The following is a 57671-nucleotide window of genomic DNA, read 5'->3' on the forward strand; positions in this document are numbered from 1 at the left end:
ATAGACGAAATCAACGCCGCCGGCGGCATTGATGGCCGGCCGGTGCAATGGGTGTTCTACGACGCCGAGAGCCAGACCAATAAGGCGCTGACCGCCACCCGCCGCCTGCTGTCCCAGGACAAGGTGGACATCATCGTGGGCGGCGGCAATATGAGCGGTATCGCCCAGGCCATGGTGCCCCTGAGCGCCCAGGCCAAGACCCCCTTCATTTCCACCGAAGGCGCGGTATCCATCGTGGATCCGGCGGCGCAACGTCCCTGGGCCTTCAAGAGCACGGTGGATGACCGCCAGGTCTTCGAGCGCCTGAAGGATTACTTCGACAAAAAGGGGATTACCCGCGTTGCCCTGTTGCATGACACCAGCGGTTTTGGCCAGGCGGCCGCCGAAGAGCTGAAAAAACTGGCGCCAGAACTGGGCCTGGATGTCAGCTTTGAAGCCTTTTCCCCCAGCGACACCGACCTGACGCCGCAGCTCACGCGCATCAAGAACAGCGATGCCCAGGCCGTGCTGTGCTGGACCGTGACGCCCGCCGGCGTGATCTTCAACAAACAGGCCACGCAACTGGGTCTGACCGACCGCGAACTGATCCATAGCTATGGTTTCGTGTCGCAGAAGTACATGGAACTGGCAGGCGATAGCGCGGGCAATGTGCTGCTGGTATCGGTGAAGTTTCCGGTCGGCGCCGACCTGCCGGACGGCGACAGCCAGAAGGCCGTCATCGAAGACCTGACGCACAAGTTTGAAGCCAAATATGGCCGCAAGCCCAATCAGTATGTCGCGCAGACCTATGACGCCATCCAGCTGGCGCGCCAGGCGCTGGCAAGCAGCCAGGGTGACAAGGACAAAACCCGCCAGGCGCTGGAACAGGTACAGGATTTCCACGGCGTGGGCGGCACCTTCAACCTCTCATCCGCACGCCATTCAGGGCTGTCCAAAAGCGACATCGTCCTGATCAAGTGGGAAGACGGCGCCTTCCGCCTGCACGACTATCAGTAACCCGGCCGGGCCAGGCACCCGCCGGCCCGACCGCCACGGCACTGCCGGCAGCCCGCTGCCGGCAGTGCCGCGATCTATCTGCCAGGATTGCCACCGTGGACAGTTCCACTCTGCAAATCATTCTCTCCGGTCTCGGCACGGGCAGTATCTATGCCTTGATTGCCGTCGGTTTCAACATCATTTTCAAAAGCACGGGCGCGCTGAATTTCGCGCAAGGCGAATGGGTGATGATGGGCGGCCTGCTGGCGGCCTTCTGCTTCAATGACGCCCAGCTGCCCGTCTGGCAGGCCTGCCTGCTGGCGGGCCTGGCAGTCGCCGTCATCGGCGGCCTGACCGAACGGCTACTGATCCGCCCGCTGCTGAACCAGACACCTTTCGCCATTACGCTGGTCACCGTCGGTATTGCCCTGCTCTCCAAAAGCCTGGTGATGCTGAGCCTGGGCAAGAATCCGGTCGGCTATCCCGGCCTTTCGGACACACCCTTCGTACCGCTGTGGGGCGCCAGCGTCGCCACGCAAACGCTGTGGATACTGGGCATCACCCTGGTGTTCATGATCCTGGCGCAGCTGTTCTTCAACCATACGCGCTGGGGCTGCGCCATGCGGGCCGCCGCAGCCAACCCGTCAGCCGCGGCGCTGGTCGGCATCCGCCATCATCGCGTCGTGCTGGGCTCCTTCGTCATTGCCGCAGCGGTCGGCGGGCTGGCCGGCACCATCATCACACCGCTGACGCTGATGTCTTATGACAGCGGCGCCATGCTGGGTTTCAAAGGCTTCAGCGCTGCCATGCTGGGCGGCCTGGGCAGCCTGTTCGGCGCCACCCTGGGGGGCTTGCTGCTGGGCTTGCTAGAAGCACTGGTCAGCGGCTTTGTCACTTCGCAATTCAAGGATGCCGCCGCCTTCCTGGTCCTGCTGCTGGTGCTGATGCTGCGCCCGCAAGGCCTGCTGGGCAAAGCGGAGGTCACCAAACTATGAACACCACGCCTGTCCTGCCACGCGACCGCTCCCCCGTGCTGCTGCCCGGTCTGTGGGTGCTGCTACTCGCCTGGCCCTGGCTTGCGCCCAATGATTATCTGGTCAGCCTGGGTGGCACTTTTTTCATCAATCTGCTGCTGATCGCCAGCCTGAACCTGCTGGTGGGCTACACCGGCCTGACGTCGATGGCGCACGCCGCCTTCTGGGGCATAGGCGCCTATGCCAGCGGCATGTTGGCCGTGCATCTGGATACCTCGCCCTGGCTGGGCACGCTGGCCGCCATGCTGGCCTGCGGGCTGTTTTCCGTGCTGATCGGCTGGCCCACGCTGCGCCTGTCCGGCCATTATCTGGCCATGGCCACGCTGGGCTTCAATGCCATTATTTCCGTGCTGCTGGTCGGTCTGGTGGCCTGGACTGGCGGCCCCAACGGCCTAATCGGCATTCCCCCCTATACCCTGGCAGGCTGGGATCTTTCCTTGCCGGAAAATTTTTATCTGCTGTGCTGGCTGCTGACCGGGCTGGTCATGCTGAGCCTGTCGTTCCTGCAAAGCTCGCGCACTGGCCGCGCTTTGCGCGCCATCCGCTCCAGCGATATTGCCGCAGCCTGCATGGGCATTCCGGTGCTGCGGCAGAAGCTGACGATTTTCGTCCTGGCCAATATGCTGGCCGGGCTGGCAGGCGCGCTCTACGCCCATCAAAACCTGTTCATTTCACCCGATTCATTTTCCTTCTCGACTTCCATCCTGCTGCTGGTCATGGTGGCAGTCGGCGGCTTCGGCCAGTATTGGGGCGCGTTTTTCGGCGCGCTGATTTTCACTGCCCTGCCCGAGCTGGTCCGCAGCTTCCATGACACCGAATTACTGATTCTGGGCGCCGCCATGATTCTGGTCGTCGGCTTCATGCCCGGCGGCATCGCAGGCGGGTTGGCCAGCTGGCGGGCACGGCGCCAGGCTGGCCGGAAAGGAGCCACACTATGAACCCGGCCCAGACGGACGCGCCCATTCTCGAACTGCAACAGGTCAGCAAGCATTTTGGCGGCCTGGCCGCGGTCGATGACGTCACGCTGCAGGTGCGGCCCGGCGACATCCATGCCTTGATCGGCCCCAACGGCGCGGGCAAATCCACCCTGTTCAACCTGATTACCGGCGTCAACCCTGTCACTGGCGGCAGCGTCCGATTCCAGGGCCAGGCCATCGAACACCTGCCGCCCCATGCGCGTACCGGGCTGGGCATGGCCCGCACTTTCCAGAACCTGCAGATCTTTCCCGACATGACGGTATTGGAAAACGTGATGGTAGGCCGCCACATCCGCACCCGCAGCACCTTGTTCGATGCGCTGTTCCATTCGCGCCGCCAGCGCCAGGAAAACGCCGCAGGCCAGGCGCTGGCCATGGCGCTGCTGGATCAGCTCGGCCTGGCCAGCAAAGCCGCACAGCCCGCGCGCGCGCTCAGCTATGGCGAAGGCAAGCTGATGGAAATCGCCCGCGCCATGGCATCGGAACCGGTGCTGGTTCTGCTTGACGAGCCCCTGGCAGGCCTGCCAGCCGACGCCATCGAACACGCGGAAAAAGCCATTCTCGCCCTGAACCGCCAAGGTGTCACCATTGTCTTGGTGGAACACAATGTCCGGGTGGTCATGCGTTTGTCAGATCATATTTCCGTCCTCAATAACGGCAAGCTCATCAGCGAAGGTTCACCGGAACACGTCCGGCACGACCCCGCCGTGCTTGACGCCTATCTGGGAGAAGGCAGCCATGCTTGATGTCCACGGACTTTCCACCTGGATAGGCGCCGCGCAGATCCTGCACGGCATAGACCTGCATTTGCAGCCGGGCGAAATCGCCTGCCTGCTGGGCGCCAACGGCGCCGGCAAATCCACCATCATGAATACGCTGGCCGGCCTGCGCCAGCATCGTCAGGGCAATATCAAGTTCGACGGACAGCCGCTAGATGGCCTGGATGCCGCCAGCCGCGTGCAGCGCGGCCTGGCGCTGTCGCCGGAAGGCCGGCAGGTGTTCGCGCCGCTCAGCGTCAAGGAAAACCTGCTGATGGGCGCCTACCACCGTCACGGCACCCGGCAAATCAAGACGGATTTCGCACAGGTGCTGGAACGCTTTCCCAAGCTCGCCCAACGGCTCACGCAACAAGCCGGCACGCTGTCGGGCGGCGAGCAGCAGATGCTGGCCATCGGCCGGGCATTGATGAGCCGCCCGCGCCTGTTGCTGCTCGATGAGCCATCACTGGGCCTGGCGCCGAAGATCGTCGCGGAAATTTTCGACGCCATCGCCCAATTGCGCGACCAGGGCGTGTCCGTGCTGCTGGCCGAACAAAACGCCTATATGGCCCTGCGCATTTCCCGCCGCGCCTATGTGCTGAGCGAAGGCCGCATCGTCAGGCATGGCCAGAGTGACGAACTGGCGCAAGACCCGGCGATACAACAGGCCTATCTTGGCGTATGAGCCTAGGCGGGGCGGCACGCTGCCCCGCCTAGCGCCAACGCCATCTCCTAGGCGCACCGGCGCCAGCCAGCGCAATGGCCAGGAACCGCCACAGCGCTGCCGCTCACACGCCCAGATACGTTTTCCAGAGACTGCGGTCGGCATCCAGCTCCGCCGAACTTCCCTGCCAGGCCACGCGGCCACGTTCCAGGATGATGTGACGGTCAGCCAGGCTCAACAGGCGCTGCACATATTTATCCACGACCAGGATGGTTTGCCCGGCGGCGCGCAGCGTTGCCAGGCAGCGCCAGATGTCCTCGCGAATCACCGGCGCCAGGCCTTCGGTGGCTTCATCCAGAATCAGCAAGCGCGGGTTCGTGGACAAGGCCCGGCCGATGGCCAGCATCTGCTGCTCGCCGCCCGACAATTGCCAGCCCAGGTTGCGCGACCGTTCCTTGAGCCGGGGGAATACGTCATAAATACGCTCCAGCGTCCAGCCATCGGGCTGGCCGCTGCGGTTATCCGCAAACGCCAGCAAATGCTCTTCCACCGTCAGGTTGGGAAAACACATGCGGCCCTCAGGCACCACCGCCACGCCCAGCCGGGCGATGGCGTCCGGGCGCATGCGGCCAATAGGCTTGCCGCCGAAACTCATTTCACCCTGGCGCGCCTTGAGCGCCCCGATAATGGTTTTAATCGTCGTGCTCTTGCCCATGCCGTTGCGGCCCAGCAAGGTGACGACTTCCTTTTCGTGGATATCCAGACCGACATCGAACAGCACCTGGCTGGCGCCATAACCGGCATGGATCCCCCGGCAGGACAACAAGGGTTCACGGCTCATGGCGCTACCTCCGGCGTGGCATTATTGGCGGTTTCTGTTTCTGCTGCGGTTTTGGCGTCTGTGTTGGCTGCGATGTTTGCTTCTGCGGCTGCGGTTTCTTCATCCCCCAGATAGACTTCCTGCACCCGCGCGTCGGCGCGGATCTGCTCAGCATTGCCCGAGGTCAGCACCTTGCCATAGACCAGCACGGTGATCCGGTCGGCCAGCTTGAAGACAGCATCCATATCATGCTCAATCAACAGGATGGCGGCTTCTTTGCGCAGCGCCAGAATCATGTCCACCATCTGCATGGAATCCTCGGCGCCCATACCTGCCATCGGCTCATCGAGCAGCAGCAGTTTGGGGCGCGAAGCCAGCGCCAGCGCGACATCCAGGCGCCGCTGCGCGCCATGCGACAAGGTTCCGGCTACCCGGTCCAGCTCATGCCCCAGGCCGACCTGGCGGGCCAGTTCCTCCGCCCGCGCCAACAGCGTTTCCTCATGCTGGCGCAGCGACAGAAAGCGGAAACTGCTGCCATCGTGCGCCTGCGCCGCCAGCATCAGGTTGTCGCGCACCGTATCGTTGCGGAAGATGTTGGTGATCTGGAAACAGCGCGACAAACCGGCGCGCACCCGCTGATACGGTTTCATCGCTGTCAGATCCACATCTTCCAGCACAATACGGCCTTCATCGGCGCTCAGCAGGCCGGAAATCAGGTTCACCAGCGTGGACTTGCCCGCGCCATTCGGCCCGATCAGGGCATGAATCTGGCCGCGTTCGATTTCCAGCGAAACATGGTCTGTCGCCAGCAGGCCGCCAAAACGCTTGACCAGACCTTCCGTATGAAAAAGGCTCATGCCGCGCTCCTTTTGCGGCGCAACCGGGCAGCGATGCCATCCGGCGCGTAGAACACGATGATCAGCAGCAGCACGCCCAGCGGCCAGTGCCAGTATTCGGTGAACATGCGCAAGCCTTCCTGCAGCGATAGCCACAGCCCGGCGCCGATCACGCCCCCCCAGCGGTTGCCGACCCCGCCAATCACCACCATGACGATCAGAATGGCGGATTGCGTCCAGTCCATCAGCGAAGGGCTGACAAAGCCGTCGTGAGTCGCCAGCATGGCGCCCGCCAGGCCGGCGACGGCTCCGGCGCCCACAAATGCCGCCAGGCGAATGAAAAACACCGGGTAGCCCATGGCAGCCATGCGCACTTCGTTATCGCGCGCGCCCTTGAGCGCGTGGCCGAAACGCGAACCGGCAACCCGGCTCATCAGCATGAACAACAGCGCCGCACAGGCCAGCACAACCCAGTACAGGCCATATTCCATACTGTCGAACACCCCGCCCAGGCTGAGCGGCGAATAGATGCTGTAGCCATCGTCTCCGCCATAGGTGCGCACCGAGACGGCGACGTAATGCAGCATCTCCGCGAACGCCAGGGTAATCATGATGAAATAGACCCCGCGCGTGCGCAGCGCGACCAGGCCAATCAGCGCGGAAAACACTGCGGCCGCGGCAATGGCCATCAGCCAGATCAGCCAGGCGGAATCGTGGCCGGCCTCGACCATGACAGCGACCGCATAGGCGCCCACGCCGATGAAACCCGCATGGCCCAGGGCCACCATACCGCCATAACCCAGGATGAAATTCAGGCTGGAGGCGGCGATCATCATGATGAGCAGCCGCTCGACAAAGCCCACGTAGTACTCCAGCTGCAGCAAGGGCGCCACCCAGGGAAAGATGGCCAGCGCCAACAAGAGCAGCCAGGGCGTCCATTGCCGTGCTGGCGGCCTGGACGGCGCCTGAACGGTTGCCGTCGTGCCAGTGAAAGCAGAAGTTGTCATATCGCCCTCACGCGCGTGCAGAAAAAAGACCGGCGGGCTTGATGGCAAGCACAACCGCCATAAAGACATACACCGCAACGCCGGCCAGCGCCGCTCCCAGATCCGCCGCCACCGCTGGCGGCATGATCAGTTTGAAGGCCGGCGCCAGAAAGGCCCGCCCTGCGGTGTCGATGAAACCCACGATCAAGGCGGCAATGAATGCGCCGCGTATCGAGCCGATACCGCCAATGACCACCACGACCAGCGACGGGATCAGAATGCTTTCCCCCATGCCGATCTGCACCGCGCTGATCGGGCCCATCAGCGCGCCTGCCAGGGCCGCCAGCGCCGCCCCCAGGGCAAAGACGAACGAAAACACATGGCTGACCCGCACACCCATGAATTCCGCCATGATGCGGTTGGAAGCCCCGGCCCGTACCAGCATGCCCATGCGGGTACGGTTCACCAGCAAATACAGGCCGAGCGCCACGAGCACGCCCGCTGCCAGCAGCATCAGCCGGTAGGCCGGATACGGCAGGCCTGGCATGAGCGTGACCGGTCCGGCCAGCGAGGCCGGCATGGCCGCCATGATGGGGGCCGCCCCCCAGATTGCCTTAACCGCGTCATCGGCGATCAGAATGATGCCGAAGGTGGCGATCACCTGCGCCAGGTGATCGCGCCGGTACAGGCGCCGGATGATGGCCAGCTCCAGCACGGCAGCCAGCACCACCGTCACCGCGACGCCCACCAGCACGCCGGTCAGGAAAGACCCGCTGGCAGCATGGACGCGCGCTGCGACATAAGCCCCCACCATGAACATGGAGCCATGCGCCAGGTTCATGGTGTCCATGATGCCGAAGATCAGCGTCAGGCCTGCCGCAATCAGAAAGAGCATGAGCCCGTAGCCCAGGCCGTTGAGCAATTGCTCGAAAATGAAGATGCCGTCCATGTGCCGCTCCCCGCCTGCTTACAGCTTGCACTCGGAAACGTAGGTGTCCTGATGGTTTTCCAGCACGGTTTCAACCAGACGGTTCACGTACTTGCCATCAGCATCCTTATCCACCACGCGCAGATAGAAGTTCTGCACAGGGAAATGGTTGGCGCCATAGCTGAAGGGGCCCTTGATCGAATCGAAGGAAGCCTTTTCCAGTGCCTTGACGAGCGCTTCGCGGTCATCCACCTTGCCGCCAGCTTCGCGCACGGCAGCGTCCATGGCCAGAATGGAGTCATAGGCCATCGCGGCATAGGCAGACGGATAACGGCCGTCGTACTTCTGGCGGAACGCCTGCACGAACGCCTGGTTGGCTGGCACCGGCAGGTCATGCACCCACTGAGAGGTGTTCAGGATGCCCAGCGCATCGTCACCCACGGCAGGGATGATGTCCAGGTCCACCGTGTTGGGCGCCACCAGCGGCACTTCCTTCAACCCTCCGGCAACATACTGCTTGATGAAGTTGATGCCCATGCTGCCCGGCAGGAAGAAATACACCGCATCCGGTTTGGCGCTGCGAATTTGCGCGATTTCCGCCGAGTAATCGAGCTGGCCGACCTTGGTATAGATTTCGTCCAGGACTTCGCCGCTGTAGGTCCGCTTGAAGCCTGCCATGTGGTCCTTGCCAGCCGGGTAGTTCGGCGCCAGGATCACCACTTTCTTGAATTGCTTGGCATCGGCCAGGCTACCGGCCGCCTCATCGAAATTGTCATTCTGGTACTGGGCGAAGAAATAGGGGCTGCACTGCTTGCCCGCCAGCTGGCTGGGGCCGGGGTTGCTGGAAATGAATGGCACCTTGTCCTTGGCCAGCAGCGGCATGACGGCCAGCGCCGAGTTGGACGCAATCGGGCCGGTGAAGAAGTCGATCTTGTCTCGCTGCAAGTAGCGCCGCACCAATTGCGTCGCCTGTTCCGGGCTGCCGGCGAAATCAGTCTTGATGAATTCGGCAGGCTGCCCGCCCAATTTTCCATCCAATTGTTCGATGGCCAGATCAAAGCCGTCACGCGCTTCCGCGCCCAGCGCGGCAAATGGCCCAGAGATATCAAGTGCAATCCCGACCTTGACCGGATCCGCTGCATTGGCAATAACACAGCTGCCTGCCATGACACCCGCTGCCAGCGCGCGGCCCAAGGAAATACTGGAAAAGACATTCCGCTTCATGATTGCTCCCCGGTTCACATCATTTGATTAGAAAAGACCGTGTCGCCAACTGATGGCCATATTTCATTCAGGAATCCTTCGCGACTGCCTGAAAACCTAGCGTGTTCCTGAAAAAACACAGGTCTGCCAGCTGAATGTAGCCAACCGCGCAAGCCCTGGATAATCATTTTTTGACCGTCAGCTATAAAGATGTGGAATACCCTTTGCCTGAATGCCCCAATTTGATGCAACGCAATAATCCCCTTGTATTGGCACGGTGCATTTCATTTCTTTGCGCATTGCAATTCCGCTATTTCAGCGCCGTATGCCCGGTTATGGCGCATTTATGCTGCACTGCAAAATACAATAATTCCAGGCCTAGCATTTACCCTTAGATTCATTGCCGGAGACTAATTAAAAAATCCCTAGCAATTGCTGCTGCAGCAATTGCTAGGGATTATCTGAAAAGAAATAGGGGTTTGCTATGAGTCCGCGAAGAATCAGAGACTGAAAAATTCAATCGCGTTTTTCTCAAGAATGCGGGCGCGCCCCTCTGCCGACAGGAATCCCGCACTGCGGACCAAAGCGCCGACCTCCTGCTCACCCAGCGGGAAAGGCTGATCCGACCCCAGCATGACATGGTCCACACCCATCACGTCCACCAGCAGATTGAGTGCGCCTTCATCGAAGACAGCGCTGTCCACATACAGGCGCCGGGCATATTCGGAAGGCGGGCGCGGGCAATCCTGGCGCACGATATCGCGATGGCGCCAGGCATTGTCCACACGGCCCAGCGTGTAAGCGAAGCTGCCCCCGCCATGCGCGAAGCAAATTTTCAGTGATTCGGGAATCCGCTCCAGCGCGCCAGACAGGATCAGGGACAACATGCCCAGCTGCGTTTCCGCTGGCATGGCCACCAGCCAGGGCAGCATCCACTGGCGCATGCGCTCCTTGCCGCCCATCATGTCCCAGGGGTGCACAAACACCGGAATCCCTTCATTGGCGCAGTGAATGAGGAAATCGACCATTTCAGGATGATCCAGGTCGCGGTCCCCGGCGTGGTTACCGATCTGCACCCCGATACAGCCCGCCTTTTGCGCCCGTGATGCCTCCGCGCAAGCCAGCTTCAGGTCCTGCAATGGCACTTGCGACAGCACTTTCAGGCGGCGCGGGTCCGCCGCGGCAAAGGCCAGCGCTTCCTCATTCATCCGGGCCGCCCAATCCGCCGCCACCTGGGCGTCCCAGGCATAGCCGAACATGATGGGCGTGGCGCAATTCACCTGAATGTCGATGCCGTGCTGATCCATTTCCTGCAAGCGGAACTGCGGATCCCACAACGATTGATAGACCGGCCTGAAGGGCTTGTCGCCCACCATGATCTGGCCATTCCGGCCATCGTCATCTATCCGCAGCCAGGGCGCGCGCCCCGGATTGGCCGCCGCCGCAGTCGCTGCGCTGATAGGAGGGAAAAAGTGCGAGTGGATGTCAATCATGGCGGCTCACTGCTCAGGAAAGTATTGGTTCAGAGTACGGTGCCAGGATTGGAAATCCCGCCCCGGGTGCACCTCGCCGCAGGACTGGCAAGTGCGCTCCGCATCGGTCGTGGCATAGAACTGCTCATAGACCGGCGGCAAGTCGGCCACGATGCTTTCCAGCTGCATCTCGTAGCGCCGCACAAGATTGCCGCAGCGCGCGCAGCACCACTGCAAGGCATCCTTGCTGCCCAGCGGACGCTGGCGTTCTATCACCAGGCACAGGCTGCCGGCTTCAGGGCGCTGCGGCGAATGCTTGACGTGCGGCGCCTGCAGAAACATATCGCCTTCCTTCAGATGCACCCGCTCATACTGGCCACGGTCCCACACCAGCAAAAAGGCATTGCCCTTGAACTGATAGAAGAACTCTTCCACCGGGTCATCGTGAAAATCCGAACGCTGATTGGGGCCCCCCACCACCGTCACCATGAAATCCCCATCGGCCCAGATCTGCTGGTTGCCGACCGGCGGCTTGAGCAGGTGTTCGTTTTCGTTGAGCCACTTCTGGAAATTCAGCGGATAGCCGTACTTGAAATTCATCATGGTCCTACTCCTGGGAAGAGGCCTGCGGCTTGTAGGCCACGGCGCGGATCTCTATCAACAGATGGGGATGCGGCAGTTGGTGTACGGCGACCGTCGTGCGGGTCGGGCCGTTTTCATCAAAGAACTCGGCCCAGACTTCATTGAAGCCGCCGAAATCATTCATATTGACCAGAAACACCTGGGCTTCGACTGTGTCCTCAAGCCCGGCGCCGGCATGGGCCAGGATGTCGGCGATATTGCGGATCACCGCGCGCGCTTGCGCCCGGATATCCAGGTTGGTCACGCCCAGCGCATCGACTTGCACCCCTTCGAAGGTGTTATCGGGACGCCGCGAGCTGGTGCCCGAGACGAAGATAAAGTCACCGGCGCGCCGGTAATGCGGGAAACGGCCGCGCGGCACCGCCTTGCCCTGGATGACTCCTGCCTTGTGATCAGCCATGCTGCCCTCCCGTAAAGAATTCGACCCGGCCCAGGCCATTGATATCGCCCCGGATATGCTGCCCCGGCGCCAACGCCGCCGCTGCGGTTGCCGCGCCGGCCATAATCAGCGAACCGGCAGGCAGGCTCAGGCCCGCTGCCGCCACCAAACGCGCCGCCTGCACCACCGCGCGCAACGGATGGCCCAGAATGGCGGACGTGGAGCCTGCCAGCGTCACGCGGCCGTCCTGTGCCACCAACACCCCGGCATTGTCCAGCGCATCGAAACGGCGCGACCAGCCGCCCACGACCACTCCTGCCGATGAGCAGTTATCCGCCACGACATCTTCCAGGCTGAACCGGAAATTCTCGTAGCGCGAATCTATGATTTCCAGCGCCGGGGCCACCGCTTCCAGATAATCCACGGCTTCCAGCGCATTGAGCGGGCGGTCGATCGCGCGGCGCGTGAGGAAGCAGACTTCAGGCTCCACCCGAGGATGGATGTATTTGCCCAGATCAACGGTTGACGCTTCCTCTTCGCGCATATGGCTGGTCAGCCAGCCCCAGATCAAATCATCAACGCCCATCTGCACCATCTTGGCGCGGCTGGTAAAGCCCAGTTTGATGCCGCAGACGGTATCGCCGCGCGACTCCCGGCAAGCCACCGAGGCCCGCTGAATGTCATAGGCCTGCGCCAAAGTGAAACTGCCGGGCGCGAACTGCCGCACGGCCTGGCGGTGCAACGCCGCGCCATCAAGCTGCCCGGCGATGGACTGGATATCCACACTCATGGTTGACTTCTCCCTGCCAGCGCCTACCTGCCCGGCCCGGCCTTATTGCATTCCTGGCGGGCGCCTATGCGCGCCGCCACTCATTCAGTTCGCGGAAAACGCCGCGGTCACACTGCCCAGGCCTTCAATCGACGCGCTGACGACATCCCCTGGCCGCACCGCCGCCATGGGGCCCAGCGCGCCCGTCAGGATGACATCGCCCGCGCGCAACGGCGCCCCCAGCCGGACCATCGTATCGGCCAGCCAGACTGCCGCATTCAAGGGGTTCCCCAGGCAAGCCACACCTGCGCCAACCGAGACTTGATCGCCACGGCATTCCATCACCATGCCGCAACGCACCAGATCCAGCGCGCTCAGGCGCACCGGGCGTGAACCCAGCACGAACAGGCCGGACGACGCGTTATCCGCCACGGTATCCACCAGACGGATGTCCCAATTGGCAATCCGGCTGCCCACTACCTCTATGGCTGGCAAGGCATAGGCCACAGCCGAAATCACGTCGGCGAAGGTATGGCGCTCATGCGCCAGGTCCCGTTCCAATACCAGCGCAATCTCCGCTTCGGCCTTGGGCTGCATGGTGCGCGACCAGGGAATCTCTTCGCCATCGCCAAAGGCCATATCGGCAAACAGCGCGCCAAAATCCGGCGCATCCACGCCCAGCTGCTGCTGCACCGCGCGTGAAGTCAGGCCGATTTTTCGCCCCACCAGCCGCGCGCCGCGCTGCTGGTGACGTTCGGTCAGCAAGGCCTGCACGGCATAAGCCAGGCTCAGCGCATCGCCGCCGTCACCCGCCAGGCGGGCGATTTCCTCACGTACCGGTGCCGCGGGCACACCGCTTTCCTGGGCTTGCCAAAGGCGTTCCGCCAAGGCCTGCAAAGCATCGTTCATGCCGTCCTCATTTCTGTTGATTGCCATGCGGCAGGCCGCTCAGACCTTGACGCAAATATTGGTCGTTTCCGAATAGAAATCGAGAGAAAAACGACCGCCCTCACGGCCGATGCCGGACAGCTTGCCGCCCCCGAAAGGCGTGCGCAGATCCCGCGAGAACCAAGTATTGACCCAGACAATCCCGACATGAATCTGCGGGCTGACACGGTGGGCGCGGGACAGATTGGTCGTCCAGATGCTGGCTGCCAGGCCATAGGCGCTGTCATTGACGCGGCGCAATACTTCTTCTTCGCTATCGAAGGGCGCGATATGGCAAACCGGGCCGAAGACTTCCTCGCGCATGCAGCGGGCATCGTCCGGCAGGCCGGTCCAGATCGTCGGCAGCACATAGGCGCCGTTATCACGCGCGTCGCCAAACACCGGCACCTTGCCGCCGGTCACGACCGTAGCGCCTTCCTGAACGGCCAGATCGAAATAGGACAACACTTTTTCACGGTGCTCGCGCGAGATCAGCGACCCCATGAACACGCCTTCATCATCGGGCCAGCTCACCTTCAAGGCCTCGGTCTTGGCCTTGAGGGCCGCCACAAAACGGTCAAAGATGGAGCGCTCGACATACACGCGCTCGGAACACAGGCAAACCTGGCCGGCATTGGTAAAGCTGGAGCGCACAATGCCGTCAACCGCCGCATCGAAATCCGCATCGGCGAACACCACGGCAGCATTCTTGCCGCCCAGTTCAAAAGACACTTCCTTGACGCCCTCGGCGGCCGCCTTCATGATCGCAGTCCCGGTGCGCGACTCGCCGGTAAAGGTAATGGCGTCGATGTCGGGATGCGTGCTCAGGAACTCGCCAGCAGAGCCCGGCCCGAAGCCATGAATGACATTGAAGACCCCCGGCGGCACGCCTGCCTCATCAAAGGCTTCGGCCACCAGAGTCGCTGTCGATGGCGTTTCCTCGGACGGCTTGCAAACCACGGCATTGCCGCAGATCAAGGCAGGCGCGGCCTTCCAGGTCAGCGACAGAATCGGCAGATTCCACGGCGAAATGCTCGCCACCACGCCCAGCGGCTTGCGCGTGACATAGTTGATCAGCTTGGTGCCGTCACCCAGCCGCGTTTCAAAGAAATCCGTGTTGGCCACCTTGGCCAGGTCGGCAAAGGTGCGGAAGTTGTGAATGCCGCGATAGATATCCAGCTGGCGCGCCTGGCTCAGCGGCCTGCCGGTATCGGCGACTTCCGCTGCCAGGAATTCTTCGAAGCGCCGCTCGATGATATCCGCCACACGATACAGATACTTGGCGCGCTCGGCCGCATCCGCCAGGCCCCACTCGCCTTCGACGGCGCGGCGGGCTGCCGCCACCGCGCGTTCCACCAGCGCCTTGTCGGCCTCATGGACATCGGCCAGGACGCTGCCATCTACCGGACAGACATTCTGGAAGGTCTTGGACGTGGCCACAAACTGGCCATCGACATAATTACGCGTCTGCCGCAGCGACGCCGGAAGCTGGAACCTGGACAAGTGAAACTCCTTGGAAAGCGCCCGGTAAACGGGACATGCCGTGGCAAACCCGGCCGTATTCCGACTGGGCGGAAACCAGGGCGGGAATGGCCTGAACCTGATGGCACTCTATCCAAGGGACTTCGACTTGAATAATGAATTTTTCGGCCCGCGCTATAAACATCAGGAATAGCTCGGCCTGCTGAGTCAGACGGTCACATCGTGCAGCATCATCAGCAAACGCTGCGTGGCAGGCGTCACGCTGCGGTCTTTCGCCAGGGTATAACCCACTTCGCCAAAAGGCATATCCACCCCGATGGGCAGGATGGTGATCAGGCCCAGGTTGACGAAGCGGCGCGCCACCTTGAATGGCATCAAGGCAACCATATCGGATTCCACCAGCAAACCCAGGTTGGTCATGATGGAAACCGACTCTACGATCTGCTTGGGCCTGGCCATGCCCAGCTTTTCAAAAAAAGCGTCGATGGAATGGAAGGCTTCCGAATCCGAAGTCGGCAAAATCCAGTCCAGCCCCTCCAGCTGCGCCGGTTTCACCCCGACGCTGGCCGCCAGCCAATGCTGCCGGCCCACGACGGCACAGAGTTTCTCGGTATAAAGCGGCACATGGCTGAACTCGCCGCCCCCTTCATGGGCGGGAATCAGCCCCACCACCACATCCAGCTCGCCGCGCAGCAATTCCGGGAACATCTTGTCATTGACCCCGACCTTGACCTGCACCACGACATTGGGCGCCACCTCACGCAAGCGCACGATGGCGGCCGGCAGCAACTGCGCCGAGGCCGCCAGCAGACAGCCCACCATCACCCTGCCCGACACGCCTTCATTCCAGGCATTGAGATCGTCCGCCAGCACCCGCAAGTCCGCCATCACGGACTGGACGTGGCTCTTGAGCATCAAACCGAAATTGGTGGGCGTCACGCCCCGGCTGGAGCGCACCAGCAAGGGCTGGCCGAAATGTTCTTCCAGTTCCTGGATGGCCTTGCTGATGGCGGGCTGCGTCATATGCAGCTCACGCGCCGCGGCCAGCAGCGAGCCGCAGGCGAGCACCTTCTCGAAAATGGCCAGCTGATTGAACTTGAGCCGGCGGGCCAACGTCAGTTTCGAGAATTTCATGGTGCGGTGCTCCTGTACGCCTGCATGCAGGCGTACACGATACTGCATCAGCCCCGTTGCCAGCCGGATGGCGCGGCTGTATTGGGGATCACCCCTAGGCGGGCGCGTCCCGCGCCGCTAGGCCTGGCCCGCCGCTGCCGCCTGGCGCGAACGGCCGCGCATGGCTTGCGCTGCCAGGCAGCACAGTATCGCCAAGGCGCCGCAAATAGCGATGGTGGCGGGCAAGGACAGCAAAGGCGTGCCCGCGAAACTGACCACATAGCCGACGACAGCAGACAACAGGTACTGCAGCATGCCCATCAATGCCGACGCCAGCCCTGCCTGCGGCCCGGATTGCGCCATGGTGAGCGCCGTCAGGTTGCCAAAGACCAGGCCCAGCGAACCTATCGCCAGCGCCAGCATGGCGGCATAAGCCCACAGCGGCAACGCCAGCACGCCCGCCGCCAGCCACAAGGCGGCCCCGGCCAGCGTATGCAGCGCCAGCCCGAGATACATGCCGCGCTGCTCCGTGGCCCCGCGCTTGAGCATGGCATTGGCTGCCGCGCCGAACAGCACCAGACACACGGCATTCGAGGCGAACAGATAGCTGAACTGCTGCGGATCCAGCGCGTAATGCTGCGTGAAGACAAAGGGCGCGCCGCTGATATAGGTAAACAATGCCCCCAGGACAAAACCGCCAGCCAGCACATAGGCCATGAACACCGGCGCTGCCAGTTGCCTGCCGTAGGCCGTGGCAATCGCCCGCGGCCGCAGTGGCGCGCGCGCCGTGACGGGCAGGCTTTCCGGCAGGCTGCGCCAGCCCCACAGCACCCCTATCATGCCCAGCGTGGCCAGGGCCCAGAAGATGTTGCGCCAGCTGCCATGCTGCAGCAGAAAGCCGCCCAGCACAGGCGCGAGAATCGGCGCCAGCATCATGACCTGCATCAGCACCGAGAAAATGCGCGCGGATTCATTGACGCTGCAACGGTCTGCCACAATGGCGCGCGGCGCCACCAGGCCCGCCGCCGCGCCCAGCGCCTGCAGGAAACGCGCGGCCATCAGCCATTCTATGGAAGGCGCCAAAGCCGCCACGATGGAGCCGAACACGAACAGCAGCACCCCTGCCAGCAAAGGCGCACGGCGCCCGAAACTATCGAGCAGCGGCCCGTACAGCCCCTGGCCGAATGCCAGGCCGATCAGGAAAATCGCCAGCGTCTGCTGCACTTCGCCATCGGAAATGCCCAGCTCGGCGCCAATGGCCGGCATCCCGGGCAAATACATGTCGATGGCCATGGCATCCAGGGCGGTCAACATGGCCAGCAGGACGACCAGCGCCATGCCAATGGTAGCGCCCGGTACGGGCGGTGAGGAACGTTGCATCATGGACTCCGACTACGCTTGCTCCGCCACGGCCTGCCGCAGCGTATGCTCGAAAATATGTTTCATGGCCTGCCAGCGGGCGGCGAACTTTTCACTGCCGGCATAGACCAGCCTGACATGCAGGCTATCGACAATCCCCAGGTAAGCCTGCCCGTAGAGCCTGACGCTGGCTGGCGCCAGCACCTGGCCTTCGGCCCAAGCCAGCAGCCGCTGTTTGAAACCTTCCAGCAACAGGCCCAGATAGCGCTCATAGCTGGCATCCATGCGCGCCTGCAGATGCCGGGGCGAAAGGTATGCCGCCTTCAGCAAAAAGCGCAGATGGGCAGACTGGCTGTAACGCCTGGCCATGCCGGCGCAATATCGCGCGCCAGGCAGCTCCTTGCCCCGCTCGGCGGCCAGGCAGCGCTGCGCATAATCACTTTCCAGCTGGATGGCATCATCAAAGATCGCCAGGTACAGCTCGTCCTTGCCGGAAAAGTGCGAATACAGCGACGCTTTGCGTATCGCCACTGCTTCGGCAATCTCATTGAGCGATGCAGCGTCATAGCCACGATCGGCAAAATGCTCGACAGCCGCCTGGCAGATCCGTTCTGCCGCGGGCGTCCGTTCAGGTATGGATTCAGGCATGCTTGCTCCCGTGCGCAGCGTTAGGCTGCGGCACGCATCCTACCTACCGATAGGTAGGCTGTCAATCCAAAAATGAAGCGGCAACAGCTGTGCCGCTGTCCGCTTGCCGCGCGGCGGGCCTGGTGTCAGGGCTTGTCGATCTCCACGGCTTCCGGGAAGTCCCGGCGGTACTGCGCCCACTCGTCTATGCTGCTGCCATCCGGGAAGTGACAGATTCCGACCTGCCCAGCCGGGGTCTCGGCAATGGAGACCGTTCCGCCTTTTTCCTCGCAATACTCGGATGCCGGATTGGGCAGGCTGGCGGCCTCATCCGCCTCCCCCTGAGACCCGCCAGACGCGCCGCAAGCGGCCAGCAACACGGCGCCCAGCGCCGCGAACGCCGCTGCGCACAAACCGGCACGCCGGCCGGCAAATGAAACTCCAGGCATGTTTCTCCCCAGGAAAACGCGACAGGCCAGCGCAACTGCCCCGGCACATGCGCATTATCGTAGAACTCACCCCGCCTTGCGCCACACCCGGCCCCGGCGCATGACCGCTGCATGAATTATTCGTGACACGCGCATGACAACACCGGGCCTGCCTGCGCCGCTCTCCCTTGCAGAGATTCCACAAAACCGTTTTATATCAAAAAGATAGCCTAATAACTCATGGCCGACGCGCATCCGCGGCTTATGTCTGATATCCGAAAAAACGATTTCCCTGGCTGCCGGGAATCTGATGAGATACGCGCCGTTATCCAATTCAGCATGGAACCGATATGGCCGCTTACCAAGCCCCCCGGAAAATTGAATGCGTGATTCTTGACTGGGCCGGCACGACTGTCGATTTCGGCTCGTTCGCGCCTACCCAGGTCTTCGTCGAAGCCTTTGCCGAATTCGGCGTCCCGCTCACACTGGCGCAAGCGCGCGGCCCCATGGGCCGGGGCAAATGGGACCACATCCGCGCCTTGTGCGACGACCCGGCCATTGCAGCGCGCTATGCCGAGCGCCATGGCCACGCGCCGGATGACAGCGACGTCACGCGCATCTATGAACGCTTCATGCCGCTGCAAATCGAAAAAATCGGCCAATACTCGGATCTCATTCCGGGCACGCTGCCCGTCATTGCCAGCCTGCGCGCGCAAGGCATTGCCATCGGGTCCTGCTCAGGCTATCCCGCTATCGTCATGGAGAAAGTCGCCGCCAACGCCCGGGCCAGCGGCTATCACGCCGACCATATCGTGGCGGCCGATGACGTCCCCCGCGGCCGGCCTTTCCCGTCCCAGGCTCTGGCAAATGCCATTGCGCTGGGCATCAGCGATGTTGCCGCCTGCGTCAAGGTGGACGATACCGCGCCTGGCATCGTCGAAGGCCGCGCCGCCGGCATGTGGAGCGTCGCGCTGCTGCTGTCCGGCAACGCGCTTGGCCTCACCCACGAACAATACCTGGCCCTGCCGGAAACCGAGCGCCAGGCCGCCCGCGCGCGCATCAGCGCCGAGCTGGCGCCAGCCGGGCCCCATTACATGATAGATACCATCGCCGAGCTGCCCGCCGTCATTACCGCTATCGAACAGCGTCTGGAGGCCGGTGACATGCCGCAATCCTGCGCCCCCCGCCCTCTGGGCGCCATGGGCTGAGCCCGGCAGGCAGACCCGCGCCGCCGCACTCAAGACACCGGCTGCGCCTGCCGCACTGCTGCCAGAAAGGCGCGGACAACGCTGCGCGGCTCATGTTCGCGCAGCGTCACCAGATATTCTGGCATCTGCCGCACGCCGTCACGGATCGCGATGGCGCGCAGCCGCGCATCCCCACCCAGCTCCGCCGCCGACACTATCCCTACGCCCACGCCAGCCGCCACCAGTTCACTGACCGCCTCTCGGCCTTCGACCTCGATGGCCTGTTCGATGCGCAGCCCGGCGCGCTGCATCTCTTCTTCCAGCACCTGGCGCGTCCGGGAACCCGGTTCGCGCAAAATCAGGGGCAAACCCGCCAGCTCCGCCAAGGTCAGTTGCCGGCGCTCGGCCCAAGGGTGCCCCGCGGCCGCAAAGGCCACCATCGGATGCTCGGCCAATTGCCAGCTCATCAGCCTGGCGTCATCGGGATGCCAGCCGACCACGGCCAGATCCGCCTGATAGTCAAACAGGCGCGCCAGCGACTGGCTCGAATTGCCTGTGGCCAGCCTGAGCCGGATACCCGGATGGGCCCGGGTAAAACATGCCAGCGCCGGCAGCAAATGCACGGCTGAATCCACACTCAGCGACAAACTGCCGCGCTGCAGGCCCCCATGGCTGCGCAACAGCTCATCGGCCTCAGCCTCGGCGGCAAACATGCGCTGTGTGATCGCCAGCAGTTCCTGCCCGGCTTCTGTCAGCCGCACCTGGCGGCGGTTGCGGTGGAACAAGGCCACTTCAAAATGCGCTTCCAGCTTGCGCACCTGATCCGAAATCGCTGGCTGGGACAGGCAGAGCTGTTCTGCGGCGCGGCTGAAGCCGCCGTGTACCGCCACGGCATGGAATGCTTTGAGCTGTGAGTAAGAGGCAGACATGAAAACCCTGCAAATGAAAAACCCGAGAAAAACCCAGGAAAAACCCGTGCACATCCTCAGGGCAAGAGCCATGACACGCACTCCGCCCGGATTCGGCCCTGCCCCCTGCCCCGCCCCTGATCCCGACCCCGGCCCGGCCCGCGCCAGGCCCAAGTCTGCCCCGTGCGCTGCGCGATTGTGCCTAGCATAGAGAAATGTCAATCTCTTACCCTGCCAAACAAGCCCGTGACAAGCGAACTGTAGTATAAATTTCAGGATAATCTGAATGCAGCCGCCATCCTGGCGCCGCACTCTGTATCGCAGCACGGCGGCACCGGCCGCGGGCACTGTTTTCCCCGTAACGAATCCGACCCCAGACGCAAGGCGCTCATGGCTGTTTCCTATTCCCGGCTGGCTGTCCTGGCTTGCCTCCTGCTGACTGGATGCGGCATACAGCAGGCCCCCTATATCGTCCTCTTTGAATCCTATTTCCCTTCCTGGATCGCGTGCGCCACGTTCGGCTGCATTACGGCTGTCATCTTGCGGTTCTTCCTGATCCGCATCGGCATCGACGAGCATCTGCCGTTACGCTTCCTGACCTATGTCGCCTTCGCGCTGGCCGTCATGTTTCTTTCTTCCCTGTTGATTTTCTCCCGCTGACATGCCGAACGCCAAACCTGCTCCCGCGACGCGGCGCTTGCCCGCGGTACTCGTCACCCTTGCTTTCCTGGTCCTGGCCGCCGTCACTGGCTGGGCCTACGTCAAGCGCCTGGCGGCCCAGCCCTTGTCCGAAGATGCGGTCATTACGGCGGAAATCGCCCGTATTGCGCCGTCCGTACCTGGCCGCGTGATCCAGCTCAACGTCAAGGAAAACGGCAAGGTGGAAAAGGGCGAACTGCTGTTCGCGCTGGACCCGGAAATCTACCGCCTGCAGGTCGAACAGGCGCGCGCCGCCCTTCAGGTTGCCGAGGCCGGCATGGATACGCGCAACCGCGCGACGTCTGCCGAAAAATCGAATGCCGTCATTGCCGCTGAACAAGTGCAGCGCGCCCGCATCAACCTGGCTCAGACCACGCAAACCCTCAAGCGCCTGCAATCGCTGCACCCGCAAGGCTATGTCACGACCCAGCAGGTCGAAGATGCCAGCACGCTCAAGCGCAATGCCGAAACCAGCCTGCGGGAAGCGCTGGCGCAGCAGTCCGCCGCTGATGTGCTGGTCGGCAACAACGATGCCGCCACGGCGCTGGTTGTGCAAAGCCGCGCCGCCCTGGCCATGGCCGAACGCCAGTTGCGCGACACCGAAGTCTATGCCCCCAATGACGGCTGGGTCGCCGGGCTGGGCATTGCCCATGGCGACTATCTGTTGCCGGCGCAGTCCGCGTTCTCGCTGATAGATTCGACGCACTGGTATGCATCGGCCACCTTTCTGGAAACCGAGCTGGATTCCATTCAACCCGGCGACTGCGCCACGGTCTATGTCGCCGCCGACCGCTCGCGCCCTTTGCGCGGCGTGGTGGAATCCATAGGCTGGGGCGTGATTTCCGACGACCTCATCAACCTGCCGCGCAACCTGCCTTATGTGCCCAAGGCGCTGAATTGGGTGCGCGTCGGCCAACGCTTCCCGGTACGCATCCTGCTGGATGCGCCGCCCGAAGACCTGATGCGCGTCGGCGCTTCCGCTTCCGTCATCGTCGATCATGGCAAACAGTGCTGAGATCGCCCGGCAGCGCTTCTGGCGGCAACTAAAGGAAGACCTGGCGCCGTTTCCCGGCCGCATGGCGCAAACCTGGCGCATGGCGCTGGTGTGCGCCCTGACCTGCATGATGTCCATGGTTTACGGTATTCCGGAAGCCGCCATCAGTTGCTATCTGGTGTTCTTCGTTATGAAGCCGGATGCGGCGGAGAGCCTGCTGCTGGCGCTATCCATGTGTTTCCTGACCGTGGGCGTCATCTTCCTGCTGTTCATGCTGACGCGCTGGACCATACAGGTGCCGCCGCTGCGCATCCTGGCCATTGCGCTGACGTCGCTGGTTTTCCTGTATCTGGCCTCGGCCAGCAAGCTCGGCGCGCTCGGCGGCATTATTGCGCTGATTCTCGCTTTCGGGCTGACGCTGCTCAGCGACGTGCCGTTCGCTGAACTGGCCACGCGCGGCATTCTGTTCGCCTGGCTCATGGGCGTCATGCCCATGCTGTGGATTGCTCTGGTGTCCTTCACCATTGGCCGCAAGCCCGTGCCGCTCCTGCGCCAGACCGCCGCCGAACGCCTGGAGATCATCGCCGACTGGCTGGAACAGGCCAACCCGGAAAACCGCGCCAGGCTGCGTGACCAGATCTGGGAAGGCCAGGAAGACCACATGAAGCGCTGGGGCATCACACGCCTGTTCGCCCTGGCCCGGCGCGATGAAGCCCGGCGTCTCGGCGTCGCCCTGCAAGACAGCTACCGCCTCGCCTTCCTGATGCTGGCGGCGGACCCGGATACGCACCCCCAGGCGCGCCAAGTTGTCGCCCAGCAAGCGCGGGCCGCGGCCCGCGCCCTGGCGGCAGGCCAGCCCGTTCCCGCCCCGGAAGCCGAACTGCCCGACGACGCCCCCGCGCCGCTGGCGCAAGGCTGGCAAGCCTTGCTGGCCATGGTTGGCACGCCCGACCATCCGCTCGCCACCGCCCCGGCGGAATCCTTTATGCGCGCAGATGCCCGCAGCAACCCGGAGCACCTGCGCTACGCCATCAAAACGACAGCAGCCGCCATTACTTGCTACTGCATCTATACCGCCCTGGACTGGCAAGGCATCCATACCGCAATGATTACCTGCTACGTCATTGCGCTGGGCTCCGTCGCGGAAACCACCCACAAGCTGATCCTGCGGATTACCGGCTGTCTGATTGGCGCCGCGCTGGGGGTCGCCTCCATCCTGTTCCTCATTCCGCACATGACGTCCATAGGCGCAGTCATGCTGCTGGTGTTTGCCGGCACTTTCATTGCCGCCTGGGTCGCCGTCGGCAGTGACCGGGTGTCTTATGCCGGCGTGCAGATCGCGCTGGCTTTTCTGCTGACCGTCTTGAGCGGCTACGGCCCCAGCACCGATATGAGCGCAGCGCTGGACCGTATCATCGGCGTCTTGCTCGGCAACTTCGTGGTGTATTTCATGTTCACCCAATTCTGGCCGGTCAGCGTCGCCCAGCGGGTCTGGGACAATACCAGCCGGGCGCTGGGCGGCCTGGCGCGCATGGCCTGCATGCCCCGCCCCGGCCAGCCTGTGGAACAAGAGCACAGCGCCCTGCTGGCCGAAGCCGCCAGCCTGGCCAGCAAAGTCGCCGATACGCGCTATTCGCTGGAACTGGCGGGCTATGAACCGAATTCACTGCGCCTGTCCAACACGGAAGTCCGCCGTCTCGCCAAAACCTCGCAAGCCATGCGCAATGCCTGCCTGGACATGCTGCTGCAACCCAGCGCCGACCCGGAACTGGGGCAGCGCCTGGAAGCCCTATCGCGACAGGCGGCCGTCATTGCCCTGCAACGGCCCGAATTACCGCTGCCTCCCCCTGGCACACCCGGCGAATCCCGCAGCCTGGACCGCAACGTGCAACGATTGGAGACCTTGATCAATGGCCGTTAATCACGCGCCCGCCTTCTGGCGCTGCCACTGGCGGCTGGCGCTGCTGGCCAGCAGCGCGCTGCTGGGCGCCTGCGCCAATACCACCGACCACGCGCCGCCCGACGCCGCGCAGATATGGCATATGCCCGCGCCCGACGCCTCATGGCGCGAACTGGCGATCCAGGGCCCAAGCGCCCAACAGCCAGCCGGCGGCAACGGCCAGGCCAGCCAGGCCAAAGAGACGCCGGACAACCCCTTGGCCAATCTGGTTGCGCCGGACCCGGCGCAAACCTATGACCTGCCGGACTTGATCGACCTGGCGCAGCGCAATAACCCGGCCACGCGGCTGGCATGGAACCAGGCCCGCCAGGCAGCCAACACAATAGGCATGGCCGATGCCACCTTCCTGCCCATGATTACCGCCTATGTCGTGGGCGGCTATCAATCGACGCGCCAGCGCCTGCCGGAAATTCTCAACCAGACCTACCACCTCGACACCAGCGTGCATGGTGTGGTCCCGCTGGTTGCGCTGGAATGGCTGCTGTTCGATTTCGGCGAGCGCGCCTCCGCGCGCGATGCGGCGCGCAATCTGGCAACGGGCAGCAACTTCCTGTTCAACAGCGTGCACCAGGCCGTCATCTTCGAAGTCATGACGGCTTACTACCAATACGGTACGGCACGCGAACGCCAGGCCATCGCCCAGCAGTCCCTGGAAAACAGCCTGGCCGTGGAACAAGCCGTCCAGGCCAAACGCAAAGCCGGGCTTGCCACCTCTGTCGAAGAAGCCCAGGCCCGCCAGCAGGTCGCGCAATCGCGCCTGTCGGTTGTCAGCACCGCTGGCGCCGTCCGCAACGCCAGGCAAGCCATGATGAGCGTTCTCAACCTGGAACCGGACACGCCGCTGCAAATCAGCAGCAGCGCCCGCCTGCCGCTGCCTGCGGCACAGGATTTGCCTGATGGCGCGGTCCTGCGCCGCGCGCTGGCCAACCGGCCGGACATCATGGCCAGTATCGCCTCGCTCAAGGCCGCCGAAAATGCGGTGGACGGCGCGCGCGCGGCCTTTCTGCCCAAAGTGTTCATGGCGGCCGCCTACGCCAACGGCAGCGGCGACCTGGATGTCGGCAAGCTGCCCTCGCTGAATCAGCAAGGCCCGACCCGGGGTATTCTGCTGGGCGTCTCCATCCCGCTGTATGACGGCGGCTTACGCAGCTCACGCCTGCGCCAGGCCGAAGATGGCGTGCAAGTCGCCCGGGCGGCGCTGGAGAAACTGCGCAATACCGCCATGCGCGAAATCGCGCTGGCAGCCACGGCGCTGGACACCGCCTTGCAGTCCCATGAAGCAGCAACTACCCTGGTGGAAACAGCGGGCGTGACCTACAACGCTACGCTGGAAGCCTATAAGTTCGGGCTGGGCACCGTCACCGCCGCCACGGAAGCCGCCAATGGCTTGCTCGTGGCGCGTAGCGCCCAAGCCGATGCCCAGGCGGCGGCGCAAATCGCCGCAGCCTCACTGGCCTTCGCGCTGGGGCAACTGAATAACGCGGAAATCCGGCTGACGCCGGCCCATTGAGGAACCTGCCACATGAGCGAAATTCGCGATTTTTTCCAATTGGTCAGTCTGGGCCTGGTGCTGCTGCTGCCAATCGCCAACCCGCTGACATCCATGTCGCTGCTGCTGGCGCTGGGTAAGCGCCTGTCCTACCAGGACCGCATGCGCGAAATCCGGCGCGCGACCATTTATGTCATCGCCATTCTCTGCGTCGCCTATTACGCCGGGTCATGGATCATGCATTCCTTCGGCATTTCCGTGCCGGGCATGCGCATCGCCGGCGGCCTCATCATTACCTTCCTGGGCTTCACCATGCTGTTCCCGTCCAGTTCGGTCACCGACATCCCGGAAGCGGACAAAACCCGCGAAGCCCAGCGCCAGACCACACAGCCCAGCATTGCCTTCGTGCCGCTGGCCATGCCCGGCACCGCCGGGCCGGGCGCCATCGCCGTCGTCATCAGCCTGGCGGCCCGCATCCATGGCAGCACCGATTACCCGGCCTGGGCAATTCATACTGCGCCAATCGCCGTGGCGGTCCTGATTGGCCTGTTGTTCTGGCTCTGCCTGCGTTTTTCCAGCAAGCTCTTCACCCTGATCGGCGGCAGTGGCGTCGATGCCATTTCCCGCATCATGGGCTTCCTGATGGTCTGCATGGGCGTGCAATTCGTCATCGACGGCGTGCTAGCCGTCATTGCTGAACAGACCGTGGCCTGAGCCGCCAGACGCCCCCGCCTGAAAAGGGGCCCGGCCAACCCAGGCCCGGGCCCCTGGCATTCAAATCCCGATCAGCAGCACGATCACCATGCCCCATAAGGTCAGCAAGGTATTGCTGACGGCATATGGCACGGTATAGCCCAGCATGGGCACATTGCTCTTGGCCACCTCTGCCACCATGGCAACCGACGCGGTACTGGTACGCGCCCCGCCGCAGCAGCCCAGATTGATGGCCGGATCAAAGCGGAAGATGTACTTGCCGATCAAGGGCGCCAGAATCATGGGCACGCCCGTGGCAAACAGCCCCCACAGGAACATTTCCACCCCTATCTGCTGCAGGCCGGCGATAAACGTGGGGCCGGCGGAAATGCCCACCACCGCGATGAACACATTCAGGCCCACCGAGTTCATGAACCAGACCGTCGCGCTGGGCACACTCCCCAGCTTGGGGGTGAAGCTGCGCAGCCAGCCGAAAATCAGGCCGGAAATCAAGGCGCCCCCTGAAGTTGATAAGGTGATGGGCACGCCACCGACTGGTATCACAATCGCGCCGATCAGGCCGCCCAACACAATACCGGAACCTAGCAGCACCATGTCCGTAACACTGGTGGGACGGTCGGCATAGCCTACCGCCACGGCCACCGTCTGCACATGCTTCTTGCCGCCGCTGATCGTCACGATATCGCCGCGCTGCAACTGGGTCTGCGCCTGCACGGGGATATCCACCCCCATGGAACCGCGGCGAATGCGGTGCACGAACACCCCCCGGGCAAAACGCTCCCGGGACAGCTCAATCAAGGTGCGGCCGTCCACGCTCTTTTGCGTCACGATGACATCGACCCGCTCCATGGGAATATTGAGCAAGTCCTTGTCCGCCACTTCTTCAGCCAGATTGGACCAGGCAATCAGCGCCTCGTGCGGCCCGGACACCACCAGCACATCCCCGACGGCCAGCAAGGTATCGTCATCAAACTCTATCGTTTTGCCGTCACGCTGCAGGCGTTCCAGCACCAGGCGCTCCGCCGAGCCGAACTCGCCCTGGGCCTCGCCCACCGTCCGGCCAGCGATGACGCCTGCCTGATGCAAGCGGAAGGCACGCATGGCGAACTGATGCCAGGCGGACTCTATCCCTTCCTCCGGCTCGCCTACGGACATTTCCTTTTCATAGCGCTGGCACTCCGCCGCAATATTGATGCCCAGCAGTTTGGGGCCCAGAAACGCGACAATCCAGCCAGTCCCCACCGTCCCGAACAGATAGGTCACGGCATAGGCGACGGGAATCTGGTCCAGCTCGGCCTGGATCACGGCGGCGGACTCGCCCATGCGATTCAAGGCGTCGGTCGCCAGCCCGATGGACGCGGAAATCGTCTGCGAACCTGCCAGCAGGCCGGTGGCCAGCCCTGGCCCATACCCCGCCAGCACCGAGGCCACATAGACCGACAGCAGGCACAGGCAGGAAATCACGACAGCAAAAATGGCTTGCGGCAAGCCGTCACTGGCCACGCCGCGCACGAATTGCGGCCCGACGCCAAAGCCGACCGCAAACAGAAACATGATGAAGAAGATGGATTTGATCTGGGGCGAGATATCTATGCCCAGTTGTCCGATCACGACACCGGCCAGCAAGGTGCCAGTCACCGCCCCCAGGCTGAAACCGCCCATTTTCCAGGAGCCTATCCAGAAGCCCAGGGCCAGCGCCAGAAAGATCGCCAGCTCGGGATAGGACCGTAAGGTCTCTGCAATCCATGTCCATACCATCATGTTCAAGCTTCCTTTTGCCATGCAGAAATGGAAAACCCTGGCCCACGGGAATGGGCCAGGGAATGCTCACAGATAAACGGACAACGGATTAGTGGTGGAAGCCGCCGGAATCGTCCTGTTCACCCGGCACCGACACCGGATGCGTGGCGAAGTAGTCCAGGCAGCGGCGGAAATCTTCCAGCAGCAGCGAGGCCAGGTCGCGGCTCACACCGTGACGTACCAGGATGCGCTGCACCACGAGGTCTTCACGGTTGGCAGGCATGGAATAAGCCGGCACCTGCCAGCCGCGCGAGCGCAGGCGATCCGCCAGATCGTAAAGGTTGTAGCCCAGGTTCTTCTGGCCTTCCTTCAGCTTCCAGCACAGCGCGGGAATCCCCTTCTTGGGATTGCCGTCGAAAATGATTTCGAACGGGCCCATCTTGCCGATTTCCGCAGCCAGGTACTGCGCCGTGTCGTAGCACGCGCTCTGCACCTTGGTATAACCTTCACGGCCCAGGCGCAGGAAGTTGTAGTACTGCGCCACGATCTGGCCGCCAGGGCGCGAGAAGTTCAACGCAAAGGTCGGCATGTTGCCGCCCAGGTAGTTCACGTTGAAGATCAGTTCCTCAGGCAGGTGCGCGGCATCGCGCCACACGACCCAGCCCACCCCCAGCGGCGCCAGGCCGAATTTGTGGCCGGACGTATTGATGGAGACCACGCGCGGCAGGCGGAAGTCCCATTCCAGGTCCGGCGCGCAGAACGGCGCCAGGAAGCCGCCGCTGGCGCCATCAACGTGAATGGGGATATCCAGCCCGGTATCCTTCTGCAGCTTGTCGAGCGCATCGTGCACGGCCTTGACCGGCTCGTAATCGCAAGTAAAGGTCACGCCCAGCGTGGGCACCACGCCGATGGTATTTTCATCGACACGCTTGAGCACTTCTTCCGGCGTCATGATGAGGCGGCCGTTTTCCATCGGGATCTCACGCAGCTCCACATCGAAATAGCGCGCGAATTTATGCCAGCAAATCTGCACCGGGCCGCAGATCAGGTTCGGTTTGTCAGCCGACTTACCAGCCGCCAGGCGCTTTTTGCGCCACGCCCATTTGAGCGCCAGGCCGCCCAGCATCGCGGCTTCGGACGAACCCGTCGTCGAGCAGCCCATGGTATTGGCCGCATCGGGGGAATGCCACAGATCGGCGATCATGTGCACGCAGCGCGCTTCGATCTCAGCCGTCTGCGGGTACTCATCCTTGTCGATCATGTTCTTGTCGATCGACTCATCCATCAGTTTATGGATTTCCTCATCGACCCAGGTCTGGCAAAACGTCGCCAGGTTCTGGCGCGAGTTGCCGTCCATCATCAACTCGTCATGCACGACCTGGTAAGCATGCCGGGGAGCGTGTTCCTTGGCGGGAAATTTGTACTTCGGCATGGAAACCGACAGGTCTGTGGCGGCATAAACGTCATCCAGCAGCGTTTCACGCACCGTATTTTTTTCATGCAAAGGCATAGCAACCTCTCAGCAAAATGGATTAAAGATACCTGCTGCCGAAAATCTCCCAACCCCTGAGGCCGGGTACAGCGACAACGGCCAGCGGACTACAGCAACCCAGGCGTCGCAGCAGGCGCGCAACGCGCCCCTCCGGCCCTGGATACAACAAGGGAACTACAGGGAACTCTTGTAAATCTTGCCATCCTTCATAATCAGCCGCAATGACTGCTCAGGCTGCGTCAGGAAATCCAGATTGGCAGCCGGATCCCCATCGACCACCAGCAGGTCGGCCATCGCGTCCTGCGCCAGCACACCGACCTGGCCGGGATAGCTGTTACGCGCGCCCGACATGCCCACCAGCTCGCCGTTCTGGCCGGTTGCGATGCGCAAGGCCTCCAGCGGCGCATAGAAACGCGTCATCTTGGCCAGCATGTGCCCGTGGCGGGGCAAAGTCTCAGGCGAAAAAAGGATATCCGTGCCCCAGGCCGTCTTCACTTTCAGGTGCTGGGCGAACTCATAGGCGCGCACAGTGCCTTGCGCCACCATCATCTGCTTGGCGTGGCTGCGCGGGTCTGCGTGCGGGTTGGCATCCTCATCCCCCAGGAAGGGCTGCAAACTCCACCAGACGCCGTTATCGGCCATCAGCTTGGCCGTTTTCTCGTCGGTCAGCTGGCCATGTTCAATGGAACGGACGCCTGCCTGTACCGCGCGCTCTATTCCGGCGGCGGTATAAACGTGCACCATGACGTAAGTGCCCCAATCCCGCGCTGCCGCCACCCCGGCGCGCAGTTCGGCATCGGTGAATTGCAGGCTCTCCAGCGGGTCGTAAACCGAGGTCACGCCACCGCCTGCCATCATCTTCAATTGCGACGCGCCCAGCATCAATTGTTCGCGCGCGCGGCGCAGCACGGCGTCCGCCCCGTCGGCCAGCACCGACATGCCGGCACGCTCGCCATGGCTGGGCAGGCCCGCGTTTTCCGTGACGTCATAGCGCATGCGGAAATCCCCATGGCCGGACGTCTGGGAAATCATGGCGCCCGACGGGAAAATGCGCGGCCCGAACACCACGCCCTCGTCAATGGCGCGCTTGAGCGCAAAACTGGGGCCGCCAGCATCCCGCACTGTCGTGAAACCGCGCATCAGCGTGTTCTGGGCCTCTCGGGCCGCCACCAGATGCAGGAAGGCCACATCGGCCGTCATCGCTTCGAGTTCCGACACGCCGCACAACGTCGAATGCCAGTGCGCGTCGATCAGGCCAGGCATGACCACCCGGCCCCCACAATCTATGACTTCGACATCGTCACCCAGCGCATCGCCGGCAGGAACGATAGCCTGGATGCGATCCCCGGCGATCCGGACATTCACCCCGTCACGCAGCGCCGCCGTGGTGCCATCGAATAAACGCAGGTTGGTCAGGACGACCGGGCGCTGGCTTTGGCGGGGCTGATCCGAAAAGGCGCTGTCCGCGCGGAACTTGAGAAAAGGCGTGGCAGCCGCCGCCTGGCCTTGCGCTGCCAGCCGGTACGTCAGATCCGCAGCCATGCGCCGGTACGCCCAACGCGCCACTGCCCCGACACAACCGCACCGGCAAGACCCGGGATGAGGCGCAAGGCCTGCCCGCTTGCTGAGTACGGAAGGCCTGTGCCCATTCACCGCATGCGACAAATACATCCGCCCTGCTCCTTATCTATTGCCGGCTCTGCCATGCAAACCTCAATGACTGTTAATTCAGGAGGCGCCAGACGCGTTACCATGCCTGCGCCACTGTCAAAATCGCTGCGCCGACGATGCGCCATCCGCTGTTTGAAACCCCTCATCTGCCGGCTTCACCGCGTAAAACCTGGCTCACAGCGTAAAACCTTCCGTCACCGCTTATTGCAAAATCTGACATCTTCTCCAGCTTATCCTTTATTACCTCGAAGTATCTTGACAGATTGTTTCAGCGCCCCAAAGACCACGCTTCATGACGCAGCCCCCCTGTTCCCGCCCCCTCTCCGCCCCCCAGGCCACGTCCCTGCTGCAGCACTATTCTCTGGAAATGACGGCCCGGGAAGCCCCTGCCCTGGCCGCCATACGCTCACTGGCCGTCCCGGGCACGCCGCTCAACATTACCTTTCTGCCTAACGAACAGGATCAGGCCCGTTTGCAGGCCGCAGTGCAGGCGCATGCGCAGGGCCTCTTGCCCGTGCCGCACCTCGCCGCCAGGCGCATTCCGTCCGAAACCAGCTTGCGCAGCTACCTGGCACAGCTGCGCGAACAGGCGGATATCCAGCGCGTCTTTGTGATTGCCGGTGATCCTCCCCGCCCCGCCGGCCCGTACCAGGACGCGCTGGCGCTGATACAAACCGGGCTGCTGGCCGAATACGGCATCCGCCATGTCAGCATCAGCGGCTACCCGGACGGCCATCCGCAAATCCCCGCCGCGCAGCTCTGGGCTGCCCTGCACGACAAGCATCGGGCATTAACGCGACAGGGCCATGACTATGAAATCATTACCCAGTTCGGTTTCGACGCCGCCCCTATCCTGGCCTGGCTGGAACGGCTGCGCGCGGAAAGCATTACGGCCCCGGTGCGTATCGGCGTCCCGGGGCCGGTCGGGGTGCACAAGCTGCTGCGTTACGCCGCCACCTGCGGTGTCGGCGCCTCTGCTGGTATTCTGCGTAAATATGGCGTTTCATTGAGCCGCCTGTTCGATACCGCAGGCCCGGGCCTGCTGCTGCAGGCGCTCTCCGACGGTCTGGAGCCAGCCCGCCACGGCATGGTGCGGCTGCACTTCTTCCCGTTTGGGGATATGGAAAGAACCTTGCGCTGGATTCTGGCGCAAACAGCCTGAGGCGGCTGCCTATGGCACTCGCGGCATCCGCCGCACCCGCAGCGCCCGCAGCCCTGCAACAGCCGCAGAAGACCAACAGCGCACCGCGCATATGCCCGCCAGCCGCCCCGTTCCACCACGAAGGAGACAACAACATGACACAAGCCCCCCTTTCCCCCCTGGATCAATTGCTGATCAAAACAGCCTGCCGCGAACTGGTGCTGCACACAGCCGCTCTGGCCGACCAAGGGGATTTCGCCGCCATGGCCGATCAGTTTTCTGCCGCCGCCATCCTGCAACGGCCAGGCGGCGAGCCCCTGCAAGGGCGCCAGGCCATTCTGGACTCTTATCTGAGCCGGCCAGCGGAACGCATCAGCATGCACCTGATTCTTGGCACCCGTTTCACCCAGGTCAGCGCCAGCCAGGCCCAGGCCATCACGCAGGTGCAACTCTGGAATGCGCTCTCCACCGACAGCCCCGGCCCGTTCGGACGCCCCGCGCGCGGGCGGGAACTGGTGGGTCATTTTCAGGACGAATTCCGTCTGGAAAACGGCACCTGGAAAATTCTGCGCCGGGCCGCGGGTTTCGACCTCTTCCTGGATATTCCCTGACCCACAGGCGGGCGCACACCGCGCCGCGACTGGCGCCCCATGCAACAAGCCCCTGATTCTGCTGACAGAATCAGGGGCTTGTTTGATTGCCGGCGGTTTCCGCAGTCGTTCAGGAAACCGCCATGCGCGCCGGCATCAGACGGCGGCGAGGGCTTGTTCGAGGTCGGCGAGCAGGTCGTCGATGTGTTCGATGCCGATGGACAGGCGCACGGTTTCTTCGCGCACCCCTGCCTTGGCCAGTTCCTCGGGGTTCAATTGGCGGTGCGTGGTGGACGCCGGGTGAGTGGCCAGCGACTTGGCATCACCGATATTGACCAGGCGCGTGAACAGCTTGAGCGCATCCTGGAAACGGGCGCCGCCATCCCGGCCGCCCTTGACGCCGAAGGTCATCAGGCCAGGCACGCGGCCCTTGAGGTATTTCTGCGCCAGAGCGTGATCCGGGTGATCTTCCAGGCCAGCGTAATTGACCCATTCCACCTTGGGGTGCTGCTTCAGGAAACGGGCAATGGCCAGCGCGTTATCCACGATGCGGTCCACACGCAGCGCAACGGTTTCGATGCCCTGCAGGATCAGGAAGGCATTGAAGGGCGAAATGGCAGCGCCGGTATTGCGCAGCGGCACAACGCGCGCGCGGCCGATATAGGCTGCCGCGCCCAAGGCTTCGGTATAGACCACGCCGTGATAGCTGACATCAGGCTCATTCAGGCGGCGGAAGCGTTCTTTGTGCTCGGCCCAGGGGAACTTGCCCGAGTCGATGATGGCGCCGCCCAGCGAGGTGCCATGGCCCCCCAGATACTTGGTCAGCGACTGCACCACGATATCCGCGCCGTGCTCGATGGGGCGCAGCAGATAGGGCGAAGGCACCGTATTATCAACGATCAGCGGCAGGCCATGGCGGTGCGCGACCTCGGCAATGGCGGCGATATCGGTAATGTTGCCTAGCGGATTGCCCACGGACTCCACGAAAATGGCCTTGGTGCGGTCGTCGATCAGGCCTGCGAAGGAATCGGGGTCGGCGCCATTGGCGAAGCGGGTCGTAATGCCCAGCTGCGGCAAGGTATGCGCGAACAGATTGTAGGTGCCGCCATACAGCGTGGAGGCCGAAATGATGTTGTCACCCGCTTCGGCGATGGTCTGGATGGCATAGGTCACAGCAGCCTGGCCCGAGGCCAGCGCCAGCGCGGCAATGCCGCCTTCCAGCGCGGCGACGCGCTGTTCCAGCACATCATTGGTGGGGTTCATGATGCGGGTGTAGATGTTGCCCTTGACCTTCAGGTCAAAGAGATCTGCCCCGTGCTGGGTGTCATCAAAAGAATAGGCAACCGTCTGGTAGATGGGCACGGCCACGGCATGCGTGGTCGGTTCCGGCGTATAGCCGGCATGGACGGCAATGGTTTCAAACTTCCAGTTTTCGGACTGCTGGCTCATGAAGGATAGTCTCCGGTCGATGCGAACACGGCTGCCATCCCCGCCTGACTCTGACAGGTTTTCAGGCGGCAGCGGCCGTACAACTTCGCATCTTGCTCAAAGCCGGGCCAGATGGCAACCGCAAAGTGCCATATATGTTCATAACCGATGGTGATTAAAGCCAGGCTATCCCAAAAGTTACGGGCATATCACCTGCTATCCCTGCCATGCGCGCGCCGTGTGGCAGCGCCTGCGTTCAGGGCGCTCAGGGCGCTCCGTCCGCGCCGCCGGCTGCCTGCGCGATGCGCTGCAGGCATTCCCTGGCATCACCATGGACGATCTGAATCCGGCAGGCCAGCATCAGATTCAGCGGCAAGCCGAAATCCTCGATCACAAACCCTTGCGCGTCCGTCTGCCGTCCGGCATCGTCGCGCTGCCCGGGAATCTGCGCCAGCAAAGGCTCGCGCTGGCTGGTATAGCCCCAGACCGGCTTGCCTTGCGCCACGGCGTAACCTGTCTCGAATACCGTGCCCGAATCCGGCTCATGGCCGCGGAACGGATTGAGATTGGCCATGACCATATCGGCCGAGTCGATCAAGGCCAGGTTGGCGGCGCAAATCCATTGCGCCAGCGCCAGACCTGATAAATCCTCGGGCGCCTGGTTATCGAGCGGGTACAGCCCCTCCAGGCCCAGGTCGGCACAGGCCGCCTTGAGGCTGGCGCCGTGAACCACGGCGTCGGAACGGAACACATCGAAACCTGCGAGATAGATTTTCATGCTGGCTGCCTGATACCGCCGGGCCGGACACGGCGTGCCCCGGCGTCATACGATCAACAGTCTGCGATCAACGATGATGGAAGTTGCCGGCGGGCCGGGGCGGCGCGCTGCGTTCATCCTTATGGCGGAAATTGATGCGGCCCTTGGTCAGGTCATACGGCGACATTTCCAGCGTGACGCGGTCACCGGCAAGAATACGGATACGGTGCTTGCGCATACGCCCGGAGGCATAGGCAGAAACCTCGACACCATTGTCCAGCGTGACGCGATAGCGGCTGTCCGGCAGAACTTCACCGACGACACCGTTCAATTCAATCAGCTCTTCCTTGGCCATGGCAGGACTCCTTCAGAAATAAAACGACTGCGACTGGCGCGCGGTCGGCGCAGCCTGTTCCAGGCATCAACGGCAAATACAGTGTCCGGCCAGTCGCAACAGGATGAAAGGCAACAACCCTACACCCGGCTCCAGGCCGTCACAGGCAGTAGAAAATGGAAACACGCCGACACCATAAGCTGGCGGACCGGCGCGGCTGGCAAACCCACGCGTGCGGCAACATACCGCTGTCTGGTCGTCGCGGCGGCGCAGTCGCAGGCAGCGCTGCCGGAACACTAGCCGAACGCATCGCAAGAAATACCCAGGGACTGCTCGCAGGCTGTATCCAATCCCCCTGGATGAGCCAGGGGATACAGGCGGCGCCCGGGCGAGCGATGCTCGATCAGACAAATAGAATGCTTTTCAGGGTAACACGGCCACGCGAAAAGAGCCAGACCTTGACCATCCAGGGCTGGCCCGGCCACGCGCCTGCGCGCGCGGCTCAGGCCAACACCATCAGGCCTGCGGATGACGCCGGCGCCATCCCAGCGCGGCCAGCAGAGGCAGCAGCCCCAGGGCCAGGGCGCCGCCGTTGCCGCCATCGGGCTCGGACACGGATGCGGCCACGACGACCCGTACGGAGGACAAGGCATTGCCGCCTTCACCCGTGCAGCGCAGCGTGTAGTTGTGCTCGCCTTCGGCGGGCTGGATCGACACCTCGCCCGCAACCGCCTGTTCGCCGCTCCACGCCCCGCTGGCCTGGCATTGGGAAGCATCGCGGACACGCCAGCGCAACACGGTAGCGGCACCCGGCTCCAGGCTGACCGCATCGGCCGCGAATTGTTCGATCACCGCAGGCAAGGTGATGCGGGCCTGCACGCTGGCATTGGCATCCGCCCCCACGCCCCGGCAATCCAGGCGGTAGGTGTATTCGCCGCCGGCAGACGGCGTCAGGGTTTCGCTGCCGCTGCCAGGCTTATCCCCGCTCCAGTCACCGGATGCCGAGCAGCCCAGGGTATCGGCAGTTTTCCAATCCAGGGTGATGCTGCTGCCCAGCGGCGCGACGACCGGCGTGGCAGTGAATGACTGGATCACGGCATCGGCAGGCGGCACGACTTCCACTGTGGCGCTTTCCTGCACGCTGCTGCCGTCATGCCCTTCGCAACTGAGCGTGAAGGTGTTGAATCCGGGCGTGACCGGCGTGATCACTTCCGTGCCGCTGCTGCCCCGCTCGCCCTGCCAGGCACCGCTCGCGGTGCAGGCCGCGATATTGCTGGCCGCCCAGGCCAGCGTGGTGTACTGGCCCAGGTCGATGCGGTCGGGCGCGGCGCGGAACAGTGTGATGACGGGAGGATCGGCGGGCGGCACATAGCCAGTGTCCACAGCATAAACGGTGCCCAGGTACTCCCCGCCCCACTGCCCGGCCGTATTGCCATACAACTTGCCATCGCGGCCCAGCGTCAGGTTAAAGGGCGTCTTGCCGTCCACATCCGCCTTGAAGGCATGCAGAGACTCAAAACCGCCGTTTGCCTCATCCATCCGGGTCGTGACGATACGGAATAGCGTCCCGTCGCCATGGGCGCCGCCCGCAACCGTCGTGCCATAGATATTGCCATCGGGCCCGGTCACCAGCCCGCCCGCTGCAATCTTGCCATCCTGGCTGGCCGCATCATCGAAGCCATGCAGGATCTGGAAACCGGTGCCGTCCTTGCGGATGCGGTACAGCGCGCCATTGTCATGCGGCCCCTGCATCGAGGTGCTGCCGATCAGCCAGGCGCCGCTTTCCGCCAGGCCTGCCGCGTTGCGTGGGCTGCCATAGTCAGGAATGGCAGACCGGTATTGGGCAGGCTGCCCCTGCTCGGCGGTGAAATGATGCAGCACCTGGAAATCCGCCCCATTGGGCCGCAGACGGAAAATCGTGCCCAGGTTGTTATCCCCGCCCTGGCCAGCCACGCCATAAAGCCAGCCATCCGAACCAACGATGACTACCGCCGCGTTGCTGCCGGTCGCCGGGTTCATCTGATGCACAACCGTGAAAGCCGATTGATCCGCCGACAGGCGTTTGATTGCGCCTTCGCGCAAACCGGTGCCGACGGAACTTCCGCGGTCCAGCACATACACGTTGCCGGCGGCATCCACCGCCATATTGCCTGTTGCCTGGCTGATTTTTGCGGGCCGGTCCGCCTGGGTCGGCGCCAGCACTTCCGAGGCCGTGCCGCCCTCACCGAAACGGAACATCAGCCCCATGCTGGCGCCGCCGCCGACATAAGTCGCGCCGTAAATATTGCCATTCTGATCCGCGACCGTGGAGGTCGCCATATTCGGCAAGCCATACTGATGCGTCATGATGCCGCTGGGCAGCGCGTATGTCTTGTAGCCGCTGCCATCAACGGCCATTTCCCAGACCAGCCCTTCGGCCAGGCCATGCAGTTTGCCGTCGCGGCCCAGATGCACGCTGCCGACCGTCTGCGGGGCGCTGCTGTCATGCTCGAAGGTGTGGAGCCGCGTGACGCTCACCTGCTGCGCCTGCGCCGCCCCGGCCAGCCATGCGCAGGCGGCAAGCGCGGCGCAGGCAATGCGTAATCTCGTCATATCAATTCCCTGTCTATATTTACTCGGACCTGCGGCCGCTACCGGCGTAGCTACCGGCGCGGCTACCGTCGCGGCTCTCGGCCAGCGGGCGGCGCTGGCCTGCCAGCCCCAGCAATGCCAGCAGCAGAACCGGCCAGGCCTGCGCGCCCCCGCCGCCATTGCCCGCTTCGACATGCTCACCAGTCGTGGGCACCACATTCAGATGCTGGGTCGCCGTGAAACGCTGCGCCGGTTCAGCGGTATTGCGGCAGGACACAACGTAGCGGTACTCCCCTGGCGTGGCAGGCGTCACTTCCAGCTCGCCGCTGGCCGGGATCGCGCCCGGCGCCGGCCAGTCGCCCCCGCCTTCGCAGTCATCCGCCTGGACCGTGGCCCAGCGGAATTTGGCCCATTGGCCCGCCACGATAGTGTGCGGCTCGGGGAAATTCACGACGGTGCTGCCCTGCTCTCCCGACGCCACCAGCGTGAAGGTCAGCATCGGCGCAATGGCGTCGCCAGGCGTCACAGCGAAGAGCGTTCCCTGGCCGAAATCGCCGCCAGCGTCGGTCACGCCATACAGGCGTCCGTCCGGCGCCAGCGTCAGGCCGCCTCCCGGCGCCTCCCCTTCCATCAGCTTGCCGTTGGACAGACCGGCCAGCATATGGATAACTTCGTAGGTGCCATCGCCCTTCAGGCGAAAGATGGAACCCGTCCTGCTGGTGGCGCTGGCCTGATTCGCCCCGCCGCTCGGAAACACGCCATAGAGATTGCCATCCGCGCCCGGCGTCAGCCCGATGGGCGAGCTGCCGCCGCCAGGATCATTGACCGGCAGGACATAGTCGGTCTGCACCATGCGCCGTTCCGCCGCGATATAGCGGTTGAATGTCGCGCCCGCCTCGTCCTTGCCGGCATGCAGCGCATTCAAATGAGTGAAAACGAGGTCATCACTGCCTGCCTGGCGGTACAGATTGGTGATGTAGTTGCGCCTGTCCGTGCGCGCCAGGCGGGTCAGCACGCCGGTATGGCGATCTACCGCATACAAGGTATCGCCAGCGTTCGCGACGGCATGGTTGCCGACCTCGTTGCTGAACGCCCCGAACAAGCGATTGCCATCTTCCGACAGCACCAGCGTGCCGCCCAGCCGGATAGCGCCGAGATCCAGGACGGGGTCACGTTCCAGCGTATGCAGCAGCCGCACACCTTGCTCTGGCGCAAACGCGAAAATAACGCCATTGCCAGCCGCCCCGCCGCGCGCCGTGGTGCCATAGAAATTGCCGTCCGGCGCAAGCGTCAGTACAGATTGCGGATAGCTGCCTACCGGGCTATCGGCGGCGGCAGAGAACGAAAATACAGTCTCTATGCCCTGGCCGGGCCGGTAGCGCAGCAGTTGGCCCGCCTGCTCCGCGCCACCAAAGAACGTGTTCCAGTACCAGTCGCCCCGGGCGTCTTCCACAGGCGCCGAACACACCGACCCGAAATCAGAGCTGCGGCTGACAGGCAAGCCGCCGCCATTGGCCTGGACACTGCCCAGTTCTTCATGAATGCCGCTGGCGGGATCGTGCCGATACAGGACGCAACTGGCGAGATAACGGGTGCCGCCATTCACGCTGCCGGAAAATTTGAGCTTCAGCCCGTAGAGTTTGCCGTCACGCCCCAGTGTGGGGGCCAACGAACCCGTCAGCGAACGGCTGGTGGACGTGCTGACGGCATCGAACTGATGGCGCACTTCGTAAACGGTAGGCGCCGCGCTGGCGGCGCCCATGCCGCCCAGCAACAGCGCCAGGCCCAGGCCAACAGCACGGCCGGGCCAACGGCAAAATGACAGCGTGTCATGCATGATGGGATTTCCTTGTTTGCGCATGCAATGCCGGATTCCGCCCTGCTGGCGGGCACCGGCACCCTGGCGCATGATCAAAAGTTATAGGTCAGTGAGCCCTTGATGCTGCGCCCAGGCGAAGGCAGACCATTGAAGTTCATGGCGCCGATGTAATACTTGTCAGCGATGTTCTCAACGCTGACGCCCAGGGTCAGATGCCGCGTGGCGTCATAGCTGCCAAACAGATCAACAATCTCGTAAGGTTTCCAGTACACGCCTTCGTTGTACTGGTTGGCATCGGTCATGCCGCGCCGCGTATCCGCGCGCAGACGCGCCCCCAGCACCAGCTTGCGTTCCAGCAAGCGAACCCCCAAGGTGGCGGCAATGCTGCGCTTGGGCGGAATGAAGGGCGTGGTGACATTGATATTGTCACGGCCCGGGTCACTGCTGCAGACCCCCGCGTCGCAGAACAGCATGCGGTCGAACTGATTGAAACTGAACTCGGCGAACAGATACCCCAGATCCAGCTGGGCCTGTAATTCAACGCCCCGCAACGTGGCCCGGTCGATATTGGCAAATTGGTACGAATAGGCGTAATCGGCGCGGTAGCGGAAAGCATTGCGCAGAATGTAATCGTCATAGCGCGAATCAAAACGCGCGACTTTCAGCCTCAGCTTGCCATCGCTGCGCAACCAGTCATCCAGAATCAGGTTCAGGCCAAACTCATGCGTGCGCGCCACTTCGGGCCGCAGATAGGGATTGGGCAGGTGATAAATGCCCCAGACCGCGCCGCCGCCCGCCGTTTCCGACAAGGTAGGCGCGCGCTGGCCTTCCGCATAGCGCGCGAAGAACTGCACGCCATCCACCGGGGTGATGCCCAGCGCGGCGCTGGGATTCACGCGCCCGCCGCTGCGGTTCAGCGACAGGGTGTTCACGCCCTGCCCCACATAACGCGAGGCATATGTGCCCTCGGAACGCAGGCCGAAATAGTCGGCGCGCAGACCGGCGTCGAGTTGCAGCCATTCGTGGTAGGCCAGGCTGGCCTGCGCAAACCAGCCGCCAATATTGCGCTTGCCGGTGGCCGTCAGGCCTTCACGCCCTATCCCGGTCCGCGGGTCGGTCGTCAAACCGCTGGAGTGCGTATCGGCCTTGTCCTGGTAGAACTCCCCGCCGACGTTCAGCGTCAGCAGATTGTCCTCACCCAGCGGCAGACGCGCCGTATTGCTGATTTCGGTGCCCACGGTATGCATGTCGTAATGCTCGCCGAACATCTCGTAGGACGTCCGGTTGGCCGCCCGCCAAACGTTGGCGCTGACATCCCACCAGGGGTTGTCCGCCGGGTTCCACTGATAGCGCAAGGACAAGGTATTGGCGCTGACATGCTGCTCGGGGAAACCCAGCTCTTCATCTGCCGCAGCGCCGCGCGCCCAGCTGACGAATTCATTGCGGTAATACGTCGCGCCGGCTTCCAGCTTGTGCGCCTCATTGAACCGGTATTGCGCCTTGAACAGGCCGGACACCATATCCTGGTGGGTCAGGGGCACCTCGCTGCTGCAATCGTCGATATCCTTGCCGCGCGAATTGCAATACGGATAGCCGCCCTCAGGCACGCTGCGCTTGCCGGTGTGATAGTTATCGCTCTTGCGGCGCGAAATGCCGCCGGTCAGTGCCAGGCCGCTCTCCAGACGGATGGCGCCCGCCGCCATGCCAGCCGTGTTGTAGCCGTTATCGCCGTGGATCACGCGCAAGCGTCCGCCATGACTGGCATCCCCATGAATCAGGTCGTCGGCGTTCAAGGTGCGCAAATTCACCACGCCGCCAGTCACGCCAGCCCCATACATGCCGCCGGCAGGGCCTTTTTCGATATCCACGCCCGCCAGCAATTCCGGGTCTATATAGACACGCGACATCTGCCCGCCATAACCTGCATAGTTCGACGCATTCTGGCGCGTGCCGTCAACCATCATATTGATGCGGCCCGGCCCCTGGATGCCACGGATATTGATGTTATTGATGCCAGGGTCCTGGTTGCCGTCCATGACATAGACGCCGGGCTCGCCCTGGAAAATATCGCGGGCGCTGGTCACGGGCACGCGGTCCAGCGATTCACGCGTCACCACACCGACCGACCCCAGCGCATAGAACACTTCATCCCTGGGGTCATAGGCGGCCCCAGTGACTTCCACCGCGCTCAAGGTGGCCACGCTGTCCTGCGGCGCCCGCCGCAGGGTGTAGCCATCGGCCGTCGGCACGGCTTCCAGGCCTGTGCCGCGCAAGGCCTCACGCAAGGCGGCCGGGCCATCCCGCTCGCCCTGCACTCCCGGGCTGCGTACCCCATTGACCAAGGCGGTGGGATACATCAGCAAAATGCGTGCTTCGCTGCCCAGGCGGGTCAGCACCTCAGCCAGTTGGCCAGCGGGAATGTCATATTGGCGTGGCGCCAGCACGCCTGCCGCCTGCGCCGCCACCGGGGCAGGCGCCAAAGGCACCAGCATGACCCACAACAAAGTTGTCAGCAGTGTGGGCCGCCAGACACGTGATATGACGCGAGCGCGGGTCGCCCGCGCCGCTTGTGAAGCTGAATCCATCGTCGATTTCCCTCGTTCATGGAAAATTTAAGAATTTGCGTTCTCATCTTCCATGCCACTCAACCCGGGAAAAAAGAAAACAGATTCCGGCTGCTGTTACAAAATAGTGCCGGATTGCCTGCTCAGACGCGGCGGTATGCCCTGGCCTGGCCGGCCGGCGCCGGCTGAACCCGAACCCAATAGCGGGTCCAGCGCCGCACTTCCACAGGCAGAACCTGCTGCAGCATCACCAGCACACGGTCAGTATTATCCAGGGGAAAGGTGCCCGACACGCGCAGGTGCGCCAGCTCCGGGGCGCAATCCAGTATGCCTGGGCGGTAGCGCGCCAATTCCTGGATAAACGCCGGCAAGGGCATATCAGCGGCCAGCAGCATGCCGCGCGTCCAGGCCGCATCCGTATCGGCAGCAGACAGTATCTCGCTGCGCCAATCCGGGGAAAACCACAGCAACTGCGACGCATGGATACGCACCGGCATGTCTGGCGCGCCGCTGCGGCGCACATCAACCGCGCCCTCCAGGACATGCAGCAGGGTCTCCTGCTCATGCCGCACAGTGAAACGCGTGCCGACCGCCTGCATTTCACCAGCACGGGTCCGCACGCGAAACGGCCGCGCCGGCCGCATGCTATCTGCTGCCGTCTCAACCAGCAACTCGCCATGATCCAGGGCCAGCAGCCGCTGCGCGCCATCAAACTGGACCCGCACCTGTGTCTGTGTGTTGAGCATCAAGCGTGAGCCGTCCGCCAAATAATGCTCGGTGCGCTGCCCGGTGGCGGTCTGCAAGCGCCCGCCACGGCCCGCCTGCTCGGAGAGCTGCCAAACCCCTGTTCCGGCGACGCCGACAGCCGCCACCGCCAATAGCTGCCGCCGCAGCGGCCGGGCAGGCAACAAAGCGGCGCGCCCGATGCCGGCAGGCAGGGCGCCGGTCTTACAGGTCAGCGCCTCGACCTTGCGCCACGCCATGGCATGGTCGGGGTGCGCATTCAGCCAGTGCTGCCAGGCCTCGCGCATGGCAGGCGTGCTTTCCGGGCCTTGCAGATCCACCAGCCATTGGGCTGCCTGCATGCGTACGGCGGCGGGAATGTCCGACATGGTGCAGCTCCTTTCCGTCTTGCGCTAATCGGCAAAGCTGCAATGGGCAATGGCGCGCACCAGGTCGCGCCGCACCGTCGGCAGCGACAAGCCCAGCTCCTGCGCAATCGCTGCCTGGGTCATGCCATCGACCTGGGCCATCAGGAAAATCTGTCTGGCCCGACGCGGCAGGCCATCCAGCAAGCGATCGACTTCCAGCAGCGTCTCCAGCACCAGAGCGCAGGCTTCGGGGTCGGGATGGCAAGGGACAGGCAGCGCCGCCAAGGCCTCCAGATAGGCCTGTTCCACCTTGCGGCGGCGCAGCATATTGGACAGCAAGCCCTGCGCAACCGTCATCAGGAAAGCACGCGGTTCACGAATCCCCGCCACCTGTTCACGCGCCAGAATGCGGACAAAGGTATCGTGCGCCAGATCGGCCGCATCAGCCGAACTGCCGAGTTTCTTGCGCAACCAGGCATGCAGCCAGCCATGATGATCGCTGTAAAGGGCGTGCGCGGGCGATGGGGCGGGAGCGGGCATGGCGGACCGGAACGACACCCGCCCAAGACATAAGCAAGTATCAAGAATGAAAATGAACCTCATTTTAGTGAATGAGGTCACTTAGCAGCAAGCCCTGCTTCACCTTCGGCGCCGGAATCTGCCCGCCAAGCAGCGAAAGTCAGCCCTGCGGGGCCTCTGGCGCAAATACAGCGTCCAAGTCCCTGGCTTCCAGCACATTCAGTGACCAGGCTTCCAGCTGCGCGCGGCTGGCCTGCTGCAAACGCTGCTGCACCGCCTCGGGCAGCGCGCCGAATTTGCGCTTCAGCTGGCCAGCCAGCAAGCGCGAGCAACCTTCCTGCAACCCTTCCTGGCGCCCCTTCTGACGCCAGCTGTAACTCCAATCCTGTGTATGGGCATTCATCATGGCGGATATCTCCTGGAGGTCTGTGCTGCGGGGCAGGCTGTTTGCCTGCGGCAAGGCGCGCGGCAACAGCACGTGGCGCATCCAGCTGCCCAGGACATGGCGCAGTTCCTGATAAGGCGGGGCGGCAGTCAGGCGCAGCAAAGTTTGCACCAGTTCCTGGGTCTGCTCAAGTTCCTGGCTGTGTTCCAGACGAAACAGAATTGCCGCCAGATTATCCCCCGGCAATTTGCCTTGCATCACCAGCGCGCCTTCATCAAGCAGCAGATATTTCATATCGGGCTGATAGGGTTGCAAGACGCGGGGAGCCCTATCCACCAGGTCTGCCACACGAGTGGGTTCGCGCCAGCGCGCGGCGCCGTTGTACAGCAGAATAGGCAACACCAGCGGCAGCTTTTGCGTGGCAGGCGCCGGACGGCGCAGCGAAAAATCTTCATACAGCAACGCGCTGTAGCCCATGAAGCGGATGCTCATGAAACGGTCTGGCCGGGACTGATGCTCCAGCATCAGCAGCAGATACAGTTCACAACCATCGCGCCGCCGCACGCGCCAGACCAGATCGCCTTGGCGGTCGCGTTGCTTGCCGCTGACATAATCAGTGGGCAGGGGCGCCAGGGAATCGAGGTCCAGCAAGGGGCGCAAGCCCTCGGGCAGAATGCCGTGGAACAAGGCGCGAACCATGTGCGGGCTGCTGAATAACTTGCGGTAGTGCTGGTCTTGCAGATTCATGAGGTGTCCCGGGAGCAGCCCGGACTGGCCTGACATCCGCCAAGGCTTGCCGTTTTGCAGCAATCTTGGCCCAGTCAGGCGCGCACAGGCAGGTGAGCAGGGACACTTAATTTATGCCTGAACCGCAGGCACAAGGGACGAAATGAATCGTTTTATCCATGGGTAAAAGCAGCCGGATACGCGGCACCGCGGCCGGCTGACGGCGCAAGCGGCAAGCTGCATAAGCAGCAAACGGCAAGCTGCAAACGGCAAGCGGCGGGCAGCCGTGAAGACGGCCGCCCTGCCCGCCTTACTGGAACGACACAGTGCGCGACGGATGGATATCCAGCGCGTTGTCTTCCCAGCCTTTCAGCTTCGGGTTGACCAGGTTGCGCGATGCGTACTCATAAATCGGCGCCACCGGCCAGGCTTGCGCCAAACGGGCTTCTGCCTGCTGCAGCAAACCGCGGCGGCGGGCCGGGTCGCTTTCCAGGTTGGCCTGCTCATACAGTTTATTGAACTCTGCATCGCTGTATGCGCCGTAATTGTTGGTCGGCGTGTACAGCAATTGCAGGAAGTTCTGCGGGTCGTCATAGCTGGACAGCCAGGCGGCCCGGCCCGTGTCGTAGTTGCCTGCGCGCAGATTGGCGTAATGCACATTGGCCTCGGCATTATTCAACTCGGCCTGCACCCCCAGCGGCTTCCATTGCGCTGCCACCGCAACCGCAATGCGCTGGTGCTCGCTGCCGCTATTGAAGCTCAGCCCCACTTTGAGCGGCTTGCCCGGCCCATACCCGGCCTGGCGCAACAGCTCCGCCGCGCGCTTGAGCCGTTCGGGATAAGGCTGCGCCAACACCTGTTCATACTGCGGCTCGTAATTATCCAGGCCGGTAGGCAGGAAGGAATTCAGCGGCAGCACGGCATTTTCCAGCAACTGCTGCGCAATGACCTCGCGGTTGATGGCCAGGCTCAGCGCCTCGCGCACGCGCGCATCGCTGGTGGGATGGCCATCGCGCAGATTGAATGACAGGTAGTAGCTGCCCAGGCGCGGCGACAAATGCGTGGCGGCCGGCACTTCCTGCTTCAGGAACTCATACTGCGACGCCGGATAATCGCGCAGCACATCGAGATCGCCCGCGCGGAACCGCGTAATGCCGCTGTCGCGATCTTCGATCGGGAAGAAAGTCACGCCATCAATCTTGACCTCGGCGGCATCATAGTAATTCGGGTTTTTCTTGGTATTGAGTTCACTGCCGGTCATCCAGCGCGTCGGCACAAAAGGCCCGTTGACGACAATATTGTCAACTTCGCTCCAGTTCTTGCCATGCTTTTCAATCGCCTGGCGCGGCAGCGGATAGAACACCGGCAGAACCAGCGTGCTGAGGAAATAGGTGGACGGCTCCTTGAGCGTCACTTCCAGCTTTTTGCCGTCCTCCAGCGAACGCACTCCCAGCGCCTCGGGCTTTTGTTCACCCTTGGCGATCTCTTCCGCATTGGCAATGGGATACAAACGGTGCGCGGTACTGACCGCATTCTGCGGATCCAGCACATAACGCCAGGAATAGACGAAGTCATCCGCCGTCAGAGGCGTGCCATCCGACCATTTGGAATCGCGCAGGTCAAAGGTGTAGGTTTTGCCATCGTCGGACAAGGTCCACGCGGTCGCAACGCCCGGCACAACCTTGCCCTCGGCCGACACTTCCACCAGCCCGGCAAACAAGTCGCGCAGCACGTCTTCTTCCCAGACGCCGCCGGTAATGCGCGTGGGGCTGAGCGAAGCCGGATCGCCGATGATGCCGACCTTCAGGGTTTGGGCCTGCAAGGGCGCGGCCATTGCCGCAAGCGCCAGCGACATGGCGGCCAGGGAAAAACGTTTCATCATTCACCTCGTGATCGCAGAAAGTTAGGCACGAGCCCGGGCTGATAGCGCCGCGCTGGGCAAGCGTTGATTAATGCATGGATGGCAAACGCCGGCCAATACAATTTCCGACTATCTATACCAGTCCTCTTTATAACTGGAATTCCAGCCAGACGAAAAAGCCGGTGCGCCTGCCATCAGGCGCACCGGCTCATTTGCCTCTGGCAAAGGGCTATTCCTTGCGTTCCCGCCCCAGGCCCAGATAGCTTTCTATCACCCTGGGATCATTGGCCAGTTCACGCGCCGGGCCATGCAGGCTGATCTCACCGGTTTCCAGCACGTAGCCGTAATCCGCCACTTGCAAGGCCGCACGCGCATTCTGCTCGACCAGCAGAATGGCAACACCTGTCTCACGCAGACGGGCGATGATGTGGAAAATCTCGCGCACGATACGCGGCGCCAGCCCCAGGCTGGGTTCATCGAGCATCAGCAGCGCCGGCCGCGCCATCAGCGCGCGGCCCACCGCCAGCATCTGTCGCTCCCCGCCCGACAGCGTGCCGGCCTGTTGCGCACGGCGTTCGCGCAAGCGCGGGAACAGCTCGAACACCTCGTCCAGCGTGCCGCGCCAGCCTGCTTCGCGGGCGCGGTAGCGCCGGAAGCCTCCTAGCAACAGATTGTCTTCCACCGACATGCTGCCGAACAGCTCACGCCGTTCCGGCACCAGCGACATCCCGGCCGCCACGCGGCGCTCCACCTGCCAGCCCGAAACATCCTTGCCGTCGTAACGCACCACGCCTGCGGCATGGCCGGTCTGCGGCAAGGCGCCCATCACGGCATTGAGCATGGTCGATTTGCCTGCGCCATTGGCGCCGATCACGGTAACAATGCTGCCGCGCGGCACGCTCAGGGTCGCCCCCGCCAATGCGCCGACTTTGCCATAGCGGGCCGACAGGCCGCTGACCTCAAGAATGGGCGCCGTACTCATTGCACACCTCCACTCGCCTGCGCGCCCTGGATTTCCTCGGGCAGATCGTCATCAATCCCCCCCAGATAGGCTTCCAGCACAGCCGGGTTCTGCTGCACCTCCGCCGGCAGGCCTTCGGCCAGTTTGGTGCCGAAATCCATCACCACCAGGTGATCGGTCAGGCGCATCACAAAATCCATATCGTGTTCCACCAGCAGGATGCTCATGCCTTCGCCGCGCAGGTTTTCCAGCACCTGGGCCAGTTCCTGCTTTTCCTTGTAGCGCAAGCCCGCCGCTGGCTCATCAAGCAGCAACAGCACGGGATCGCAGGCCAGCGCCCGGGCGATTTCCAGAATGCGTTGCTGACCCAGCGCCAGATTGCCAGCCTGCTCATAGAGATAATCACCCAGCCCCACGCGCTTGAGCTGTTCTGCCGCTTCATGCAGCAACCGGGCCTCACGCTCGCGGTCGGTATGCAGGGCCCCGGCCATCACGCTGACATCCGAGCGCAGGTGCGCCCCCAGCGCCACGTTTTCCAGCACAGTCATGCCTGGCAGCAACTGCACATGCTGGAAGGTGCGGCCCACGCCCATGCGGGCGATGGTACGCGCCGGCTTGCTGTCGATACGTTCCCCCAGAAAACGCACCTCGCCACGCGTCAGCGGCAGCACGCCGCTGATCAGATTGAAAGTGGTGCTCTTGCCCGCGCCATTCGGCCCGATCAGGCCCATGATTTCGCCAGCGCGCACTGTGAAGCTGATGTCGTTGACCGCGACCAGGCCGCCGAACTGCTTGCGGATGGCATCAACTTCCAGCACCACCTCCCCTGCACCGGGCTTGCCGCGCTGCGGCAGACGCTCTGCCGCTGGCGGCGGCGCCAGCTGGCGCCGCGAACGCGCCGCGCCAGTGATCTGATCCCACCATCCCGACAGAATGGGCCACAAGCCGTCACGGGCGTATTGCAGCATCAGGATCATCAGGACGCCAAAAACGATCATCTCGAAATTGACATTGGTATCCAGCAAACGAGGCAGCCAGTTCTGCAATTGGTCGCGCAGCAACAAGATGACCGCCGCGCCCAGGATCGCCCCCCAGACATAACCAGCCCCGCCGATCACCGCCATGAACAGGTATTCGATGCCGTAGTTCAAGCCGAAGGGGCTAGGACTGACCGCTCGCTGCATATGGGCATACAGCCAGCCCGAAATGCAGGCCAGCAATGCCGCCCAGACGAAGATCACAACCTTGTAGCCAGCCGTATTGACGCCCATGGATTCCGCCATGCCCGCGCCGCTTTTCAGCGCCCGGATGGCCCGGCCCGGCCGCGAGGACAGCAGGTTGCGCGTGGCCCATAGCGCCAGCAGCACGACCACCCAGATCAGGTAGTACATGTAGCGCCCATTAGCCAGCGACACCCCGAATACACTGATAGGTTCAATACCCGCAATACCGTCATGCTTGCCCAGCGCGTCAATATTGCCGAACAGGAAGTAGAACGACAGCCCCCAGGCGATCGTGCCCAGCGGCAGGAAGTGCCCTGACAGGCGCAAGGTAATCGCGCCCAGCAGCCACGCAATGGCGGCCGTCAGCAGCAAGCCCACGGGCAAGGTCAGCCAGGGTGACCAATCGTAGGTGACGGTCAGCAAGGCCGTGGTGTAGGCCCCGACGCCGACAAACGCTGCCTGCCCGAACGACGTCAGGCCGCCCACACCGGTCAGCAGCACCAGGCCCAGGACGACCAGACTGGCCAGGCCGATGTAATTGAGCTGGGTAATCCAGAATTCCGGGGTCGCGCCCAGCATGGGCAGCGCCGCCAGCACCACGAGGAAGATGGCAAGAAGAATGCGATTCATGGCCTTACTCCTCGTCGTCCGTGTGGTGGCTGGAAAGCGAACGCCAGACCAGCACCGGGATGATCAGCGTAAAGACGATGACCTCCTTGTAGGCGCTGGCCCAGAATGACGAGAACGCTTCCAGCACGCCTACCAGCAAGGACCCGGCCGCAGCGACTGGATAGCTGGCCAGGCCGCCGATAATGGCGCCGACGAAACCCTTCAGACCAATCAGGAACCCGGTGTCGTAGTACACCGTGGTGATGGGCGCGATCAGCATGCCCGACATGGCGCCGATGGCGACCGCCAGCGTGAACGTCAGGCTGCCGGACATATTGGTGCTGATGCCGACCAGACGGGCGCCCCGACGGTTGACGGCCGTGGCGCGCAGCGCGCGGCCATACAGCGTCTTGCCAAAGAATAGCCACAGCGCCACGATCAGCACTGCGCAAGTGCCAACCACAAACAGGCTCTGGGCCGCCACGGTCGTAAAGCCAAGATCCACCATGCCATTGACGAACGCCGGCGTGCGCCAGCCCTCGGCGCCAAAGAACACCAGCGCCAGACCGGTCAGCGCGAAGTGCACCGCCACGGACACAATCAGCAGCACCAACACAGTGGCTTCCGCCAGCGGCTGATAAACAATGCGATAGATCATTGAGCCCATGGGCGTCACCAGGGCCAGCGTCAGCAACATATTCAGCCACAGCGAGTTATCCAGCGCCGCGTAACTGAGGGTCAGCCACAGCAGTACTAGCGGAATCGCCAGAAACGTGAGGGCAGCCCGCCCCAAGCCGGCATAGTTGCTGGTGCGCACGGCGCGCAGCACTTCCAGGATAAAGGCAATGCCGCCAAGCAAAGGCAGCAGATAGGCAGTGCCCGGCACGCGGCCGTCGCCCAGCATGGCCAGCGTCAGTGCGCCGAATGCCACGAATTCGCCTTGGGGAATGAAGATGACGCGGGTCACCGCGAACACCAGCACCAGCGCCATGCCCAGCAGGGCATAGATAGCGCCGTTGACAATGCCATCCTGCAACAGGATCAGCGCAATTGTGGAATCCATCTAGAACCACCTTGGTGAAGCCCGATGGCCGGAAGCGTCCTGGCCACCGTGAAAACGGCGCGTCGGGCGGCAGCCCGCCCCGCCTTAACGGCAGCAGGGCAGGACAGACCGCGCGAACGCTTGCTGCCTTACAGATCCGGCTGATAAATCCACTTGCCGTCTTCAACCTTGACGATCACACGCGCACGCTCGTCAAAACCGGCGTGGTCGGTGGGCGACATATTGAAAACGCCTTGGGAAACCGGCAGGTTCTTGATATTTTCCAGGGCATCGCGCAACGCTGCGCGGAATTCCGGCGTGCCGGGCTGCGCGCCGCTCTTGAGCGCTTCGGGCACTGCCGCAACGATCAACTGGCCGGCATCCCACATATGGCCGCCGAAGGTGTTGGTCGCCCCGGCACCATGTGCCTGCTCATACGCCTGCGTGTAGGCCAACGCGGTCTGCTTGACCGGGTTGCTGTCAGGCAATTGCGCCGCCACCAGCAGCGGGCCGCTGGGCAGCAGCATGCCGTCGCAATCCTTGCCGCACACGCGCAGCACATCGTTATTCGCAGCGCCGTGCGTCTGGTAGATCTGGCCGCCGTAGTTACGCGCGCGCAGTTCCTTCTGCGGCAGCGCCGAGGGCGTGCCTGCGCCCGCAATCAGGATGGCATCCGGGCGGGCGCCAACCAGCTTGAGCACCTGGCCAGTCACGCTGGTATCGGTACGGCCGTATTTTTCGACTGCCGTCAGTTTGATGCCCTTGGCTTCCGCGGCCTGCTTCATCACATCCAGCCAGCCATCGCCGTAGGCGTCGGCAAAGCCGATGAAGCCCAGTGTCTTGACGTCAGCCTTGACCATGGCATCGGCCAGCGCCTCGGCCATCAGAGCGTCATTCTGCGGGGTCTTGAAGACCCAGCGGCGCTTGTCATCCTGCGGCTCCACAATCTTGGCGCTGGCCGCCACACTGATCATGGGCACCTGCGACTCCGCCGCAACGTCCACCATGGCCAGCGAACCCGGCGTCACGGACGTGCCCACCAGCACATCCACCTTGTCTTCGGACACCAGCTTGCGGGAGTTCTTCACCGACTGAGTGGTATCGGTGGCGTCGTCCAGCACAATCCATTCAATCTTCTGGCCGGCCACTTCCTTGGGCAGCAAGGCCACGGTATTGCGTTCCGGGATCCCCAGCGACGCCGCCGGGCCGGTGCTGGACACCGTGACGCCCACTTTCACTTGCGCGCTGGCAAGCAGGGGCAGGCTCAGGAAAATCGCGGCCGCAGCCGCCTGCATAGTGAATGGCGTACGCATGATTTTTGTCTCCTGTACCGGCTGTTTGAGCTTCTGTTTCCGAAGGCAACCGGCTGTTTTTTGATGTTGTTAATAGGTTAATCAGGCCCACCCCGTTTGGGAAGCAGTATTTGACGGAAAACCGCTCCATTCCTCCTATCGGAAACACCTAGATGGGATAAAGATGCGCCAGCAGGCCAACACTGGCAGGAATATGTATTTGCCAGGTTTTTCAGTTATTTATCATGCAGCCGCGCGGCAGAGGCATGCGTTCAGGCCGGACAGGACGGCCGGGTTTCGTTTTCCAGCCAGCTCAGCCATTGCATGGCAGATTCGCGTGAAGTGCCACACATTTGCGCCGCCGGCGCCAGCGACGCGCACACCTCGGGCCGGCCAGGCTGCCCGAAAATCATGCAGCGCTCGCGCTCATCAAGCTGGATGCAGCGGGTTCCCGCAGGCTTGCCGTGCGGCATGCCGGGAATCGGGCTGCTAATAGAGGGCGCGGTACAGCAGGCACCGCAATCAGGACGGCATTCCATCGTTAGTCCTTGTGGTTAGTTCTTGTGTTCGGTGAAATGGGCCGGCGCCTGACCCTGCCCGCCATCGCGCCAGAAGGCAGCAGCCAGCAAGGCCTGTGTGTAAGGATGGGCGGGCGCCGCGAAAATTTCTTGCGCGGGCCCCTGCTCCACGACCTCCCCGGCATGCATCACCATCAGCGTATCGGCCATGGCCCGCACGACAGCCAGATCATGGCTGATGAACAGATAGGACAGCTGGTAGCGCTGCTGCAAATCGCGCAGCAAATCCAGCACGCCCGCCTGGACGGAACGGTCCAGCGCGGAAGTCGGCTCATCAAGCAACAGGAACTCCGGCCGCAGGATGACGGCCCGGGCAATGGCAATGCGCTGCCGCTGCCCGCCGGAAAACTCATGCGGATAACGATTGCGCATGCCCGGGTCCAGGCGCACATCGGCCATGGCCTGGACAATCCGCTGCTCACGCTCGCTGCGGCGCAATTGCGGTTCATGCACCCGCAGCCCTTCGCCAATGATGTCCCCCACCGTCATGCGCGGCGACAAGGCGCCGAATGGATCCTGGAACACAATCTGCATGCGCCGGCGCAAGGGCCGCATGGCTGCAGGGCCCAGACGCGCCAGATCCAGATCTTCGAAGCGCCGGCTGCCCTGCGCCGGCAACAAATTCAGCAAGGCCCGCCCCAGCGTCGATTTCCCCGAACCGGATTCGCCCACAATCCCCACGGTTTCCCCCCGGCGCACATCCAGGCTGACACCCCGTACGGCCACGAAACGCTCTGGCCGGCGCCACAGCCCGCGCCGAATGGGAAATGTCACCGTGACATCGCGCGCCGCCAGCAATACTGGCGCCTCCGGCGCGACTGGCGGTTTGGTGCCGCCCGGCTCCGCCGCCAGCAGCATGCGCGTATATTCCTGGCGCGGCCGCGTAAACACCTGCGCGCACGGCCCCTGCTCGACCATCTCGCCGCCACGCATGACGCACACGGTATCGGCCACATGGCGCACCATGCCCAGGTCATGGGTAATCAGCAGCACCGCCAGGCCCAGCCGCTGCTGCAAATCGCGCAGCAAAGCCAGAATCTGCGCCTGCACCGTCACATCCAGCGCCGTCGTCGGCTCATCTGCCACCAATACCTTGGGGCCGCAGGCCAGAGCCATGGCAATCACCACACGCTGGCGCTGGCCGCCAGACAGTTCATGGGGATAGCTGCGATAGCGCCGCTCCGGTTCCGGGATGCCGACCTGCCGCAATAACTCCAGCACCTTGTCCCGCGCCGCCCGCCCCCGCAACGCCGTATGTTTGTACAGCGACTCACGAATCTGCAAGCCCACACGCATCATCGGGTTGAGCGCCGTCATCGGTTCCTGGAACACCATGGCAATTTCATTGCCGCGCAATTGCCGCATCCGCGCTTCCGGCAGCTTCAGCAGCAACTCGCCCTGATATTCGATCCGCCCCGCCAGCACGGCGCTGTCCGGCAACAGGCGCATGAGCGCATAGGCCGTCACGGATTTGCCTGAACCCGATTCGCCAACCAGCGCCAGCGTCTGCCCGGCACGCAGGTCAAAGCCGACCGAGCGGACCGCCTGCACCGGGCCATCCGCCGTGCTGAATGTCACGCCCAGCCCGCGCACCCGCATCAATACCTCATCGGCAGCCGCCGGGCCGGTCGGCACGGCAGCATCCTCGCGCCGGTTCGTCATGGTTGCTCCGGCCTCCCTCAGCGGCTGCGGGGGTCCAGCGCGTCGCGCAGGCCATCCCCGAGAAAATTGAGACAAAACAATGTCGTCGTCAGAAAAGCGGACGGCACCAGCAACATCCAGGGCGCGCGCGCCATCATGTCCTTGCCTTCGCTGATCAGCGCCCCCCAGCTGGTCAGCGGCTCCTGCACGCCCAGGCCCAGAAACGACAGAAAGCTTTCCAGCAGGATGACCTTGGGCACCGTCAAAGTCAGATAGATCATGACCGGGCCCAGCAGGTTGGGAATGATATGGCGCAGCACGATATCTCGGTTACGCACACCCAGCGCCTGCGCCGCCTCGACGAACTCCCGGCGTTTAAGAGACAGGGTCTGGCCGCGCACGATGCGTGCCATATCCAGCCATTCAACCGCTCCGATCGCGACATAGATCAGCAGAATATTGCGGCCGAACACTACCATCATCAGAATGACCAGGAACAGAAAGGGCAGCGAATACAGGATATCGACAAAGCGCATCATCAGCGTGTCCACCCGCCCCCCGGCAAAACCCGCCACGGCGCCATACAGCACCCCGACCACCAGCGCGACGATGCTGGCCACCAGCGCTACCGACAGCGACACCTGGCCGCCATAGAACGTGCGTGTCAGCAAATCCCGCCCATTGGCATCCGTCCCGGCCAGATGCCCGCTATCCCAGGAAGGCGGCGCCCGGAACGCGGACCAATCCACCTCATCGAGCTGCCAGCCGGTAAACCATGGCCCCAGCAAGCAAATCGCGGTAATCATGGCCAGCAGCGTCAGGCTGACCATGGCGGCCCGGTTGGCACGCAAACGCCGCCAGGCGTCATAGGCCAGGCTGCGCCCAGGCGGCGCCGGGGGCAGCACTTCGTCCTGACGAGCGGAATCATTCGCCATCATGTCCGTCAGTCCTCATAGCGTATTTGCGGATTGAGCCAGCCATACAGCAGATCCACCAGCAGGTTGAACAGCACGATGAGCACGCCATAAAACACCACGACCCCCATCACCAGCGTGTAGTCACGGCTTAATGCCGCCTGGACGAAATAGCGCCCGATACCAGGCAGGCCAAAAATCTGCTCGATCACCACCGAGCCCGTCACGATCCCCACCATGGCAGGCCCCATATACGACAACAGCGGCGCCAGCGCAGGCCGCAGGGCATGATGCAACACGACCTCAACCGCGGACAGGCCCTTGGCCCTTGCCGTGCGGATATGCGGGCTGCTCATGGTTTCTATCATGCTGCCGCGCATCAGCCTGGCGATATATGCCACCTGCGGAATCGCCAGCGCAACGACCGGCAGCAGGATATAGCGCCACTGCCCATCCCCCCAGCCGCCGGCGGGCAGCCAGCCCAGGGTGACGCTGAACAGCAGCGCCAGCACCGGTGCCACCACAAAGTTCGGAATGGCAATGCCCGCCAGCGCTACCCCCATGACCGCATGGTCGGTCGCACGGTTGTGGCGCATGGCCGCCCAGATGCCCAGCGGCACACCGCACAGCAGGGCCAGCGCCATGGCCCACAGCCCCAGTCTTGCGCTGACCGGAAAACCGGTAGCAATCAGGTCGTTGACGCTGCGATCGCGGTATTTGAAGGACGGCCCAAGATCGCCCCGGGCCAGATTGCCCAGATAGATGAAGTACTGCGTCATCAGGGGCTGATCCAGATGATAGGCCGCTTTCAGGTTGGCCTCGATTTCCGGCGGCGCCTGAATTTCGCTATCGAACGGCCCGCCAGGCGCCAGCCGCATCAGAAAGAAGGACAGCGTAATGACCAGCAGCAGCGTCGGTACGGCTTGCAACAGCCGCCTGAGAATATAAAGAACCATGTACGTCGCCTTGATGGAACCTGCCCAGGACATCAACCGCCCGTGGCAGCAGCCCATAGGCCAGCGCCTGGCGCTGATGCCCCCTGGTTGGTTTTCCCCGCCAGCGTGCCCTGGGCCACTTCTGCCTGGAAAACAAGGCCATTACACCACGAAGAGCCAAGCCCGCGCAGCGTGACGCCAACGGCGGGAAGCGCTGCGCATGGCAGCGCCAGTTGCCCCGCAGAATCTCGATAAAGTTCGATATTTAAGAGTAGTTTCCGCTAAAATAGACTAAAAAATGTGAAGAAAATCATAGGAAAACTGCCATGATCCCGCTCAGGGAAAAACATGCGCTGGTGCTTTTCTCCGGAGGACAGGATTCCGCCACATGCCTGGCATGGGCGCTGAACCGCTATGGACGAGTCGAGACATTGGGCTTTGACTATGGTCAGCGCCACCGTGTCGAACTGGACTGCCGCACACGTCTGCGCACCCAGGTCGCCAGCCTGAAGCCGGAATGGGCGGCACGCCTGGCAGACGACCATCTCTTGCCTGTGGATACCTTCCAGCATCTGGGCCAGACCGCCATGACTGGCGATGTCGCCATCACCATGCAGGCCGATGGCCTGCCGAATACTTTCGTGCCCGGCCGGAATCTGATCTTCCTGACCTTCGCTGCCGCCCTGGCCTACCGCCGCAACCTGAATGTCCTGATCGGCGGCATGACAGAAGCCGATTATTCCGGCTACCCGGATTGCCGCGACAACACCATCAAGGCTTTGCAGGTCGCGCTCAGCCTGGGCATGGAACGCCAGCTGACGCTTGAAACACCGCTGATGTGGCTGGACAAGACCGAGATATGGGAACTCGCCTGGCGGCTGGGCGGCGATACCCTGGTCGAAACCATACGCCAGGATTCCCACACCTGCTACCTGGGCACGCGTGATGCCTTGCACTGCTGGGGCTACGGCTGCGGCAGCTGCCCGGCCTGCACTCTGCGGGCGCGGGGTTATGTGCGCTGGGCCGCGCAGCACGCGCTGCGCTGAAGCGGCCTCCTGGCCGGGCTCAGACCGCCTCCAGTTCCACCCAATAACCGCTGATCAGTTCAGCCGGACGGTGCTGGGCCTGCACTCGCGCCGAGACCTCCCAGGCATCAAAACGCACGCCCAGGCCGGCATAGACGCCATGCCCATCGCCTGCTTCCAGCACCCCCGGCGTTTCAATGCCCTCGCCGGCACGGATGGCGCTGCCCGCACGGATATCATCGCCTGCCTTGATGCCCCAGCCTGAATCCAGGTAATCCTCTACCTCCACGGCGCCCCCGGCAATCAGGCCACGGGTGATTTTCAGCGAACCCGCCACGGCGATCCGGCCTCCGACCTTGACCCCTTGCTGGCACACCAGGCTGGCCTTGGCTTCCAGATCGGCCCCCACCTGCAGGTTGCCGCCGATCTGGG

Annotated in this window: 52 protein-coding genes (1 of these 52 cut by a window edge); 14 read left to right on the top strand and 38 right to left on the bottom strand. The window is 63.1% G+C overall.

Annotated features, from left to right (window positions below):
* From ACTJGZ_RS03055 to ACTJGZ_RS03075, 5 genes are all read left to right on the top strand, one after another.
* Positions 1 to 996: ABC transporter substrate-binding protein (locus ACTJGZ_RS03055; RefSeq protein WP_441661474.1), on the top strand; the 996-nt coding region annotated here is incomplete at its 5' end.
* A 95-nt stretch (positions 997 to 1091) separates the two neighbouring features.
* Complete coding sequence (locus ACTJGZ_RS03060; RefSeq protein WP_441661475.1) at positions 1092 to 1970, top strand: branched-chain amino acid ABC transporter permease; 879 nt, start codon at positions 1092 to 1094, stop codon at positions 1968 to 1970.
* A complete protein-coding gene (locus ACTJGZ_RS03065; RefSeq protein ID WP_441661476.1) occupies positions 1967 to 2947 on the top strand; it encodes a branched-chain amino acid ABC transporter permease in 981 nt (326 codons plus the stop codon). Before ACTJGZ_RS03060 ends, ACTJGZ_RS03065 begins: the two co-directional genes overlap by 4 nt.
* Positions 2944 to 3732 (top strand): ABC transporter ATP-binding protein, encoded by a 789-nt coding sequence (locus ACTJGZ_RS03070; protein WP_441661477.1) that lies wholly within the window; start codon positions 2944 to 2946, stop codon positions 3730 to 3732. Before ACTJGZ_RS03065 ends, ACTJGZ_RS03070 begins: the two co-directional genes overlap by 4 nt.
* Positions 3725 to 4429 carry an ABC transporter ATP-binding protein gene (locus ACTJGZ_RS03075; RefSeq protein WP_441661478.1) on the top strand — a complete coding sequence of 235 codons (705 nt, stop codon included), beginning with the start codon at positions 3725 to 3727 and terminating at the stop codon, positions 4427 to 4429. The genes ACTJGZ_RS03070 and ACTJGZ_RS03075 overlap by 8 nt, the downstream gene beginning before the upstream one ends.
* Before the next feature lie 103 nt (positions 4430 to 4532).
* On the opposite strand, the gene ACTJGZ_RS03080 is transcribed toward ACTJGZ_RS03075, so the two are convergent.
* From ACTJGZ_RS03080 to ACTJGZ_RS03150, 15 genes are all read right to left on the bottom strand, one after another.
* Entirely contained in the window at positions 4533 to 5249 is a 717-nt protein-coding gene (locus ACTJGZ_RS03080) for an ABC transporter ATP-binding protein (RefSeq protein WP_441661479.1), read from the bottom strand.
* Entirely contained in the window at positions 5246 to 6085 is an 840-nt protein-coding gene (locus tag ACTJGZ_RS03085; RefSeq protein WP_441661480.1) for an ABC transporter ATP-binding protein, read from the bottom strand. The genes ACTJGZ_RS03080 and ACTJGZ_RS03085 overlap by 4 nt, the downstream gene beginning before the upstream one ends.
* Positions 6082 to 7071, bottom strand: a complete 990-nt coding sequence (locus ACTJGZ_RS03090) for a branched-chain amino acid ABC transporter permease (RefSeq protein WP_441661481.1) — start codon at positions 7069 to 7071, stop codon at positions 6082 to 6084. The genes ACTJGZ_RS03085 and ACTJGZ_RS03090 overlap by 4 nt, the downstream gene beginning before the upstream one ends.
* Positions 7072 to 7078: 7 nt before the next feature.
* A complete protein-coding gene (locus tag ACTJGZ_RS03095) occupies positions 7079 to 7999 on the bottom strand; it encodes a branched-chain amino acid ABC transporter permease (protein ID WP_441661482.1) in 921 nt (306 codons plus the stop codon).
* A gap of 18 nt (positions 8000 to 8017) precedes the next feature.
* Complete coding sequence (locus ACTJGZ_RS03100) at positions 8018 to 9202, bottom strand: ABC transporter substrate-binding protein (RefSeq protein ID WP_441661483.1); 1185 nt, start codon at positions 9200 to 9202, stop codon at positions 8018 to 8020.
* A 479-nt stretch (positions 9203 to 9681) separates the two neighbouring features.
* On the bottom strand, positions 9682 to 10674 hold the full coding sequence (locus ACTJGZ_RS03105; RefSeq protein ID WP_441661484.1) for an amidohydrolase family protein: 993 nt from the start codon (positions 10672 to 10674) through the stop codon (positions 9682 to 9684).
* A 6-nt stretch (positions 10675 to 10680) separates the two neighbouring features.
* Positions 10681 to 11256, bottom strand: coding sequence for a 3-hydroxyanthranilate 3,4-dioxygenase (locus ACTJGZ_RS03110; RefSeq protein ID WP_441661485.1), 576 nt, complete (start codon positions 11254 to 11256; stop codon positions 10681 to 10683).
* A gap of 4 nt (positions 11257 to 11260) precedes the next feature.
* Positions 11261 to 11695, bottom strand: coding sequence for a RidA family protein (locus tag ACTJGZ_RS03115; protein ID WP_441661486.1), 435 nt, complete (start codon positions 11693 to 11695; stop codon positions 11261 to 11263).
* Positions 11688 to 12464 (bottom strand): 2-keto-4-pentenoate hydratase, encoded by a 777-nt coding sequence (locus ACTJGZ_RS03120; RefSeq protein WP_441661487.1) that lies wholly within the window; start codon positions 12462 to 12464, stop codon positions 11688 to 11690. The genes ACTJGZ_RS03115 and ACTJGZ_RS03120 overlap by 8 nt, the downstream gene beginning before the upstream one ends.
* A gap of 84 nt (positions 12465 to 12548) precedes the next feature.
* Positions 12549 to 13352, bottom strand: coding sequence for a fumarylacetoacetate hydrolase family protein (locus ACTJGZ_RS03125; protein WP_441661533.1), 804 nt, complete (start codon positions 13350 to 13352; stop codon positions 12549 to 12551).
* Between the two features lie 39 nt (positions 13353 to 13391).
* Positions 13392 to 14873, bottom strand: coding sequence for a 2-hydroxymuconic semialdehyde dehydrogenase (locus ACTJGZ_RS03130; protein ID WP_441661488.1), 1482 nt, complete (start codon positions 14871 to 14873; stop codon positions 13392 to 13394).
* A gap of 186 nt (positions 14874 to 15059) precedes the next feature.
* Positions 15060 to 15986, bottom strand: a complete 927-nt coding sequence (locus tag ACTJGZ_RS03135; protein WP_441661489.1) for a LysR substrate-binding domain-containing protein — start codon at positions 15984 to 15986, stop codon at positions 15060 to 15062.
* 117 nt (positions 15987 to 16103) lie between these two features.
* On the bottom strand, positions 16104 to 17348 hold the full coding sequence (locus ACTJGZ_RS03140) for a multidrug effflux MFS transporter (RefSeq protein WP_441661490.1): 1245 nt from the start codon (positions 17346 to 17348) through the stop codon (positions 16104 to 16106).
* A 9-nt stretch (positions 17349 to 17357) separates the two neighbouring features.
* Positions 17358 to 17972 carry a TetR/AcrR family transcriptional regulator gene (locus ACTJGZ_RS03145; RefSeq protein WP_441661491.1) on the bottom strand — a complete coding sequence of 205 codons (615 nt, stop codon included), beginning with the start codon at positions 17970 to 17972 and terminating at the stop codon, positions 17358 to 17360.
* 125 nt (positions 17973 to 18097) lie between these two features.
* Positions 18098 to 18400, bottom strand: coding sequence for a putative hemolysin (locus tag ACTJGZ_RS03150; protein WP_441661492.1), 303 nt, complete (start codon positions 18398 to 18400; stop codon positions 18098 to 18100).
* 329 nt (positions 18401 to 18729) lie between these two features.
* Here ACTJGZ_RS03150 and phnX point away from each other — a divergent pair, with 329 nt between their 5' ends.
* Positions 18730 to 19587 (top strand): phosphonoacetaldehyde hydrolase, encoded by an 858-nt coding sequence (gene phnX, locus ACTJGZ_RS03155; protein WP_441661493.1) that lies wholly within the window; start codon positions 18730 to 18732, stop codon positions 19585 to 19587.
* A gap of 29 nt (positions 19588 to 19616) precedes the next feature.
* On the opposite strand, the gene ACTJGZ_RS03160 is transcribed toward phnX, so the two are convergent.
* The gene (locus ACTJGZ_RS03160; protein WP_441661494.1) at positions 19617 to 20495 is read right to left on the bottom strand and encodes a LysR substrate-binding domain-containing protein; all 879 of its coding nucleotides are present in this window, start codon (positions 20493 to 20495) and stop codon (positions 19617 to 19619) included.
* A 369-nt stretch (positions 20496 to 20864) separates the two neighbouring features.
* On the opposite strand from ACTJGZ_RS03160, the gene ACTJGZ_RS03165 reads away from it, so the two are divergent.
* The 5 genes from ACTJGZ_RS03165 to ACTJGZ_RS03185 are packed head-to-tail and all read left to right on the top strand — an operon-like array spanning position 20865 to position 26330.
* Positions 20865 to 21134 carry a YtcA family lipoprotein gene (locus tag ACTJGZ_RS03165; protein WP_441661495.1) on the top strand — a complete coding sequence of 90 codons (270 nt, stop codon included), beginning with the start codon at positions 20865 to 20867 and terminating at the stop codon, positions 21132 to 21134.
* 1 nt (position 21135) lies between these two features.
* The gene (gene mdtN / locus ACTJGZ_RS03170) at positions 21136 to 22188 is read left to right on the top strand and encodes a multidrug transporter subunit MdtN (protein WP_441661496.1); all 1053 of its coding nucleotides are present in this window, start codon (positions 21136 to 21138) and stop codon (positions 22186 to 22188) included.
* Entirely contained in the window at positions 22172 to 24088 is a 1917-nt protein-coding gene (locus ACTJGZ_RS03175) for an FUSC family protein (protein ID WP_441661497.1), read from the top strand. Before mdtN ends, ACTJGZ_RS03175 begins: the two co-directional genes overlap by 17 nt.
* Positions 24078 to 25637 carry a TolC family protein gene (locus tag ACTJGZ_RS03180; protein WP_441661498.1) on the top strand — a complete coding sequence of 520 codons (1560 nt, stop codon included), beginning with the start codon at positions 24078 to 24080 and terminating at the stop codon, positions 25635 to 25637. Before ACTJGZ_RS03175 ends, ACTJGZ_RS03180 begins: the two co-directional genes overlap by 11 nt.
* Positions 25638 to 25649: 12 nt before the next feature.
* Entirely contained in the window at positions 25650 to 26330 is a 681-nt protein-coding gene (locus tag ACTJGZ_RS03185; protein ID WP_441661499.1) for a MarC family NAAT transporter, read from the top strand.
* A 60-nt stretch (positions 26331 to 26390) separates the two neighbouring features.
* On the opposite strand, the gene aspT is transcribed toward ACTJGZ_RS03185, so the two are convergent.
* The 3 genes from aspT to ACTJGZ_RS03200 all read right to left on the bottom strand — a co-directional run bounded on the left by aspT (position 26391) and on the right by ACTJGZ_RS03200 (position 31104).
* Positions 26391 to 28091 carry an aspartate-alanine antiporter gene (gene aspT / locus ACTJGZ_RS03190; protein WP_441661500.1) on the bottom strand — a complete coding sequence of 567 codons (1701 nt, stop codon included), beginning with the start codon at positions 28089 to 28091 and terminating at the stop codon, positions 26391 to 26393.
* 88 nt (positions 28092 to 28179) lie between these two features.
* Positions 28180 to 29580 (bottom strand): glutamate decarboxylase, encoded by a 1401-nt coding sequence (locus tag ACTJGZ_RS03195; RefSeq protein WP_441661501.1) that lies wholly within the window; start codon positions 29578 to 29580, stop codon positions 28180 to 28182.
* A gap of 156 nt (positions 29581 to 29736) precedes the next feature.
* Complete coding sequence (locus ACTJGZ_RS03200; protein WP_441661502.1) at positions 29737 to 31104, bottom strand: amidohydrolase family protein; 1368 nt, start codon at positions 31102 to 31104, stop codon at positions 29737 to 29739.
* A 421-nt stretch (positions 31105 to 31525) separates the two neighbouring features.
* On the opposite strand from ACTJGZ_RS03200, the gene ACTJGZ_RS03205 reads away from it, so the two are divergent.
* Together ACTJGZ_RS03205 and ACTJGZ_RS03210 are read left to right on the top strand one after the other, a co-directional pair.
* Positions 31526 to 32395 carry a methylenetetrahydrofolate reductase gene (locus ACTJGZ_RS03205; protein WP_441661503.1) on the top strand — a complete coding sequence of 290 codons (870 nt, stop codon included), beginning with the start codon at positions 31526 to 31528 and terminating at the stop codon, positions 32393 to 32395.
* Between the two features lie 134 nt (positions 32396 to 32529).
* Positions 32530 to 32985 carry a nuclear transport factor 2 family protein gene (locus ACTJGZ_RS03210; protein ID WP_441661504.1) on the top strand — a complete coding sequence of 152 codons (456 nt, stop codon included), beginning with the start codon at positions 32530 to 32532 and terminating at the stop codon, positions 32983 to 32985.
* 135 nt (positions 32986 to 33120) lie between these two features.
* Here the strand turns inward: ACTJGZ_RS03210 and ACTJGZ_RS03215 are convergent, their stop codons facing one another.
* The 18 genes from ACTJGZ_RS03215 to oppB form a co-directional block, all read right to left on the bottom strand.
* Entirely contained in the window at positions 33121 to 34413 is a 1293-nt protein-coding gene (locus tag ACTJGZ_RS03215; protein ID WP_441661505.1) for an O-acetylhomoserine aminocarboxypropyltransferase/cysteine synthase family protein, read from the bottom strand.
* Positions 34414 to 34657: 244 nt separating this feature from the next.
* On the bottom strand, positions 34658 to 35170 hold the full coding sequence (locus ACTJGZ_RS03220; protein WP_441661506.1) for a nucleoside 2-deoxyribosyltransferase: 513 nt from the start codon (positions 35168 to 35170) through the stop codon (positions 34658 to 34660).
* A 67-nt stretch (positions 35171 to 35237) separates the two neighbouring features.
* Positions 35238 to 35504: a translation initiation factor IF-1 gene (infA, locus tag ACTJGZ_RS03225; RefSeq protein ID WP_415832687.1), complete on the bottom strand. Its 267-nt coding sequence runs from the start codon at positions 35502 to 35504 to the stop codon at positions 35238 to 35240.
* Between the two features lie 495 nt (positions 35505 to 35999).
* Entirely contained in the window at positions 36000 to 38075 is a 2076-nt protein-coding gene (locus tag ACTJGZ_RS03230; RefSeq protein ID WP_441661507.1) for a choice-of-anchor tandem repeat GloVer-containing protein, read from the bottom strand.
* A gap of 19 nt (positions 38076 to 38094) precedes the next feature.
* On the bottom strand, positions 38095 to 39891 hold the full coding sequence (locus ACTJGZ_RS03235) for a choice-of-anchor tandem repeat GloVer-containing protein (protein WP_441661508.1): 1797 nt from the start codon (positions 39889 to 39891) through the stop codon (positions 38095 to 38097).
* 74 nt (positions 39892 to 39965) lie between these two features.
* Positions 39966 to 42458 (bottom strand): TonB-dependent hemoglobin/transferrin/lactoferrin family receptor, encoded by a 2493-nt coding sequence (locus ACTJGZ_RS03240; RefSeq protein ID WP_441661509.1) that lies wholly within the window; start codon positions 42456 to 42458, stop codon positions 39966 to 39968.
* Positions 42459 to 42580: 122 nt separating this feature from the next.
* Positions 42581 to 43549 (bottom strand): FecR domain-containing protein, encoded by a 969-nt coding sequence (locus tag ACTJGZ_RS03245; protein ID WP_441661510.1) that lies wholly within the window; start codon positions 43547 to 43549, stop codon positions 42581 to 42583.
* A gap of 24 nt (positions 43550 to 43573) precedes the next feature.
* Positions 43574 to 44068, bottom strand: a complete 495-nt coding sequence (locus ACTJGZ_RS03250; protein WP_127775448.1) for a sigma-70 family RNA polymerase sigma factor — start codon at positions 44066 to 44068, stop codon at positions 43574 to 43576.
* 139 nt (positions 44069 to 44207) lie between these two features.
* Positions 44208 to 45179, bottom strand: a complete 972-nt coding sequence (locus ACTJGZ_RS03255) for an Rpn family recombination-promoting nuclease/putative transposase (RefSeq protein ID WP_441661511.1) — start codon at positions 45177 to 45179, stop codon at positions 44208 to 44210.
* Between the two features lie 289 nt (positions 45180 to 45468).
* Positions 45469 to 47040 (bottom strand): peptide ABC transporter substrate-binding protein, encoded by a 1572-nt coding sequence (locus ACTJGZ_RS03260; RefSeq protein WP_441661512.1) that lies wholly within the window; start codon positions 47038 to 47040, stop codon positions 45469 to 45471.
* Positions 47041 to 47248: 208 nt separating this feature from the next.
* Positions 47249 to 48001 (bottom strand): ABC transporter ATP-binding protein, encoded by a 753-nt coding sequence (locus ACTJGZ_RS03265; protein WP_441661513.1) that lies wholly within the window; start codon positions 47999 to 48001, stop codon positions 47249 to 47251.
* Positions 47998 to 49833, bottom strand: coding sequence for a branched-chain amino acid ABC transporter ATP-binding protein/permease (locus tag ACTJGZ_RS03270; protein WP_441661514.1), 1836 nt, complete (start codon positions 49831 to 49833; stop codon positions 47998 to 48000). Before ACTJGZ_RS03270 ends, ACTJGZ_RS03265 begins: the two co-directional genes overlap by 4 nt.
* A gap of 4 nt (positions 49834 to 49837) precedes the next feature.
* Positions 49838 to 50875, bottom strand: coding sequence for a branched-chain amino acid ABC transporter permease (locus ACTJGZ_RS03275; RefSeq protein WP_441661515.1), 1038 nt, complete (start codon positions 50873 to 50875; stop codon positions 49838 to 49840).
* Between the two features lie 128 nt (positions 50876 to 51003).
* Positions 51004 to 52167 (bottom strand): ABC transporter substrate-binding protein, encoded by a 1164-nt coding sequence (locus ACTJGZ_RS03280; protein ID WP_441661516.1) that lies wholly within the window; start codon positions 52165 to 52167, stop codon positions 51004 to 51006.
* 251 nt (positions 52168 to 52418) lie between these two features.
* A complete protein-coding gene (locus tag ACTJGZ_RS03285) occupies positions 52419 to 52685 on the bottom strand; it encodes a YkgJ family cysteine cluster protein (RefSeq protein WP_441661517.1) in 267 nt (88 codons plus the stop codon).
* A 15-nt stretch (positions 52686 to 52700) separates the two neighbouring features.
* Positions 52701 to 54386, bottom strand: coding sequence for an ABC transporter ATP-binding protein (locus ACTJGZ_RS03290; protein WP_441661518.1), 1686 nt, complete (start codon positions 54384 to 54386; stop codon positions 52701 to 52703).
* Between the two features lie 17 nt (positions 54387 to 54403).
* Positions 54404 to 55303, bottom strand: a complete 900-nt coding sequence (locus ACTJGZ_RS03295; protein ID WP_441661519.1) for an ABC transporter permease subunit — start codon at positions 55301 to 55303, stop codon at positions 54404 to 54406.
* 5 nt (positions 55304 to 55308) lie between these two features.
* The gene (gene oppB, locus ACTJGZ_RS03300; protein WP_441661520.1) at positions 55309 to 56235 is read right to left on the bottom strand and encodes an oligopeptide ABC transporter permease OppB; all 927 of its coding nucleotides are present in this window, start codon (positions 56233 to 56235) and stop codon (positions 55309 to 55311) included.
* A gap of 305 nt (positions 56236 to 56540) precedes the next feature.
* On the opposite strand from oppB, the gene queC reads away from it, so the two are divergent.
* Positions 56541 to 57260 (top strand): 7-cyano-7-deazaguanine synthase QueC, encoded by a 720-nt coding sequence (gene queC, locus ACTJGZ_RS03305; RefSeq protein WP_441661521.1) that lies wholly within the window; start codon positions 56541 to 56543, stop codon positions 57258 to 57260.
* Between the two features lie 19 nt (positions 57261 to 57279).
* On the opposite strand, the gene ACTJGZ_RS03310 is transcribed toward queC, so the two are convergent.
* On the bottom strand, positions 57280 to 57671 hold the 3' portion of the coding sequence (locus tag ACTJGZ_RS03310; protein ID WP_441661522.1) for a hypothetical protein. The gene runs 478 nt beyond the window's last position; only the last 392 of its 870 coding nucleotides appear in the window; the start codon falls outside the window, past its right edge — the gene reads right to left on this strand; its stop codon occupies positions 57280 to 57282.

This window comes from Kerstersia sp. (genome assembly GCF_052103615.1).
Classification (GTDB): domain Bacteria; phylum Pseudomonadota; class Gammaproteobacteria; order Burkholderiales; family Burkholderiaceae_B; genus Kerstersia.

Coding starts and splice junctions, on each gene's coding strand:
- ACTJGZ_RS03065 (WP_441661476.1), top strand. CDS start 1,967: ATGAACACCACGCCTGTCCTGCCACGCGACCGCTCCCCCGTGCTGCTG.
- ACTJGZ_RS03070 (WP_441661477.1), top strand. CDS start 2,944: ATGAACCCGGCCCAGACGGACGCGCCCATTCTCGAACTGCAACAGGTC.
- ACTJGZ_RS03075 (WP_441661478.1), top strand. CDS start 3,725: ATGCTTGATGTCCACGGACTTTCCACCTGGATAGGCGCCGCGCAGATC.
- ACTJGZ_RS03080 (WP_441661479.1), bottom strand. CDS start 5,249: ATGAGCCGTGAACCCTTGTTGTCCTGCCGGGGGATCCATGCCGGTTAT.
- ACTJGZ_RS03085 (WP_441661480.1), bottom strand. CDS start 6,085: ATGAGCCTTTTTCATACGGAAGGTCTGGTCAAGCGTTTTGGCGGCCTG.
- ACTJGZ_RS03090 (WP_441661481.1), bottom strand. CDS start 7,071: ATGACAACTTCTGCTTTCACTGGCACGACGGCAACCGTTCAGGCGCCG.
- ACTJGZ_RS03095 (WP_441661482.1), bottom strand. CDS start 7,999: ATGGACGGCATCTTCATTTTCGAGCAATTGCTCAACGGCCTGGGCTAC.
- ACTJGZ_RS03100 (WP_441661483.1), bottom strand. CDS start 9,202: ATGAAGCGGAATGTCTTTTCCAGTATTTCCTTGGGCCGCGCGCTGGCA.
- ACTJGZ_RS03105 (WP_441661484.1), bottom strand. CDS start 10,674: ATGATTGACATCCACTCGCACTTTTTCCCTCCTATCAGCGCAGCGACT.
- ACTJGZ_RS03110 (WP_441661485.1), bottom strand. CDS start 11,256: ATGATGAATTTCAAGTACGGCTATCCGCTGAATTTCCAGAAGTGGCTC.
- ACTJGZ_RS03115 (WP_441661486.1), bottom strand. CDS start 11,695: ATGGCTGATCACAAGGCAGGAGTCATCCAGGGCAAGGCGGTGCCGCGC.
- ACTJGZ_RS03120 (WP_441661487.1), bottom strand. CDS start 12,464: ATGAGTGTGGATATCCAGTCCATCGCCGGGCAGCTTGATGGCGCGGCG.
- ACTJGZ_RS03125 (WP_441661533.1), bottom strand. CDS start 13,352: ATGAACGATGCTTTGCAGGCCTTGGCGGAACGCCTTTGGCAAGCCCAG.
- ACTJGZ_RS03135 (WP_441661489.1), bottom strand. CDS start 15,986: ATGAAATTCTCGAAACTGACGTTGGCCCGCCGGCTCAAGTTCAATCAG.
- ACTJGZ_RS03140 (WP_441661490.1), bottom strand. CDS start 17,348: ATGATGCAACGTTCCTCACCGCCCGTACCGGGCGCTACCATTGGCATG.
- ACTJGZ_RS03145 (WP_441661491.1), bottom strand. CDS start 17,972: ATGCCTGAATCCATACCTGAACGGACGCCCGCGGCAGAACGGATCTGC.
- ACTJGZ_RS03150 (WP_441661492.1), bottom strand. CDS start 18,400: ATGCCTGGAGTTTCATTTGCCGGCCGGCGTGCCGGTTTGTGCGCAGCG.
- phnX (WP_441661493.1), top strand. CDS start 18,730: ATGGCCGCTTACCAAGCCCCCCGGAAAATTGAATGCGTGATTCTTGAC.
- ACTJGZ_RS03160 (WP_441661494.1), bottom strand. CDS start 20,495: ATGTCTGCCTCTTACTCACAGCTCAAAGCATTCCATGCCGTGGCGGTA.
- ACTJGZ_RS03165 (WP_441661495.1), top strand. CDS start 20,865: ATGGCTGTTTCCTATTCCCGGCTGGCTGTCCTGGCTTGCCTCCTGCTG.
- mdtN (WP_441661496.1), top strand. CDS start 21,136: ATGCCGAACGCCAAACCTGCTCCCGCGACGCGGCGCTTGCCCGCGGTA.
- ACTJGZ_RS03175 (WP_441661497.1), top strand. CDS start 22,172: ATGGCAAACAGTGCTGAGATCGCCCGGCAGCGCTTCTGGCGGCAACTA.
- ACTJGZ_RS03180 (WP_441661498.1), top strand. CDS start 24,078: ATGGCCGTTAATCACGCGCCCGCCTTCTGGCGCTGCCACTGGCGGCTG.
- ACTJGZ_RS03185 (WP_441661499.1), top strand. CDS start 25,650: ATGAGCGAAATTCGCGATTTTTTCCAATTGGTCAGTCTGGGCCTGGTG.
- aspT (WP_441661500.1), bottom strand. CDS start 28,091: ATGATGGTATGGACATGGATTGCAGAGACCTTACGGTCCTATCCCGAG.
- ACTJGZ_RS03195 (WP_441661501.1), bottom strand. CDS start 29,580: ATGCCTTTGCATGAAAAAAATACGGTGCGTGAAACGCTGCTGGATGAC.
- ACTJGZ_RS03200 (WP_441661502.1), bottom strand. CDS start 31,104: ATGGCTGCGGATCTGACGTACCGGCTGGCAGCGCAAGGCCAGGCGGCG.
- ACTJGZ_RS03205 (WP_441661503.1), top strand. CDS start 31,526: ATGACGCAGCCCCCCTGTTCCCGCCCCCTCTCCGCCCCCCAGGCCACG.
- ACTJGZ_RS03210 (WP_441661504.1), top strand. CDS start 32,530: ATGACACAAGCCCCCCTTTCCCCCCTGGATCAATTGCTGATCAAAACA.
- ACTJGZ_RS03215 (WP_441661505.1), bottom strand. CDS start 34,413: ATGAGCCAGCAGTCCGAAAACTGGAAGTTTGAAACCATTGCCGTCCAT.
- ACTJGZ_RS03220 (WP_441661506.1), bottom strand. CDS start 35,170: ATGAAAATCTATCTCGCAGGTTTCGATGTGTTCCGTTCCGACGCCGTG.
- infA (WP_415832687.1), bottom strand. CDS start 35,504: ATGGCCAAGGAAGAGCTGATTGAATTGAACGGTGTCGTCGGTGAAGTT.
- ACTJGZ_RS03230 (WP_441661507.1), bottom strand. CDS start 38,075: ATGACGAGATTACGCATTGCCTGCGCCGCGCTTGCCGCCTGCGCATGG.
- ACTJGZ_RS03235 (WP_441661508.1), bottom strand. CDS start 39,891: ATGCATGACACGCTGTCATTTTGCCGTTGGCCCGGCCGTGCTGTTGGC.
- ACTJGZ_RS03240 (WP_441661509.1), bottom strand. CDS start 42,458: ATGGATTCAGCTTCACAAGCGGCGCGGGCGACCCGCGCTCGCGTCATA.
- ACTJGZ_RS03245 (WP_441661510.1), bottom strand. CDS start 43,549: ATGTCGGACATTCCCGCCGCCGTACGCATGCAGGCAGCCCAATGGCTG.
- ACTJGZ_RS03250 (WP_127775448.1), bottom strand. CDS start 44,068: ATGCCCGCTCCCGCCCCATCGCCCGCGCACGCCCTTTACAGCGATCAT.
- ACTJGZ_RS03255 (WP_441661511.1), bottom strand. CDS start 45,179: ATGAATCTGCAAGACCAGCACTACCGCAAGTTATTCAGCAGCCCGCAC.
- ACTJGZ_RS03260 (WP_441661512.1), bottom strand. CDS start 47,040: ATGATGAAACGTTTTTCCCTGGCCGCCATGTCGCTGGCGCTTGCGGCA.
- ACTJGZ_RS03265 (WP_441661513.1), bottom strand. CDS start 48,001: ATGAGTACGGCGCCCATTCTTGAGGTCAGCGGCCTGTCGGCCCGCTAT.
- ACTJGZ_RS03270 (WP_441661514.1), bottom strand. CDS start 49,833: ATGAATCGCATTCTTCTTGCCATCTTCCTCGTGGTGCTGGCGGCGCTG.
- ACTJGZ_RS03275 (WP_441661515.1), bottom strand. CDS start 50,875: ATGGATTCCACAATTGCGCTGATCCTGTTGCAGGATGGCATTGTCAAC.
- ACTJGZ_RS03280 (WP_441661516.1), bottom strand. CDS start 52,167: ATGCGTACGCCATTCACTATGCAGGCGGCTGCGGCCGCGATTTTCCTG.
- ACTJGZ_RS03285 (WP_441661517.1), bottom strand. CDS start 52,685: ATGGAATGCCGTCCTGATTGCGGTGCCTGCTGTACCGCGCCCTCTATT.
- ACTJGZ_RS03290 (WP_441661518.1), bottom strand. CDS start 54,386: ATGACGAACCGGCGCGAGGATGCTGCCGTGCCGACCGGCCCGGCGGCT.
- ACTJGZ_RS03295 (WP_441661519.1), bottom strand. CDS start 55,303: ATGATGGCGAATGATTCCGCTCGTCAGGACGAAGTGCTGCCCCCGGCG.
- oppB (WP_441661520.1), bottom strand. CDS start 56,235: ATGGTTCTTTATATTCTCAGGCGGCTGTTGCAAGCCGTACCGACGCTG.
- queC (WP_441661521.1), top strand. CDS start 56,541: ATGATCCCGCTCAGGGAAAAACATGCGCTGGTGCTTTTCTCCGGAGGA.